Source organism: Enterococcus sp. AZ126 (assembly GCF_051714545.1).
Classification (GTDB): Bacteria; Bacillota; Bacilli; order Lactobacillales; family Enterococcaceae; genus Enterococcus_L.
Window position 1 is genome coordinate 1557126 of the sequence record NZ_JBIOSB010000001.1, and the last position, 57671, is coordinate 1614796.

General features: G+C 35.1%; 51 protein-coding genes (2 of these 51 cut by a window edge). 9 read left to right on the plus strand and 42 right to left on the minus strand.

The genetic code is table 11. The annotated features are described in order from the left end of the window. The 4 genes from thiI to IGI43_RS07565 form a co-directional block, all read right to left on the minus strand. A protein-coding gene (gene thiI / locus IGI43_RS07550) for a tRNA uracil 4-sulfurtransferase ThiI (protein ID WP_438757197.1) crosses the window boundary here: on the minus strand, positions 1 to 1021 show its 5' portion. The gene continues 185 nt to the left of window position 1, outside the view; only the first 1021 of its 1206 coding nucleotides appear in the window; the start codon lies at positions 1019 to 1021; its stop codon lies off the left edge, out of view. 153 nt (positions 1022 to 1174) lie between these two features. After that, positions 1175 to 2323 carry a cysteine desulfurase family protein gene (locus IGI43_RS07555; protein ID WP_438757198.1) on the minus strand — a complete coding sequence of 383 codons (1149 nt, stop codon included), beginning with the start codon at positions 2321 to 2323 and terminating at the stop codon, positions 1175 to 1177. 121 nt (positions 2324 to 2444) lie between these two features. Beyond that, entirely contained in the window at positions 2445 to 4166 is a 1722-nt protein-coding gene (ezrA, locus tag IGI43_RS07560; protein ID WP_438757199.1) for a septation ring formation regulator EzrA, read from the minus strand. A gap of 229 nt (positions 4167 to 4395) precedes the next feature. Further along, the gene (locus IGI43_RS07565) at positions 4396 to 5061 is read right to left on the minus strand and encodes an HAD family hydrolase (RefSeq protein ID WP_438757200.1); all 666 of its coding nucleotides are present in this window, start codon (positions 5059 to 5061) and stop codon (positions 4396 to 4398) included. A 194-nt stretch (positions 5062 to 5255) separates the two neighbouring features. Here IGI43_RS07565 and IGI43_RS07570 point away from each other — a divergent pair, with 194 nt between their 5' ends. Further along, positions 5256 to 6608: an aspartate kinase gene (locus IGI43_RS07570; RefSeq protein WP_438757201.1), complete on the plus strand. Its 1353-nt coding sequence runs from the start codon at positions 5256 to 5258 to the stop codon at positions 6606 to 6608. 171 nt (positions 6609 to 6779) lie between these two features. Here the strand turns inward: IGI43_RS07570 and IGI43_RS07575 are convergent, their stop codons facing one another. The 11 genes from IGI43_RS07575 to IGI43_RS07625 all read right to left on the minus strand — a co-directional run bounded on the left by IGI43_RS07575 (position 6780) and on the right by IGI43_RS07625 (position 19367). Further along, entirely contained in the window at positions 6780 to 6938 is a 159-nt protein-coding gene (locus tag IGI43_RS07575) for a hypothetical protein (protein WP_438757202.1), read from the minus strand. 20 nt (positions 6939 to 6958) lie between these two features. Then, a complete protein-coding gene (locus IGI43_RS07580) occupies positions 6959 to 8545 on the minus strand; it encodes a bifunctional aspartate transaminase/aspartate 4-decarboxylase (RefSeq protein ID WP_438757203.1) in 1587 nt (528 codons plus the stop codon). Positions 8546 to 8582: 37 nt separating this feature from the next. Next, a complete protein-coding gene (locus tag IGI43_RS07585) occupies positions 8583 to 9911 on the minus strand; it encodes an APC family permease (protein WP_438757204.1) in 1329 nt (442 codons plus the stop codon). 86 nt (positions 9912 to 9997) lie between these two features. Beyond that, positions 9998 to 11494, minus strand: coding sequence for an amino acid permease (locus IGI43_RS07590; RefSeq protein ID WP_438757205.1), 1497 nt, complete (start codon positions 11492 to 11494; stop codon positions 9998 to 10000). 28 nt (positions 11495 to 11522) lie between these two features. Then, positions 11523 to 12926, minus strand: a complete 1404-nt coding sequence (locus tag IGI43_RS07595; protein ID WP_438757206.1) for a C69 family dipeptidase — start codon at positions 12924 to 12926, stop codon at positions 11523 to 11525. Positions 12927 to 13452: 526 nt separating this feature from the next. Continuing rightward, on the minus strand, positions 13453 to 14703 hold the full coding sequence (locus IGI43_RS07600; RefSeq protein ID WP_438757207.1) for a collagen binding domain-containing protein: 1251 nt from the start codon (positions 14701 to 14703) through the stop codon (positions 13453 to 13455). Positions 14704 to 14741: 38 nt separating this feature from the next. Further along, entirely contained in the window at positions 14742 to 15827 is a 1086-nt protein-coding gene (gene wecB, locus IGI43_RS07605) for a non-hydrolyzing UDP-N-acetylglucosamine 2-epimerase (protein WP_438757208.1), read from the minus strand. 277 nt (positions 15828 to 16104) lie between these two features. Next, the gene (locus IGI43_RS07610; protein ID WP_438757209.1) at positions 16105 to 16629 is read right to left on the minus strand and encodes an HAD family hydrolase; all 525 of its coding nucleotides are present in this window, start codon (positions 16627 to 16629) and stop codon (positions 16105 to 16107) included. 149 nt (positions 16630 to 16778) lie between these two features. Continuing rightward, positions 16779 to 17615, minus strand: a complete 837-nt coding sequence (locus IGI43_RS07615; protein ID WP_438757210.1) for a Cof-type HAD-IIB family hydrolase — start codon at positions 17613 to 17615, stop codon at positions 16779 to 16781. Between the two features lie 33 nt (positions 17616 to 17648). Further along, on the minus strand, positions 17649 to 18482 hold the full coding sequence (locus IGI43_RS07620) for a DUF72 domain-containing protein (protein WP_438757211.1): 834 nt from the start codon (positions 18480 to 18482) through the stop codon (positions 17649 to 17651). A 144-nt stretch (positions 18483 to 18626) separates the two neighbouring features. Next, the gene (locus IGI43_RS07625; RefSeq protein WP_438757212.1) at positions 18627 to 19367 is read right to left on the minus strand and encodes an acyl-ACP thioesterase domain-containing protein; all 741 of its coding nucleotides are present in this window, start codon (positions 19365 to 19367) and stop codon (positions 18627 to 18629) included. 449 nt (positions 19368 to 19816) lie between these two features. Here IGI43_RS07625 and IGI43_RS07630 point away from each other — a divergent pair, with 449 nt between their 5' ends. From IGI43_RS07630 to IGI43_RS07640, 3 genes are all read left to right on the plus strand, one after another. Next, complete coding sequence (locus IGI43_RS07630; RefSeq protein WP_438757213.1) at positions 19817 to 20671, plus strand: helix-turn-helix domain-containing protein; 855 nt, start codon at positions 19817 to 19819, stop codon at positions 20669 to 20671. A 265-nt stretch (positions 20672 to 20936) separates the two neighbouring features. Then, positions 20937 to 21521 carry a lytic polysaccharide monooxygenase gene (locus IGI43_RS07635; RefSeq protein WP_438757214.1) on the plus strand — a complete coding sequence of 195 codons (585 nt, stop codon included), beginning with the start codon at positions 20937 to 20939 and terminating at the stop codon, positions 21519 to 21521. 30 nt (positions 21522 to 21551) lie between these two features. Continuing rightward, positions 21552 to 22601: a glycosyl hydrolase family 18 protein gene (locus IGI43_RS07640; RefSeq protein ID WP_438757215.1), complete on the plus strand. Its 1050-nt coding sequence runs from the start codon at positions 21552 to 21554 to the stop codon at positions 22599 to 22601. 55 nt (positions 22602 to 22656) lie between these two features. Here the strand turns inward: IGI43_RS07640 and IGI43_RS07645 are convergent, their stop codons facing one another. The 5 genes from IGI43_RS07645 to IGI43_RS07665 form a co-directional block, all read right to left on the minus strand. After that, complete coding sequence (locus IGI43_RS07645) at positions 22657 to 23280, minus strand: recombinase family protein (protein ID WP_438757216.1); 624 nt, start codon at positions 23278 to 23280, stop codon at positions 22657 to 22659. Positions 23281 to 23322: 42 nt separating this feature from the next. Further along, positions 23323 to 25464, minus strand: a complete 2142-nt coding sequence (locus tag IGI43_RS07650; RefSeq protein WP_438757217.1) for a peptidase domain-containing ABC transporter — start codon at positions 25462 to 25464, stop codon at positions 23323 to 23325. Positions 25465 to 25476: 12 nt separating this feature from the next. Beyond that, a complete protein-coding gene (gene lanM / locus IGI43_RS07655; protein WP_438757218.1) occupies positions 25477 to 28590 on the minus strand; it encodes a type 2 lanthipeptide synthetase LanM in 3114 nt (1037 codons plus the stop codon). 108 nt (positions 28591 to 28698) lie between these two features. Further along, positions 28699 to 28884: a mersacidin family lantibiotic gene (locus IGI43_RS07660; RefSeq protein WP_208929036.1), complete on the minus strand. Its 186-nt coding sequence runs from the start codon at positions 28882 to 28884 to the stop codon at positions 28699 to 28701. A gap of 122 nt (positions 28885 to 29006) precedes the next feature. Continuing rightward, positions 29007 to 31481: a SpaA isopeptide-forming pilin-related protein gene (locus tag IGI43_RS07665; protein WP_438757219.1), complete on the minus strand. Its 2475-nt coding sequence runs from the start codon at positions 31479 to 31481 to the stop codon at positions 29007 to 29009. A 242-nt stretch (positions 31482 to 31723) separates the two neighbouring features. Between IGI43_RS07665 and IGI43_RS07670 the strand changes: the two genes are divergently transcribed. Beyond that, positions 31724 to 32596 carry a helix-turn-helix domain-containing protein gene (locus IGI43_RS07670; RefSeq protein WP_438757220.1) on the plus strand — a complete coding sequence of 291 codons (873 nt, stop codon included), beginning with the start codon at positions 31724 to 31726 and terminating at the stop codon, positions 32594 to 32596. Positions 32597 to 32621: 25 nt separating this feature from the next. Here IGI43_RS07670 and IGI43_RS07675 read toward each other — a convergent pair whose 3' ends face one another. The 6 genes from IGI43_RS07675 to IGI43_RS07700 all read right to left on the minus strand — a co-directional run bounded on the left by IGI43_RS07675 (position 32622) and on the right by IGI43_RS07700 (position 39192). After that, complete coding sequence (locus tag IGI43_RS07675; protein WP_438757221.1) at positions 32622 to 34862, minus strand: vWA domain-containing protein; 2241 nt, start codon at positions 34860 to 34862, stop codon at positions 32622 to 32624. A gap of 36 nt (positions 34863 to 34898) precedes the next feature. Continuing rightward, positions 34899 to 35558 (minus strand): hypothetical protein, encoded by a 660-nt coding sequence (locus IGI43_RS07680; protein ID WP_438757222.1) that lies wholly within the window; start codon positions 35556 to 35558, stop codon positions 34899 to 34901. A gap of 16 nt (positions 35559 to 35574) precedes the next feature. Continuing rightward, positions 35575 to 36447, minus strand: a complete 873-nt coding sequence (locus tag IGI43_RS07685) for a BsaA family SipW-dependent biofilm matrix protein (protein WP_438757223.1) — start codon at positions 36445 to 36447, stop codon at positions 35575 to 35577. A gap of 57 nt (positions 36448 to 36504) precedes the next feature. Beyond that, positions 36505 to 37269: a hypothetical protein gene (locus IGI43_RS07690; protein WP_438757224.1), complete on the minus strand. Its 765-nt coding sequence runs from the start codon at positions 37267 to 37269 to the stop codon at positions 36505 to 36507. A 35-nt stretch (positions 37270 to 37304) separates the two neighbouring features. After that, a complete protein-coding gene (locus tag IGI43_RS07695) occupies positions 37305 to 38354 on the minus strand; it encodes a BsaA family SipW-dependent biofilm matrix protein (protein ID WP_438757225.1) in 1050 nt (349 codons plus the stop codon). A gap of 91 nt (positions 38355 to 38445) precedes the next feature. Beyond that, on the minus strand, positions 38446 to 39192 hold the full coding sequence (locus IGI43_RS07700) for a signal peptidase I (protein ID WP_438757226.1): 747 nt from the start codon (positions 39190 to 39192) through the stop codon (positions 38446 to 38448). 469 nt (positions 39193 to 39661) lie between these two features. Between IGI43_RS07700 and IGI43_RS07705 the strand changes: the two genes are divergently transcribed. After that, the gene (locus IGI43_RS07705; RefSeq protein WP_438757227.1) at positions 39662 to 40231 is read left to right on the plus strand and encodes a recombinase family protein; all 570 of its coding nucleotides are present in this window, start codon (positions 39662 to 39664) and stop codon (positions 40229 to 40231) included. Positions 40232 to 40611: 380 nt separating this feature from the next. Here the strand turns inward: IGI43_RS07705 and IGI43_RS07710 are convergent, their stop codons facing one another. From IGI43_RS07710 to IGI43_RS07725, 4 genes are all read right to left on the minus strand, one after another. Then, a complete protein-coding gene (locus tag IGI43_RS07710) occupies positions 40612 to 41859 on the minus strand; it encodes an IS256 family transposase (protein WP_438755885.1) in 1248 nt (415 codons plus the stop codon). A gap of 254 nt (positions 41860 to 42113) precedes the next feature. Then, the gene (locus IGI43_RS07715; RefSeq protein WP_438757228.1) at positions 42114 to 42428 is read right to left on the minus strand and encodes a DMT family transporter; all 315 of its coding nucleotides are present in this window, start codon (positions 42426 to 42428) and stop codon (positions 42114 to 42116) included. Continuing rightward, positions 42425 to 42760, minus strand: a complete 336-nt coding sequence (locus IGI43_RS07720) for a DMT family transporter (protein ID WP_438757229.1) — start codon at positions 42758 to 42760, stop codon at positions 42425 to 42427. The genes IGI43_RS07715 and IGI43_RS07720 overlap by 4 nt, the downstream gene beginning before the upstream one ends. A gap of 1064 nt (positions 42761 to 43824) precedes the next feature. Beyond that, positions 43825 to 45153, minus strand: coding sequence for an aminopeptidase C (locus IGI43_RS07725; protein WP_438757230.1), 1329 nt, complete (start codon positions 45151 to 45153; stop codon positions 43825 to 43827). A gap of 144 nt (positions 45154 to 45297) precedes the next feature. Here IGI43_RS07725 and IGI43_RS07730 point away from each other — a divergent pair, with 144 nt between their 5' ends. From IGI43_RS07730 to IGI43_RS07740, 3 genes are all read left to right on the plus strand, one after another. Beyond that, on the plus strand, positions 45298 to 45672 hold the full coding sequence (locus tag IGI43_RS07730) for a GntR family transcriptional regulator (RefSeq protein ID WP_438757231.1): 375 nt from the start codon (positions 45298 to 45300) through the stop codon (positions 45670 to 45672). A gap of 14 nt (positions 45673 to 45686) precedes the next feature. Next, positions 45687 to 47069: a PH domain-containing protein gene (locus tag IGI43_RS07735; RefSeq protein WP_438757232.1), complete on the plus strand. Its 1383-nt coding sequence runs from the start codon at positions 45687 to 45689 to the stop codon at positions 47067 to 47069. Between the two features lie 165 nt (positions 47070 to 47234). Further along, positions 47235 to 47714, plus strand: a complete 480-nt coding sequence (locus tag IGI43_RS07740) for a GNAT family N-acetyltransferase (RefSeq protein ID WP_438757233.1) — start codon at positions 47235 to 47237, stop codon at positions 47712 to 47714. Between the two features lie 77 nt (positions 47715 to 47791). On the opposite strand, the gene IGI43_RS07745 is transcribed toward IGI43_RS07740, so the two are convergent. From IGI43_RS07745 to IGI43_RS07800, 12 genes are all read right to left on the minus strand, one after another. Then, positions 47792 to 48409, minus strand: a complete 618-nt coding sequence (locus IGI43_RS07745; RefSeq protein ID WP_438757234.1) for an AAA family ATPase — start codon at positions 48407 to 48409, stop codon at positions 47792 to 47794. Between the two features lie 4 nt (positions 48410 to 48413). After that, positions 48414 to 49277 (minus strand): class II fructose-bisphosphate aldolase, encoded by an 864-nt coding sequence (locus tag IGI43_RS07750; RefSeq protein WP_438757235.1) that lies wholly within the window; start codon positions 49275 to 49277, stop codon positions 48414 to 48416. A 24-nt stretch (positions 49278 to 49301) separates the two neighbouring features. Continuing rightward, positions 49302 to 49703, minus strand: a complete 402-nt coding sequence (locus IGI43_RS07755; protein WP_438757236.1) for a tetratricopeptide repeat protein — start codon at positions 49701 to 49703, stop codon at positions 49302 to 49304. Between the two features lie 15 nt (positions 49704 to 49718). Beyond that, entirely contained in the window at positions 49719 to 51008 is a 1290-nt protein-coding gene (locus IGI43_RS07760) for a PTS sugar transporter subunit IIC (RefSeq protein ID WP_438757237.1), read from the minus strand. Positions 51009 to 51034: 26 nt separating this feature from the next. Beyond that, entirely contained in the window at positions 51035 to 51340 is a 306-nt protein-coding gene (locus IGI43_RS07765; protein ID WP_438757238.1) for a PTS sugar transporter subunit IIB, read from the minus strand. 24 nt (positions 51341 to 51364) lie between these two features. Then, a complete protein-coding gene (locus IGI43_RS07770; protein ID WP_438757239.1) occupies positions 51365 to 53461 on the minus strand; it encodes a BglG family transcription antiterminator in 2097 nt (698 codons plus the stop codon). Positions 53462 to 53660: 199 nt separating this feature from the next. After that, positions 53661 to 53861, minus strand: coding sequence for a heavy-metal-associated domain-containing protein (locus tag IGI43_RS07775; RefSeq protein WP_438757240.1), 201 nt, complete (start codon positions 53859 to 53861; stop codon positions 53661 to 53663). Positions 53862 to 53898: 37 nt separating this feature from the next. Beyond that, positions 53899 to 54345 carry a CopY/TcrY family copper transport repressor gene (locus tag IGI43_RS07780; protein ID WP_438757241.1) on the minus strand — a complete coding sequence of 149 codons (447 nt, stop codon included), beginning with the start codon at positions 54343 to 54345 and terminating at the stop codon, positions 53899 to 53901. 151 nt (positions 54346 to 54496) lie between these two features. After that, positions 54497 to 54808, minus strand: a complete 312-nt coding sequence (locus IGI43_RS07785) for a rhodanese-like domain-containing protein (RefSeq protein ID WP_438757242.1) — start codon at positions 54806 to 54808, stop codon at positions 54497 to 54499. A 182-nt stretch (positions 54809 to 54990) separates the two neighbouring features. Continuing rightward, on the minus strand, positions 54991 to 56460 hold the full coding sequence (locus tag IGI43_RS07790) for a glycoside hydrolase family 1 protein (RefSeq protein ID WP_438757243.1): 1470 nt from the start codon (positions 56458 to 56460) through the stop codon (positions 54991 to 54993). A gap of 330 nt (positions 56461 to 56790) precedes the next feature. Further along, entirely contained in the window at positions 56791 to 57114 is a 324-nt protein-coding gene (locus IGI43_RS07795; protein ID WP_438757244.1) for a hypothetical protein, read from the minus strand. Between the two features lie 24 nt (positions 57115 to 57138). Beyond that, on the minus strand, positions 57139 to 57671 hold the 3' portion of the coding sequence (locus IGI43_RS07800; protein ID WP_438757245.1) for a hypothetical protein. Its footprint extends 124 nt past the window's final position; 533 of the gene's 657 nt are visible here — the last part of the coding sequence; the start codon falls outside the window, past its right edge — the gene reads right to left on this strand; it ends in the stop codon at positions 57139 to 57141.

Consider the following 57671-nt stretch of genomic DNA (forward strand, 5'->3'; position numbering starts at 1 on the left):
AAGGTTGGATCGCTAACTCAAAGGTATCGATTTTTTCAGCGATTTCGATGATTTCCCCTTTGTCCATTGATACGACTGGACGAATGATTGGTGTCGTCGTTACTTCATTGATTGCTACCATGCTTTGCAATGTCTGAGACGCAACTTGTCCTAAAGATTCTCCATTGATGATCACTAAACCTTTTCTTGCAATGCGTATTGCATCAGTCAAACGCAACATCATCCGACGTGTAACCGTCATTAGATAGCCCTCAGGTACCACTCGTTTGATCTCTTCTTGAATTTCAGTGAACGGTACCTCGATAAATTGGATGCTACCAGCGTATGGCGCGATTTTAGCTGCTAAATCTTTCGCTTTTTGCAGAGCTTGTTCGCTTGTATAGGGCGGGCTAGCAAAATGCACAGCTTCCACTTCCACACCACGCTTCATCGACAAGTAACCTGCTACGGGTGAATCGATTCCGCCTGATAGCATCAACATTCCACGACCACTAACACCAACGGGTAATCCGCCAGCACCACGAATGGTTTCATAGGAAAGGTAAGCCCCTTCTTTTCGAATTTCAATCCGAATATTGATATCAGGTTTTTTCATTTGTACACCGATTTCTGGAAAGACCTCCATAACAGCTCCACCTAGTTCTCGGTTTAATTCGTTTGAATCTAATTCAAATGAGTGATCAGAACGTTTTGCTGTAATTTTAAAGGTTTGTCCTGGCTGATGGACAGCCTTAATAATCGTTTGTACCATTTCACGAATATCGGGCATATTTTTTTCTACTCGAATACTGGGTGAAAAATTTTGAATGCCAAATACTTTTTCTAATTTTGGTATGATACGTGTGCTATTTTCTCCGTTCAGCAATAAATGCATCCGATCTCGGTCAGCATGAACCTTTACTGCTGGAAATTCACCAAGAGTCCTTTTGACATTATAAGCTAACTGAGACGTAAATAATTTTCTGTTTTTTCCTTTAGTTGAAAGTTCGCCGTAACGAACCATTATTTCAGTATATTTCAAAAATTTTCAATCCTTTTCTGTGAAGCTTGATTTTCTTGTAACACTATTAAGATCACTTACTTTATTACGATTACTTGACTCACTATAACATAGCGTTTGTTAAATTAAAATAGTTCATTTAAATAGACTTTCGACTAATAAATGGTGCACTAATTAACCATTTAAGACCAGAAATTTTTTATATAGTTGATTAAAAATGATCATAAACTGTTCCGCCTCAGCAATCGTATTGCTTTCATCCAAACTAACACGAATAGCTGATGTGGCTAAAGAGTCAGGTACTTTCATCGCATGTAATGTACTACTGGCCATTTTTTTGCGGCTAGAGCAAGCGCTAGTCGTTGAGGTATATATTTGTTTTTCTTCTAATGCATGTACAAGCACTTCTCCTCTAATACCTTTTAAAGCAAAACATAAAATATGAGGCGCAAAGTCTTCTGTCTCTTTTGAAAAAACAGTCACATTTTTATATTCTTGCAACGCTTCGATCAAATAGCGGCGAATAGTTGCAGTATGTTCTGGTTTTTCAGCCTTTTTATCTTTATATAAACGTAAAGCTTTAGCCATAGAAACAATTCCCGCAACATTTTGAGTGCCACTTCGTTGCTCTTTTTCCTGACCACCACCATTTAGTAACGGTGCGAGTTTACGCCCATGTTTCCAATAAATAAACCCTACACCTCTTGGACCATGAAACTTATGAGCAGAAAACGTAGCGAAATCCACTCGAGGGGTCAGCCATTTTTCCTGTCTGACTTTACTGATTGCTTGGACCCCATCCACATGAAAATGAATCGTTGGATAATCTACTAAACAGTCACTGATCGCTTGAATTGGCTGGATCGAGCCTATTTCATTATTCACTGCCATGATTGAAACAAGTATAGTATCTTTGCGAATTAATTTAGCCAATTCATCCACTATAACAAATCCACGTTCATCAACAGGAGCGATTGAAAGTTCGAATCCATTTTCTGAAAGTTGCCTTGCTGTTTCAGAAACTGCTGGATGTTCAATATTTGAAATAATAATATGACGGCCAAAAGATTTTTTTTCTAAAGCCGTTCCTTTTAATACCCAATTATCCCCCTCCGTTCCGCCACTCGTAAAGTAAATCTCATTTGGCTTCATTTGAATCAAATCAGCTATTTGTTTACGTGCTTGTTCGATTAGACGATTCGCTTGATTGCCTAAGTCATGTAAACTAGAGGGATTTCCAATGATCCGTTGACTAACTTTTATATAAGTATCTAAAGCTTGAGGATAAATCGGTGTTGTCGCACTGTTATCGAAATATATCATTTAATAAACCTTCTTCTTTTGAAATTCTTTCCTATTATATACTTTCTACTTTTGTAGTTCAACCACACAGACAGAATAAATCAAAATAAAAGAGTGAGACGCTTGTCTCACCCTTAATTCTTTATATCACATTACTATTTTTGAAGTAGAAATCTTCGATTCTTCTAAACGCACCTGGTTCCACACGTTCAAGCGCAGTACCAATTTCATCTAGAGCATCTTGATATCTGTATTCTTTTGAAAATAGTTCTAAACTTCTTTCCATCGCTACGCGAATTGCTTCATGCGTATGACGGTAACGGTTCGCATATTGCATCATTTGTTCTGTCAATGCCGCAGAGTTGACTAAATCATTCGTTTTCTTATCTAATAATTCTAAATCTTCGTTACAAAGATCAGACAATTTTTTGATTTCTTCCATATTGATACGGATTCGATTCAATGCCTTGCTTAATTCTTCAATACGATCTGTTGCTACAAAGAAGAATTCTAAATAATCAGCTGGTAATCCAGGTAAACGTTGTTTTTCAACATGACGTTTGATATTACGTAGTCTGAAATCATATTGATCAACTTTTTCTTGAGCAGCTTTTTCGCCTTTACGCAATTCTTTTAGGGAATCATCGATCTCAACTTGCTGATTTTCGATGTCATCTAATATCTTATAGCAATCTTTGAAGAATGCTTGAACTTCAGAATAAGGAATCGTATGTTCTTTCATTTTTGGTTCGAAATCTTCATAACGACGAATTATTTCTTCGATCTCTGTTTGGAAACCTCTTGAACGTCCTAATTCATTATGGTTCAGTGTGTAACTTTGAGAAGTGTGATCCAACTCAATCATCAATTGACGATTATTCTTTAATGCATGTGCAATATAATCACCAACAACTTTATGATTCGTCATCACATATTTCTTAGCATTGATCTCACGTTCCATGATTTCATATAATGCATCGATTGCATTCGCTGTATCACGATTGGCTACTTCTACTGCATCTACTTCGGTCTTCTCTAAATCGACTGTTGAATTTTTAACGCGCTTTTGAACACGTCTTAATTCATCTTCAAAATTCTTTTCAGGGAAAACGTAATGATCTTTAAGCAGACGTTTATATCCTTCTTCGATCTCTTTTAATTGATCTGGGAAGGTCCGGTTCAGCTCATCATAAAGTGGCGGAATGCGTTTCATCACATCGTCTAATTCATACGTATGGCGTTCAGCATTTTCTAAGACTTCACGTGCTTCGATTGGATCTCCAGAAGTATTCAGAGTCACAAACTGAGTAAACTCGATTTCGATATTTTTGATTTGTTTTTGTAATTCAGGATACGCAGAACCAAATTCTGACTTTTCATTATGAAGTAATTTACTGATTTCTTCATAAACGTCTAAAGCTTTTTGCACTTCAAGCGAATTACGTTCTTCACTCTCACGTAATTCTTTCAGCCCATTACGGATAATTTCAACTTCTGACTCCATCTCAGTCATGGTCTGATCTGCTTCAGCAACTGCTTTTTTCGCTTTCATAAAACGGAAGGTTTCATTTAAATTTTCGACTTCAAAAATCTGACTTTCCAGCTCTGCAAAAGAACGAGTAGAAATCTCAGTCCAACGTTGATTCCATTCTCTAAATGTGTTCTGACTTTGACCGACCATATGCATTTTTTTGACATCATCGACCTCTTCAATCACTGGCAAGTCGAACAGCGTTTCTTTCCTCTTTTCCAGATCATCGAGTTTCATTTGATTTTTCTTTCTCATAAAATAACCAACTAAATACAAAACTGCTGCGATGATTATTATAGCTAAAACTACGATAATGATCAGATTATTCTTCATTCATGGTTCCTCCGTTTATTTATCCATATATGATTATACAATCGCCAATAAATAACAAATCCACTTCTATCTGCAATTGTACTAGTCTCTTATCTTCAAAAAATCCTTAAAAACACCTACAGAAAATTATACCACAATCCACTCTATCAAGCACTAATTAATTGTAATTTCTTAATAAATGTTTTGACTTTGTTCTAATGCGGCACTTCTGTCTTGATCCCTGACAAGTTTAAACGCTAACTTGTACTTCTTGCAGCTTTTTGCATATATCGCTCAATGTATTCAATTGTACATCGGCCAATTGTTGTTCCATACCAAACCGAGTATCTTTGATAGCCCAGACAGTCATACCAGCATCGTGCGCTGAGCGTATGCCTTTTTCAGAATCTTCAAGTGCGAGACAATTTGCAGGTGCAATTCCTAATTCACTGGCAGTATATTCATAAATCTCAGGTGCAGGTTTACTTTTTTTAAATTGAGTTCCGCTGACTACTACATCAAAGTAACTAGCCAATTGTCCTGCTTTTAGTACCTCTTGAATCGCATCCATCATTGATGAAGAGGCCAAACCGATCTTATACCCTTTTCTTTTAAGAAATTGCAAGACTCGTTTAGCATCTGGATCGATCATGCTACCATAATTGATTGGATGGTCTAATTTATATTGCAAATATTTTTCATTTAGAAACGATTCATCATAACTTGTATCATTCACTTCAAGAATCATTGCCCACAGGCTTCGCATGTCTGCACCTACAAATTCAGAAATCGGTATTTGTTCGATGGATAGATCATATTCTTTTAGAAATGCTTTTCTCCGTTGATAATAGAACGCTTCACTATCAACCAACACACCATCCATATCAAAAACAATTCCTTCATATCGTTGTATCATTTTGGAGCTCCTTTTTCTACTATTCTTATCCAACTCTACCAGTCTAACAAAAGTTTCAAAAAAAATGAAGAAATTTGTTGAGAAAGAATGTAAAAGATTAAATATTTGTCTATTTTGCGGTTGCTTTTCAAATGATATTTCGGTATTCTTTTACTATTATAATGAAAAATCTATTAAAATTAGGAGTGAAAAAAGTGAAAGTCACAAAATTTGGGGGAAGCTCACTTGCTTCTGCAACACAATTAGAGAAAGTGCTACAAATCGTAAAAGAAGACGTTTCACGAAAGTTCATCGTTGTTTCAGCTCCTGGTAAACGTTCTTCTGAAGACATCAAAGTGACCGATATGCTTATTGCTTATTATCATGCGTATATAAATAATGAAGATACTACTGAAATTATCGGAAAAATCGTTGCCCGCTATGAGGCAATTTTAGATGAGCTAAATCTCAATAAAGATGTTTTAACAGATATCCAACATGCGATTCAGCAGTTGGCGACATTGAACAAAGAAGACAATCCACATCTTTTTGACACTTTTTTAGCGAGCGGTGAAGACAACAATGCCAAGCTTGTTGCTGCATTTTTTCAGCAACGAGGCTTGAATGCTCGGTACAAAAATCCTTTAGACCTTGGTATCATCGTTTCAGACGAACCTTTAAATGCTCGGATTTTAGCTTCTTCATTGAGTAAGATCAATCAATTTAGTTCAACAGAAGAAATTTTAGTGATTCCTGGTTTTTTTGGTTTTACAGAAGTAGGCGATATCTGTACATTTTCTAGAGGAGGATCAGATATCACAGGTTCAATCGTTGCTGCTGGTGTAAAAGCTACTATTTATGAAAACTTTACTGATGTCAACGGTATTTTCGTAGCTCATCCTGGAATCATCCGCGATCCAAAAACAATCAAAGAATTGACGTATCGAGAAATGCGGGAATTAGCGTATGCCGGTTTTGCTGTGTTGCATGATGAAGCTCTGATGCCTGCTTATCGTGCCAATATCCCTGTTGTTATAAAAAATACTAATAATCCTGAACATCCTGGAACATTGATCACAACTTCTAGAACGGTCAAACATGACCCAGTTGTGGGGATTGCCAGTGATCAAGGGTTTGCCAGTATTTACATTAGTAAGTATTTGATGAATAGAGAGTTAGGTTTTGGTCGTCGTTTACTGCAAATTCTTGAAGATTTAGGCCTTAGTTATGAGCATATGCCTTCTGGAATCGACGATATTTCAATTATTTTAAGAGAAGGTCAATTAACGATTGAAATCGAAGAAGAATTAATGACACGGTTAGAACAAGAACTTGAACCTGATGAATTGCGGATTACTCATGGCTTGTCGATGCTGATGGTCGTAGGTGAAGGCATGCGCCAGAGAATCGGGGTCATGGCTGACAGTACAGCCGCTTTAGCTTTTAATAAGATCAACTTAGAGATGATCAACCAAGGATCTTCTGAAGTCAGCATTATGTTTGGGATTCGTGAAGATCAAGAGAAAAAAGCGATTCAGGCATTATATCAAACCTTTTTTGAAGAATAGTAAAGGGAAAATAAATAAGCGGATGGGACATCCTACTCACTTCAAAAAAATAAAAATGTGGGGTATTAGTCAGAAAAATTCTGACTAATACCCCACATTCTTTCGTAAATCACCTAATAAAGTGACCTGTTACAACGTTCATTTGGCTTTTAGAAACTTTTAAAAAGTTGTTTATTTATGTTCTCTTTCGTTTCTTTTTTCTTCTTTGCTTTCTTTCTTTTCAGCAACTTTTTCTTTATTCTTATCAATAGTTGCTTCAAAAATTTCCTTATTTTTTTGTTCTTCAAATGAATTACGGTTTTCTATTGATCCTTCACGTTTCGTTGACATCTGGTTTTGCTCCTTTTAGTTTATTTTTTTATATATTCTTGATAATACCTCTCTAATAGTTCTAGGATTTGTTCTCCGATGACTTTATAGCTTTTTGTTGGCAAATTTGCACTAGATACTCTTACTTCACCTGGTTTGGTTCCAAAACCGACACCATCCATCAATACTACGCCATTTTTTTGTGCCAAGTTAAGTAAAAAATCGATTTCTTCGAATTGGTCCTTCAAATAATCTTTAAAAGAATTTCCATAAAGATGTTCAGCCAGCTCATAAACATCAATCAGAGAATAATATTTTGCATTCAAATGGCTAGAATCCTTGGGATAATTCAGGGTATCATGAAGTAAATCATATCTTTGACTGATCAGCTTTTTTGATTCATCGATGTACGTATCCTTTTCTTTAATACAAATTAAATGCGTTAAGCTAAACAGGACTTCCATCACCTGTTGCGGCGTTGACAAACCTGAGGTATGATACAACCCAATCGAACGACTATCTGCAACAAGTCGGTCGATAAACTTCATCTTTTTGGGCTCTAACACAACTGAAGCGTATCGTTTCTCTACTGCTGGCTTCCAAACTTTTGGTAACCGTTGAATCAACTGATCAAAGATTGTTTCTTCGTTTAATGCGATCATCCCTAAGCGCCAACCTGTCGCACCAAATAATTTAGAATAAGAGTAGACCAGCAAAGTATTGTGTGGCACAGTAGCATAAATAGATTGAAAATCTTCTACAAAAGAGCCATATACATCATCAGTAATAATCATTAAATCTGGATGATCAGCTACTACTTCTTTCATTTTTTCCCGTTCTTTTTCGCCTAATGCCTTTGATCCAGGATTACTTGGATTAACGATGAAAAAAGCTTTAATATCAGGGTTCTTTAGTTTATCTAATTCTGTAAGAGAGACTTCCCAATGGTTTGCTTCTGTAGCACTCAAATCGATCTCCACCATTTCATAATCATTTAATTCAGGAATTTGAAGATAGGGAGTAAAAATCGGACTACTGATAGCTATTTTATCACCAGGATGAATCAATTGATTTTCTTTTAGCGAATGAAAAATATATACCATCGCTGCCGTACCACCCTCTGTTGGAAATACTTGTGTTTCTCTAGATAGAGGCTGATTATTAAATAAAATTTCTTCCAAATAATGGGCTAAGATTGTTTCACTATTTGATAACACACGATTTGGTGTTGGATAATTATTTCCAATTGCACCGTTTACTAGTTCTGCCACTACATCATTCATGCTGAGTTCTAAGTTTTGTTCAAGGTAGTGTAGACCGCTACGAAAGAACACAGCTTGTTCTTCACCTTTCGTATTAAAAAAAGTTAAAAATCGATCATAGATTCCTTCGTCTTCTATACTACCAGCCATATCTCCATGCATTAGCGTCCGCTGAGATTCTAAAACACCAAATTCTACTAGCTGACAAAATGCAAGTCGAGCTTGTGTGTTGATCCAATTAGGATTTCCTTTACCGGCATTTAGAAAGAAACTATTTTTTTCATCTTTTTGTGCTAATGCAAGCAACTGCTCATTGACTTCAAAAGCGCCTAGTTTTTCTATTCTTTGCTCTTCTTTTTTATCCATAGTTCCCCTCCTAAATCACTCACTGCGCTAGTTTAGTTTATTTTTCTTTGATTTTAGTAAAGTAAATAATTACTCCTAACACAAAGACTAGAACCATTACTAAGACGACGTGTAGATTAAAGTTAGTTAATAAATACATAGAGATTCCTAATGCTAAAACCGGCACGGTATAGCCACCTTTTAAACTAAAACCATTCGTCGGAAATTGGTTATTTTTTTTGAATCTTATTACTGCAAGAATTGATGGTACGTATTGGATAAATGACACTAAAACAATACATGAAACCAAGAAAATGTAGCTGAATTGTGTCATAGCAATACTAATAATAGACGTCATGATCACCGCAACAAAAGGAGCACCATATTTATTTTTTTTGCCAATAGATGGCGGTAATAAATTATGTTCTTCGGCTAAAGAAGACGCAAGTGCAGGTGTACTAAAAGATACAGCAAACGCAACACCAAAAATTGAAATCAACATCCCCATGATGATGATTGCATACGCCCATTCTCCTACGCCTATTTTCATTGCTTCAGCAATCGGTATATCATAGTTTACAATGTTCTTTCCTAAAATTCCAATAACAACAGTTTGAACCAGTGTATACAATACAGTGACACTGATCATGACGTAAATCAACGCTTTTGGAATATTCTTTTCAGGATTTTTCATCTGTGCAGCTGCAACAGGGATAAAAGAAAATCCGCTAAACATATAGAAAACAACACTGAATGCAGAACCAAAATGACTCACAAAACTGTGTGTATCTGTTACTGTGCTAGGAACAATTGGAGAAAAGTTTGTACTTTTAATAAAAAAGGCACCTAGAACAATAAAAAATAGGATAATGAATACTTTGAACGCAGAAGAAATACTATTGATCAACTTCACAAGAGACGTCCCAAACATATTGATCACTGCCAAGATAATAATTAAACTTGCAGGGAAAAGAATTTTCACTGTTTCACTACCCATAATTGGAAAAATATTTTTCAACGTTCTTAGTAAAGCAATTGCTTCTGCTGATAATGTTAGACAACCTAGAAACCAAGAAAACAAACCAATTTGGAATCCTGTGAATTTACCAAATGCATTATATGAATAAAGCCAAGCCGCACCAGAACCAGAAAAACGACTGGATAAATCGGCATAACATAATGCAATCATACTAACCGTGATTGCTGCACATAAAAGTACAGCAATACTCATTACTCCCATATTTTTATATATTTCTTGAGGTAGTAAAAAGGCACCTGATCCAACAATTGCGTTGATTCCTAGAAAATAGATAGAGATGAATGATAATTTATTTTTATTTTTAGAACTGGATACATTCGTAGTCATTGTTTGATTTGCTGTAGCCATTTTTTCAACTCCTCCAATAGTTTGGATTGGACGTTTTTGCATTCATTTTATCTTACAAGTATTGAATGCTAGCGCCAACCTCTCACTTAGTTTGATTGATTCATTCCTTTTGTATTCGCTGGATTATTTTTCCAGCTTTCTTTTCTATTTTTATAAATAATCAAGGGCACTGTAAAGAAAATTGCTGTGAAAACAATGACAAATACAAAGTTTAGCAATGAGTTGTTCATAAACGTAATGGTCAAGGTAAAGACAATTGTTGCTAAAAGAAGAACGGAAATGACATAAGCTAATCCATTCCCTTTTTTCCCTACACGAAATGGATGTGTTTGATCCACATTATGTTTCCTCATACTCATATAACCAATTGTCATTAAGCCATATGCTAAGCAATACAAAACGGTGCCGCTATTGGTAAAAATGATAAAGACTTTATTGATACCTGGAATAACGACGTATGCGATTGATAAGAGTGAAATCGCAATCGCTTGTACGATTAGTAATGAAGGACACGCATTGAATTTATTGGTTTTCCAGAATTTAAACGCTGGTGGAAAATCACCATTAATAGCACTTTGAGTAATTGTTTTTGACGCACTGACAAACCAAGTAGACATATTTGTCAATACGCTAACAATTGACATCAAACAAAAGATTTGTACTAGAAAATAAGGTAATCCTAATTGTTTTGCAAATAATTGTAGCGGTTGTGCGGTGTTGTTTAATTGGATTTGTCCGTCCGGGATAACATTTGCGATCAAAAAAGAATTCGCTAATGATAAAACGGCTAACATGATCAAAGAAACAATAATCCCTTTTGAGTACTGTTTAGAAGGATTTTTTAATCTAGTAATAAATACAGAAGACATTTCAATTCCTAAAAAGATAAAGATCACACCACTAAAATACATCCCGGAACCGCTCGTTAGTGATTTAGGAAGTAACTTAGATGGTTCAAAAGTTCCTAAAATACTATGTGGATTAAAGCCAAATTTTATAAACGTATAGAGACCTAAAACGAATAGCATGACTACTGGAATATAAAACCCCAGCCAGATACCAAATTTCCCATTTATCTTTGCCATATCGAATTTCAAGTTTAATAACGTCATTGTCCACACCAACAATAAAATAACGACCAATGTATACATTTGATTTTCAATGAGCGCTTTTTTCCCAACCAATAAAGCGACAGTTGGGGCAAAACCTGTACCGACAATCAGCATTGACGGAATCATTGCTACCCAAATCAGCCAAGATGTAACAAAGCCCCATTTCGGTCCCAACGTATTTTTTACCCATAATTCTGGTCCGCCTTTTCCAGGAAAGGTAGTGCCAAATTCACCAGAAATTAGTGCGATCGGCAGCGCAAATCCGATGGTTGCGATCCCCATATATAAGAACATGTTCCATCCTGTAGCAGTTAAGGTTGAATAATACGGGCCTGCGACCAGAGCAAATGTTAATCCGATAAATGTTGCTAACGTAATTTTCGACGATGATTTTACGCCATCGTCAACAGGTGCTTTTGTCCCAGCGTTAGGATCTGGCATGCCATTTTTTGATTCATGATTATTATTCATTTTCTTTTACTTCCTTTCATTTTCTGTCTTAAACATCTTTGGTGATATCAAATGTCAACTTAGATAGTCCTAGGCCTTGACTTACTAATGAACCGATTTGTGTCATTGCGATTGCATTCATTTCTTTGGCATTTTCTTCATTTTTCTTTGTTAAGTATTCTGTTAATTCTTCACCTGCATACTTTTGGGCGTCGCTATCGGTTTTTAAAACAAGCTGATTCGCTAATGTTTTGGCTTGTGTCATATAACCAAAATTTGAAAAAGCTAATTTAGCATAATTTCTTTCTACTAGAACTGCTAATGTTCTTGAAACCCAATAAGCTTGGTTAATATTGAAGTCTAATGACGTATCATTATATAGAGAAGAAGTATCATTACTATTAGCATAAAAAGGAACATATGGATTAAACGCGGTTGGCCCACTATTTAACCAAACCAATGCAGCAATTTGCGGATCAACGTTGTTTCTTATTTCTAACATATGTGATTCTGCTGTTCGATTCATTGAAATTGGTCTAAAAGCATGTGCCAAAACGGTATCATTTTCATTAAACGGATCGTAGTCTGTTTCATCAAAATGAGAGCTTAGTACATAAGCGACATCCTCTACAGTTAATTTATGATTTGGTTTAAATGTAAAGGGCATGTTATCAGCGATAGGGCTAGAATTTTCATATCCTAATACTTTTTGTCCATACCAAACACGAGCAGTATTGTATTTTCGGTCTTGTAAATTACTTGTACCAAAAATATGTCTAAAATTAAAAGTAGATGGATCTGGATTCAATGAATATTTATCTACAAATTCCCGGATAGATTTTGAATACATAAAATTCGCTTCATCTTCAAAATCAACCTCTTCAATGATTGATTGGTTCGCTATGACTGCACAGTGCTCATCAGGAACTCGTTGTGCTACCCAATGATGCCCACAAGGAATTTCCATGTACCAAATTTCATCTTTATCACTAAAGATAATGCCATTTCCTTCATGGGAGCCACTTTTTTCAATTAACTTTCCTACGTATTCTACTCCTTCTCGTGCTGAGGAGATATAAGGTAATACCATATTTAATAGTGAATCTTCACCTAGACCATGCTCCATTAATGGATCGATACCTAATACAAAAGTATTACCAAAAATACTTTCGGTCGAACTCATCGCAACGTTTAATGAATTGATCCCAGCTTCTCCAAAAATACCCAATGTATCTTGTTCGACAAACGGGATCATTTGATAACGTAAAGCCTGAGACGGATATTTTTCAGAAAAGTCTGTCAATACAGAATGATACCTTCCTTTTATTTGAGTATTTTCTTTTACCGTAATAAATTTAACCGGTTGGATCGGTTCTTCAGTATCGCAATTTCTCGCAATGATAGTCGAACCAGTTCGTGATGCTTTTTTTCCTACTAAAACAGTTGTACACATAGGTAATTCCTTCTTTCTTTTGATTGTATAAATCAACTTCATTGGTTTCCAAATTGATAAAAACAGATTAGAGGATAACATTGCTTATTGTTTTACTCTTAGCAGTAAAACCTATCTTTTAAACAGTCCCCTACTGAAATTGTCAAAAAAGGAAAAAATAAAGTGATTTAGCGCAATATATGCACTATTTGCTCCTTTGAACACAAACCTTGTTTCTCTTTTACGGTTTTAATTTTACTGATTAATTTCAAAAATAACTTAGAAATAGCGTCGTATATGACGACATTTTTCAATTCTCATAAAAAGATTAAAAAGAATAGAATTTAAACCTTATATCATGTAATCGAAGACAAAAAATACTGTTAATCCGTATGAAAAAATTTTATATAATAAAAATAGGCTAGGATATAACTCTGCGAGTTATATCCTAGCCTTGAGGAATCCGAATAAACGATGGGAACAAAAGCAACCCCTTCTTACATAAGAGGGGTTAAATGCTTCTGTCTCAATCTCTTGTCTTTTTCAATTAATTATTTTGCTTTTTTCCTCTAATTAGAAAGAACGATAGACTGACAAAAAGTAGCACGTACCCTAACAGTCTTATCATTGATTTCTGGTAACCAGTCCTTGGAAGTTTTGTTGCATTTTTTTTAATTCTATTATTGGTGCTTGAGGTAGATGTTGGTGATGTTTCTAGACTGGACTTTTCTTGTTTAGTGCTGCCGGAATCTGCTGGTGGTATTGCATCTTTCACTTCTGATGTGCTGGAGTAAGACATGGTATCAGTTGTCGATTCTTCACCGTTTTTGGTACTACTGTCGGACGTTGTAAGACTTTCAATTGTGCTGGAATTAGTTGATGTTGTTTCAGAAGTTGATTCTTGTGGATTCGGTTCTGATTGATCTCCTGAACCACTTCCACCACCACCAAGTCCCGGTGTTTCAGCCTCAATAACGATTGGATTTCCTTCACCATCCGCTTCTAGTATCGCTTTATTTCTATAAGGGATATTCGGATTGGCTAGTTTATTCGATTTATACGTCAAACTAACAGCATTATTCAGTGTTCCTAAATCAACAATGAAACCACTATTTGTAGAGCTGATCTTTGCTGGATCGATAGTCGCCTGCGGGTAAAAATATTGGGTTTGCTTGTCATATGTTCCAATTTCAGCCTGAAGTAAAAATCCATCCGTAAATTCCTGATCATCTCCGAGAATATCCGTCAATAGAGCATTGGTAATATATTTTGAATCAGGGTTAATAATAATATTCCAAATAGCTGAAGTATTATCTGAACTATTCCACCCAACTTTGTTCATTACCCACGCTTCGTTTTCTATCATTGCTGTTCCACGAGCATAAAAGAGGATCTCTCCTTGACGATCTACATTGTGCAATTCATAAAATGGACCAAAAATGGCTGTCACAGTATTTGATTGCGAATCCCCACTAATTGTCATGATCAATGAACCATCCGCTGCAGTGATATCATAAGAAAAATCGCTAGCAATCAACGTGTTTTCTGGAACTCTTAAGTTCATCGTGTCACCAGAAGTAATTGAGATCGTATCTGGAATAGTATAGTTGTATCCTAACGAAATATTCTGATGATAACTGATCGTAGTTTCCTCATCAATAACTGTGTCGCCTCTTGTTATGACCGGTTCAGAAACATACAAATCTCCAAAATCCATATTAGCATATGAATAGGATGGCCATAAAATACTAATAATTAGGCAGAAAATGATGGATAGAACAACTTGTTTTTTTTTCATTAATTCGTCTCCTTTTCTATAATGTTTTGTCATTTGAACTATACTTCTTGCAACAACCGACGAATGATCCTCTTTGCGGCTTTTCCGTCTCCGTATGTACGTGTACATTTAGCAGCCCGCATAGATTCATATTCGTCAGCATTATTTAAAAGAGCAACAACATTTTTATACAGTTTTCGTTCATCTGTGCCGATAAGTTTTAATCCCCCTGCTAGAACTGCTTCTTGCCGTTCCGTCACTTCTCTGATCACCAAAACTGGAACTTTGTAATACGGTGCTTCTTCTTGAATTCCGCCAGAGTCTGTAATAACCAAAAAACTATTCATCATTTCTTGCTGAAACGCCAAATAATTTAAAGGATTCGTTAAATCAATATTGGGTTGATTAGATAAGAGTGAACACACTATATTTTTTATTTTAGGATTTAGGTGTACAGGATATTTTATGATAATATCTGGATATTCTTTAGCAATTGCCACAAGGGCTTTACAGATTTTCACTAACTGCTCCTCACCTAATTCTCGTCGATGCAAAGTAACAAGTATTTGCCGCTGTTCTGTCCCAATCGTTCGTTTTAAATCAAGATAATGCAACGTATCAATACCTGTATTTCCTGTAACTTCAATCACGGAATCAATGCCTTCTTTTTCTAAATTTTCTCTGTTACTCTGTGTTGGAACAAAATAGTAATCTGCTACACGATCGACCAATTGTCGATTCATTTCTTCTGGAAAGGGTGCATTTTTATTACTAGTTCTAAGTCCTGCCTCAACGTGCGCTATCTTTTTTTGCTGATAAAATGCCATCAAGCTGGCGATAGAAGCAGTCGTTGTATCGCCATGAACAATCACTACATCAGGATTTTCCATCTTCAATACAGGTTCTAAAGCACTCATCAAATTGATCGTCAATTCTGTTAATGTTTGTTGTTGCTTCATGATCTCTAGATCGTAGTTCGTTTGAATGTTCCATTCCTTTAAAAGGATGTCGACCATCTCTTTTTGTTGTCCAGTATTTACGATTGTTAATTTGATTTGTTTCGCATGATTCTGACACTCTTTGATTAATGGAAATATTTTTATTAATTCAGGTCTGGTACCAAAAACGATCATATAATGTTTCATTTTTTCCCTCCTCTTTACTTCAACTAGAAAAAACCATACGATTTTACCGAAAATAATGCTGATTACAATGACCATAAGTGGTATTGTTGACAATAATCGAGTATCAAGAAAATGGTTAATTTTATTCATTAATACCAAAAAATAATGAGAAAAACACACAAATATTTTTTATATTCCACTAAAAAAATAGTATTTACCAAAACTAAAAATCAGTTTTGGTAAATACTATTTTTGAGTATGAACTGAAGGTAGATACTGTGTAGGATTTAGGTCAATCTCATTTTCTGTCCTTTAATGCTTTACATTGGCGCTCCAGTTCAAGCTTAATTTTGGGTTCTGGTGCAAAATCAGTTTCCCAATTATCTGGTTTCAATACTTTATGTGTCACAGTATGATAACGAGGTTTTCCATCTGGAAATATTTTCCCCATGTTTGCTTCATGGACAATAGAAAAAATTTCTGTCGGGTCAACACCTAATAATGAAAATGAGCCATAGGTGAAATATAGCAGATCAATCAGTGCATCTACTTGTTCTACTAGAGGATCTGTTACTTTATTTTGCTTACTAAGTACCTTTGCTTCTGCTTGGTCGACAGATATTTTTAATTGATTTACTAATTCTTTGAATACCACAGGATCATTATTCGCTGATCCGTATAGAAATTCAACTAGTTCTTCCACTTTAAAACCAGCTCTATCCGAGGCTTGTTTAGCGGAAAATGGTGTTGGTATTTTGGGTTTTCTGTTATCAAATTTCTCATGAAACGCTTCAGTTTTTTCAAATGGATTATCGATCTTCATTGGGTTTCTCCTATACTTAAAAATTGAAAGAGCTTGTTGAAAAATAGTATTTAATAACGTGGTGGATTCGTTTAGTCTCGAATGGAAAATAGGTTTGTGATTTTTTTTTTGCAGTTTATTTTCTTTTTTTAAATGAGCTAGCCCATCAACTAAATAACATCATAATGCACTAAAGCATTATAAATTCCGTCTTCATCATTTGTGCTGGTCACATACTTTGCAACGTTTTTGACCTCATTTTCTGCATTGCCCATTGCAACACCAAAACCGATACCACTAAGCATTTCTAAATCATTCCAGCTATCTCCAAATGCCATTACTTCATCTAATGTAAAACCAAAATATTCAGCACATTTCTGAATGCCTACAAGCTTTGAACCACCTTTTGGAAGAATATCAAGTGTGTAGGGATTGGATCTTGTCAGTTGGCAACCTGGTAATTGTTCGCTTAAAAAATCAAGCTCTGATTCAGGGCTTAATAAAACACATTGATAAATTGGTTCGTTTAAAATGTCCAGGTCATAATAACGTTGCGGCTTTCTATGAATTGAAAAACGACTGATCAGATTTTTTGCAAACTTTACCGGAAAATACTTAGGTAGAAAACGAACTATTTTTTTCGCCCATTTCTTTTGACCGAAACGCATCAGTGAACTACCTTCTATATTATGTCTTGATCCAAACAAAATTTGTTGATGATAAGAATCTGAAAATGACACAATTCTTTTTAATGTTTCATCCGTAAAGTGTTCAGCTCGAATTGTTTTTTCTTTTGTATAAACGAATTGACCATTGTATGTAACAAAAATATCGAAATTCAATTCATCTATTTGTCTGCTTAAATGAACTGGTCCTCTACCTGTTGCTACTGCGCATAGGATTCCTTGTGCTTGTGCCTTTATGATTGCTTGTTTTGTCGATGCCAATATTTTTGTATTTTTGTTCATCAATGTACCATCGATATCAAAGAAAATAGCTTTAATCATGGCATTCCTTTCTTTAACAACCCTTTGTGCTATTTAAAATAAGCCCATTTGTTTTGGGTTTAAATTCTTATACTCCAGTTTCAAAGCAGCTTTCATTTCTAATAAATTGCCTGCCGCGTCCCCGCCAGAATTGTTATTGAAGATTACACCTACTTCTTTCGTCTCCCGAGCGACTTTTTCTACAGTTTCGCTTAGATCAGCAATTTCATCTGCATTATATCGGTATAATGTACGTTTTTTACGCCAATCTTTATCATTTGCCATCCAACCTGCAGCATTACGTCCGTGAAAACGAAATAAACTAAACTGATCATTCGTGACATAGGGAAAAAAAGGAACTGGATTTGTGGGGATTTGCGGTTCATCAACAGCCACTAATGAAAATTCATTATTTTTCATAAATGATAGGGTCTGTTTAATGTATTTCGCTGTGTACCATGAACCATTTCGTAATTCTATCGCAATCGGAAATCCTGAAAACCAATGACGAATCTTTTCTAAATACTGAACATTTTCTTTCGTACAACTGAACGTTCCAGAGAATTGAATCAAAAAGGCAAAAAGTTTGCCGCTTTCGATCATTGGAGCCATACTTGTCAGAAATGCTTCCACCATCTCTTCTTCATTTTGGTAATACTCTTGCCATTCGCCTTGACAACTAATGCCGCTATATACTTTCATCACAAAACGAAAGTTCTCAGACACAGATTTTGTCCATTCTCTTACAGAGTCTTGCTTTGGAATACCGTAATATGCTGTATCCATCTCGACTAGTGGTAAATAGCCAGCGTATTCATATAATGTAGAACGTTTTTTCCCGGTTAATCTATCATGTTCACTAAAAGAAGTCAATCCTAAACGAATCATCTTCTCCCCCCTTTCTATTCCCGTTAAAAAAAGTCTTATTTTCGCATAATCAACATAATTATTCTCTTATTTATTTTATACTAAAAAAGACCAAGACTAAACAAAAATTTGGCTCAGCCTTCAAGATAACTCACTCCTAGAATATTAGTGGCTTTTTTTCCATTTCATGTTTGCTTCGCAATAAACTTGACCCTCAATTCGGATTTCATGGCGTGTCGTTTTTTCTTCTGCTGCATCAAGTATTTCATAATGACTTTCTACAACTTGACCATATTCTACTTCCTTATCAAATTTTACGTTGATAAATGTTGGCTCATGCGTACTCAAAAAATCATAGCCTAAGACATCAAGCAGCCAATTAAAATAAATCGCATTATTTACATGTTGATTTCCGTCGATGTCAAAATAACGTACACGATATGGAAGAAACTCCCCGTCTTCCACTTTTTCGATTTTTTCACCGCGGTATATTTTTTTGATTTTCTCACTTTCAAATGGTTCGATAATTTCAGGTAATACACTACTCATTTTGCGGTTTTCTTTATCCATCAAGACAAAAGTAGACTTGATCAAGACACATTCATTTCCTTTTTCATCATGAATCCAAAAATTTCGATAACAAAAGTATTTATTATACGCCATTGCTTGCGTTGTCACAGCGAGTTTTTCTCCCACTTTAGGTAAACGTGTGATATGGATTTCATAATTAGTAATGACCCAACCAAGGCCAAACGAAGCAACAAAATCAGAACCTCTCTCTAAGACGTCACTTTGTTCTTCAGATGTTTTGATCACAACGGCCAACATTGACGGAATCGTCATCTTTCTGGTAATATCGCCATCATAGTAGGCTACTTCATATGGGGTCGTAAATTTTTTTGCCACTGGGTCTCCTCCTTTTTAAGCTACTATAGCTAGATAAATTATACCATAGTATGCTAAAACCAATGATAAAAAAAACGAATCTGTAAAATCTGATTCAATTTGCATACCATCTATTATAATTACCAATAAAATATATTTAGAAAAAATTAAAAAAACTATATCATAAATATATTTTTAAGATATAATAAAAAACTTTTTAGAACAGAAATAAAAAAATCCATCTGCTCTAAAAAGCTTTTACATGTTGCCCGTTTGTTAAAAAAAACTTCCAATAACTAACTTTTTCAAACTATACGTGGCCTGTATTTCCATAGCCAAGCAATTCATTCAATAAACCAGAAATCGCTTCCATGTCTATCCCTCCAAAAAAAGTAGTTGATTCTAAATGGATAATACCATACTATTATATAAAAATAGAATCATAACACTTAAACATAGAGGGGAAAAATATGAGAATCAAAGGTGATATCATCCGCACAGTGAGAAAACAAAAAAAATTATCACAAGTAACGTTGGCCGCTGGAATTTGTACACAAGGAACCGTTAGTAATATTGAAAATAAAAATATTTGCGATAGCCTAGAGATTCTTGATGCAATATGTAAAAGATTAAACCTCAGCCTTGAGAGTGTATTAGATGATAATGACGAAAAAAAGCTGACTACTTTATTAGATCAGGTTGAAGAATTATGTAATACGTTTAAACATAAAGAAGCTCATTCACTTTTACAATCCACATCGATAAACGCTTCTGATATTCAAAATAGAGAATTAGAAGTTCGCTGGTTTTATTTTATGGGAATTACAAATTTATTAGGTTACAATAATACAACGGATAGTCTGTTTCATTTTTACAGAGCTGATGAGCTTGGCGATTCAAACTCTGTTTATGCGATCCTTTCTGTTAATAGTTTAGGGATCGTTTACGAAATGGCTAATGAGTTGGATAAAGCGCAAGTCTATTATGAAAAGTCGATCAATATGCTAAAAAAAATAACGATTAAAATGCCAATTGAAGCAACTAAAATATTCTTTAATACTGCTAAATTTTATTCGTTGATAAAAGATTACCAAACAGCTTTTAATCTAGCTTCTGAAGGAATGGCCTTAAATAAAATCCATAAATCGTTATATATGCTGGATCTCTTGGCTTATGAAGTCGCTTTTAATGATTTTATGAAGTCACCAGATCTAAAAGCACCTGATTTTAATAGTGCCAAAGTTTTAGCTACCTTTAATGACAATGAAAATTTATTAGCGGTGATTGCTAATGATGAAAAAACATTAGTTGATTCAAAAGCATAGCAGGCTTCGAATGAGAAACGATAAATAAATGATCATAATAAAATCACCCGTTGGAAAAATGCCTTCAGCAAATTCCAACGGGTCTTTATGTTTTTTTCAATCAATCATCACAGAAAAGAATACTTCTCTTTGATAGAACTTTTTTCACATATTCCTCTATTTTATATTACACAAAAATTTATTTTCGTATTATTTGAATAATATAAAATGACATGTTACATTAAAATATGTAAGCGCTATAAAAATATTATTAGGAGGAAATACAATGAAAAAAACAATGCTCTCAGCGGTCCTAACACTCGGTATATTAGTAGGAGGTTTATCTGTTTCAGCTACTGTCACAGATGCTCATGGCTATGTTTCATCTCCAGGTAGCCGCGCATACTTTGGTAGTGCGCAAGGTGGAAAATTAAATAAAAATGTTGGTCGTGCCGAATGGGAACCTCAAAGTATCGAAGCAACTAAAAATACCTTTATTCCAGGAAAATTAGCTAGTGCAGGTGTTAGTGGTTTTGAGCCATTAGATGTTCAAAATGCTGATCGTTGGCATAAATCTGATATTATAACAGGTCCTCTTGCAATCAATTGGACATTAACTGCTCGCCATAGAACGTCTACTTGGGATTACTATATGACAAAACAAGGTTGGAATCCAAATCAGCCTTTAGATATCAAAAATTTTGATTTGATTGGACAAGTCGATGACAAAGCGACTATTCCTGAAACTTCTGTCAAACACACGATCACCGTTCCAAGTGATCGTAAAGGGTATCATGTAATTTATGCTGTGTGGAATGTTTATGATACGACAAACGCTTTTTATCAAGCAATCGATGTTAATGTAAAATAATCTATCAATGAAATGAATGGAGCAGTGTATATGAAAATCAAACAATTTATTTCAGCTTTTCTATTATTCTCAGGTATTGCTGCTGCTAATTTTTATACAGCAACACCTGCTCAAGCTTCAGATGCTGCTAATGAAATGGTTAGTATAACAAATAAAAAAGTTCTTGTCGGCTATTGGCATAACTGGGCTTCTAAAGGTAGAGATGGTTATAAACAAGGAACATCTGCGAATATTTCTTTAACAGAAGTAAACCAGGCATATAATGTAGTTCCTGTATCATTTATGAAAAGTGATGGCATCAGCCGTATTCCAACATTCGCTCCCTATAATAAAACCGATGCTGCATTTAGACAAGACGTGGCCACACTCAACAGTCAAGGTAGGGCAGTTTTACTTGCACTTGGCGGTGCAGATGCTCATATCCAATTAAAAACAGGGGATGAACAAACTTTTACGAACGAGATTATTCGTCAAGTAGAAACATATGGTTTTGATGGACTGGACATTGATTTAGAGCAATCAGCAATTACTGCAGGCGATAATCAAACCGTGATCCCAACCGCTTTGAAAAAAGTCAAAGAACATTACCGAGCGCAAGGGAAAAATTTTATCATCACGATGGCACCTGAATTTCCTTATTTAAAACCAGGTGGTGCTTATGAAAAATACATTACTTCTTTGAATGGTTATTATGACTATATCGCACCACAATTGTATAATCAAGGCGGTGATGGTGTTTGGGTAGATGAGATCAATAAATGGATTCCCCAAAGCAACGATGCGATGAAATATGAGTTCCTCTACTATATGTCTGATTCCTTGATCCATGGTACGCGTTCATTCTTGAAGATTCCAAATGACAAGCTTGTTTTAGGACTCCCTGCAAATGTTGACGGGGCTGGTAGTGGTTATGTGAGCGATCAAACGACTGTTTATAAAGCATTGGATCAATTAGCTAAAGATGGTAACCCACTTAAAGGATTGATGACATGGTCTGCTAACTGGGACGTTGGTACCAATGTAAATGGGGTATCTTATAATAATGAATTTGCTACAAGATATGCTCGAATTTTACAATAAGTGACAAAAGAAGAGACTGGATAAAACTCTATGAGTTATTTTCAGTCTCTTTTTTCTATTTATTTTTTCCGCTGCTAACTAAGACTTTATCGCTTACTGATAAATCTGCTATCTTTTTCGTCCGATAAACACCAGATTTTCTTAGATGATGATAAATCGTCGAAGTAGCAATACCACAGCGTTTCGAAATTTCTTCTGTTGAAATATTGGTATTGTGATATAGTTCGAGTGCCTCATTAACTTGATCAACAAGTGGTGGACGCCCCAAAACAACACCATTCTTTTTAGCTGCACTCAGTCCTGCTAGCACTCGCTCACGAATCAGTTCTGCTTCCATTTCAGCAAATGCGCCCATAATCGTAAAAAAGAAGCGACCCATTGGTGTTGAGGTATCGATATTATTTTCAATACTGACAAAATGAATGTTTCTTCGATCGAATTCTTCTAATAAACCCAAAAGTTGCTTGGTGCCTCTAGCTAATCGATCGAGTTTAAAAATAACAAATGTATCACCTGGTTTCAAAATCGTCAAAGCTTTATTCAACTCATTGCGGAAACTTTTACGTCCACTTTCATATTCTTTGAAAATTGTATCAACACCATACTCTTCCAATGCTTGTTGTTGCGAATCAAATTTTTGATAATGTGTACTGACACGCATATAACCAATAACTGCCATGTTATTCTCCCCTTTACTCTGCGTATGTCCCAACCGCTGCTTCTATGTGATATTCATTGGATCAAAATAGATAGCATGGTAATAGCCTTCTAAAGCCAATAACTCTTGATGCGTTCCTTCTTCGACGACTTTCCCTTGATCCATCACTAAAATCCTATCGAAATGTTTGATCGTATTTAAACGATGAGCCACAATAATACATGTAAAATCGTAGGTCTTTAAGCGATTCATAATAAAGTTTTCTGAAATATTATCGAGTGAACTTGTCGGTTCATCCATTAGTAATAAACTGGTTTCTTTTACTAACGCTCGAGCAATAGAAATTCGCTGCATTTGACCACCAGATAAATTCATTCCGCCTTCTGAAATCTGTGTTTCTAGACCCAAAGGCAAATTCATGATGATTTCGTCTACTCTTGAATCAAAAATTGCTTGTTCGACTCGTTCATCTTTCGCTTCTGTCTGGTTCAACACAATATTATCGTACAAAGAAGCATTAAAAATCGTCGGCTTTTGGTTAACAATACTAATACATTTTTTTAATGACTCCTCATCGATTTTCTTTAGATCGATATCATTAAATTTAATCTGACCTGAAGACGTATCATATAAGCCTGCTAATAATTTTAATAATGTACTTTTCCCTGAACCACTTTTTCCAACAATTGCTACTTTATCTCCTCGTTCAATTTGGAAAGAAACAGAATGTAAGATATCTTCTTCAAAGTAACTGTATTTAAACGAAACATTCTCAACGGCCACTGAATCAATTGCTGTTATTTTTTCCCCTTCAATCGCTAGGCGAGGATTGTCTTTAGCTTCTAAGATTTCATTTAACTTGCCAAAATAAGAACGCAAAAGTAAGAACTCTGTATAAGAATCAAAAACGGTAACGATCGGTGCAATAAAAGCTCCTGATAATGCATTAAAACTGATCAGTTCTCCCAGTGTCAATTGACCTTTCGTCACTTGGAATAATCCAACGTAAATCAACACGATCGGCAAAATAAACTGGATTGAGGTTTGGATCGTCCTAACCCAAGTAGAAAAGCGATTTTTCTCCGCTCGCAACATGATTTGGTTTTTGAATTCATTCCGCCATTTTGTATAAAATTGGTTTTCAGAACCAGATGATTTAACAGTTTCCATTCCTTCAAATAATTCTACTAAAATCCGTTGTACTTTAGATTGAGCAATCAATTCTTTATTCGTAATACTTTGGACTCTTTTAGAGTTGACGACAGAAATCGCCCCCATCATAAAAGCACCAAAAATAGCGATCAACGTCAAATTCAAAGATAAATTAACCATTAAAATCAAATAGACGAACACAAATAGAAAATCAACTGAGATCGTCAGCATCCGTTGACTCATGATTTGCTGAATGATCACACTAAGATTGGCACGAAAAATCAAATCTCCAGTTGAACGATTAACAAAGAATCGCAATGGTAAATGAATGATTTTTTTCATAAATGCTTTCATCAGAGTTAAATCAAATAGATTTTCTAACACGATCAAAACTAGACCTCTGGCTACTTGCAGCAGATAATACGCAATAAAGAGGATCACGATCGTTGTACCGATTTGAAAGATATTAGAGACTGCAACATTGGAGTTATCGATGATTGTTTGTGTTAATCTTGGAATTGCGATCGTCACCATTTGAATCAAGAGGGTTAATACGATAAACAATACAACTTTCGCTTTTTGATCACTTAAAATATCTTTTAAAATTGTCCAAGTTGCATTTTTTTGCTTTTTCCGTTGTGTGATCGTGACATCGACATCGGTCAAAATCAAGGCAATATTAGAGAAACTAGCTTGAAATTCGGAGCGTTTGATTTTTTTTCGTCCACTTGCCGGATCTAAGATCGTCGCTTCTTTTGCGGTTAATTTTTCTAATACAATATAATGGCGCTCTTCCCAAAAACAAATCGTCGGTGTTGTTTGTTCCTCTAAAATTTCTAAATCCAGTACTCGAATTGCCTTTGTTTCAATTCCTCGATCCGATAAGATTTGATTTAGATTTGTCAGCGTATTTCCACCTTTTGGAACGCCATAAACATCACGGAGATGGCTTAACGTTACATTATCATCATAATAGTTCAAAACCATCGCTGTACAAGCCAAGCCACATTCACTATGCTCACTTTGTTCAGTAAATGGTACTTTTTTCGTCAATATGCTCCCCCCTTATCTTTCTGGTAGTTCTAACGTTAATATGTCCGCCGTCTGATCTGCCGCATGGATCCTTAAAAGTTGATGGCCAATTCCTGCCAAGCCTGTAAACAAGCCATATTTTGGAATAGTTGGCAAGCCCTCAAACGTATACTGTTCATCAGTGACTTTCTGATTTGCTTTTTGTACTTTCGCTTTGATCTGCTCTTTTTGCTGTTTTGAAGCTAGTGACGTTTTGCTATACTCGATTAAAAACGCCAAATCCCCAAAGTTTCCATGACACAAACAATCATCTCTTTTCTCTTGTATGATCAATCGTTGTGCTGCAATTTGAATTTCTTCAGACAAATGAGCGTCTTCAAAATCACTATTTAACAAATCTAAATAAGCTAAACCGATTCCAGTTGACCCATAACACCATAAATCGTTGACCATTGGTGGTATTGGTCGAAGATCCAACCAGCCTTTTTGAACAGGATCAAACGTTGTTCTTTCTTTGACCAAACACTTTTTGATTAATAACTCGATTTCAGGATTTTCTTCGATTTTTAACAAGCTGTTCGCTGCATGAATCACACCAGAATACCCATGAGCAAAACCGCCCTGAGTAATTTTAGCAAGGTCTAAATCTAAAAGTAATTGTTTTGCAAATATAAAGTAACTCGCTTTATTCGTTATTTGATATAAATGAACAAAGACTTTTATGATCGAAGCTGTACCGCCATTCCAGTCATAACTCTCCACACGTTCCTTTTCATACCTTTCCATGTATTTCAAAGCGATTGATTCAGCTGTTTTTAATAATTTAGGATCGTGATTGTATTTATAGGTATACAACAATGGATATACCGCAGCGAAAGAACCATAAAAGGCCGAAATACTATCCACATAATCAGCTTCAAGTTTGAGCACCAGCGCTTCTGCCAACTTGTACGGTTCTTGGAATTTTCTATCCTTAGTAACATGATACAGTTCGCTAAAATATAGATACATTCCAGTAATTCCGTCATAAAAATTTTCATTCATAACATTGACAATATAATTATCAGGGGATGTTTCTTCAATATCTTTCCAAGCAATTGATTCTTCCCCTAAAAATGCTGCTGTAAGTATAGATTCCCCTACAGCCGCTGCACCATCTAAAAAGTTTGCTTGATGTACTTGTTCTTTCAGTGGAATTATTTTTTCTTGCAGGTCTGTCGAGTGATATAAGCCAAATGATGTTTTTAAGTAATCCAGCTGCTGTTCTTCTTCTGCTTCTGAATAATTTTTCAACCTTAATACTTCAAGATCAATCGCTTTTTCTTGATACATATTCTTGATGATTTCACCTTGGCTAGCCATTAGATTTTTTGTACTCGTTGGATTAAAGAATATCGGTACATCATGTTGCAACATATCCCGTACTTCATACGGTACAGGTTTTGAATTTGAATAACCATGCATCCATAGATTTTCAAATAGTTTCTCCCGCTCGATATAATCGACCATACAAGTAGGATGTGTTGAATAATCCAGCAAATCACCATAACTTTGAGTGGTTTTGATCACATTGCGAACTAAACAACCTGAAAATGTTTTTTCTGCTAAAAAGGCCAAAGTCTCTTTATTTTTCATTGCGAATGCTGAAAATTCTTTAAATCCAGCAATGATTGTTTCAATATACGGAACAAAATCAACCTTTTCGCCATTAAATAAAGGAATATTTTCAGCCGCATCTGTAATATGTTCTTGGTACATAAACTGCATATTGACTGAATCAAAATTAATCAATTTCAACACTTTATACGGTAATTTTTGCTCACCACCACTTAAAGCACTCAGTTGAATTCCTTTGTTAGCACCTTCGACATCTGCTTCAGCTCTTTCTTCGAATAAGTAAATAGGAACGAGACCGCTCATAACTACGGACTCACCATTTTCCTGCATAACTTTAACGATTGCATTTTCGCTATCTGGCATAGGAAAATGATTTTGAATAATTGTCTCAAGATCAATCAAAACAGGATATTTACCAAAAGCCAGCACATTTTCTAAGTGAAAATCATTACCATTGAGTAAATAAACTAAAGCTACAGTCTGTCCAAATTGCCGATAATAATGCGTAACTTCATCTTGAGATAAACATTCAGAATAAATCAAGCGTTCTTCAAACGTATACTTTTCCTTAACTATTTTAGTGGTTAAATAAAAATCAAATTCTGGCTCCATTTTATTGATCTCTTGAACAAAATAATCAAAACATTTACCGATCATCAAATTTTTAGGTTTAAAAACAACCTCGATTTTGTCATTAAAGGTTAGGATTGCCACCGATTTTCCTTGATCATGAGAATCACCTGCACCCATTTTTAAACCTGTTAGACAAATTGGCTTTTCTACTTGAAATACTTTGTTCAATTCTAGTTCACTCTCGGTAACAGCTTCCAACAATTCTCGAAAATTAATAAGTTGAAATTCAATCGTTTCTGCGTAAAGCCTTGTCAACACAGGATACTGGTCAAAAAATTCAAGTAATTTTTCTTGCGTATTAAAACGTGCGATTAAGTATTGTTGGAACCCTGCTTTTTCATCCATTGATTCTGTTATAGACATCTTCTCTTTTTCTACATGTAGATCATATACAAAAGTCCGTAAGCCTATATCCATAAATCGATTGATCACTTCACCTATATAGTCTGTCATTGCAGTTGCTTGAACTTGAATAGTCGGAAAATCTGCTATTATTCTCTGTAATTGCTTTTCAAAATAATCAATGTGCAATCGTAATGAGTAAGTAAAATTTGCTTTATTCTCGTCTAAAACATCTTCAACTAAACGATCCTCTTGAGCAAAAATCAGCTTCGTCGTTTTTACCCATGATTCGTTATAAATAGCCTCTGAAATATATTCTTTTTCTTCCAGTGTCAGCTCTTTTATCGCTAAATCAAATCCTTCTTCTGTCAACTCTAATGAATCTAAAATCTCCTTAAAACGTTCACTTGTCACAGTTGTAGGACGCTTGCGCCACTTTTTATAATTTTTAAGTTTATCCTCAGAATAAGTCATATGATTTTTTAAGTAATATTCTGTTAGAACATCATACCGTTGTCGAATCGATGTTGCTTTTGCCAAATTTTTGAGACTCATGCTAAACTCCTTTATACTTTTATTTATGTAAAATTTCTTTGGTTAAAAACAAGTGCTAGACAAGTCACCCATCAAGATGAACTCGTCTAGCAACTCGCTTATTTTAGATTACCATCCGCAACATCTTGAAGAGCAGCAGCTATAGCTACATCTTGTAGAGTAACAGCTACTTGATGATGATGATGAAGATGATGAAGACCAACTCCAGCCGAAGCTTCCTTGTACTTTATTCATTTCTTCTGGTGTTAATTCTTCAAAAGATTTCCCAACTTTTTTCTCAGCTTGTTTGTTCATAGTGTGTTTTCCTCCTAATTTTGTTTTCGATAATAAAATGTGCACCTTTATTACCATCTATTTAAAATAGATTGTTGTTGAAACAATCTATCTTAAAACACTTTTGCATTCACTGATCCAGCTTAAATTACTAGTCTGATGATAGTGAATTTATTTGCTTCGATTTTGAAGCTTGTTGGTTTAGGGGTGAAAGTATAACTTTTTACAACTGGTTCGATTTCATATTCACCAGGCGGCAAGTAAATACTCATTTGCCCAAATGTATTAGATACAACAGTGGTTTCAAATGTCCCACCTTTAATACACGTGATATTGTATTCCAAGCCTTTTAGTCCTTGTTTTGCATCATTACTTGAAAGATAAACTAAGGCCCGACCTTGTTCTTGTTTCGGTTTATTATAAAAAGTTGCTTCTGTAATTTCTCCTGCAGCAATCGATTTATTTTGAGTCGTTGTATCGATTTCATAGCCGTCTGGCGCCTTTGTTTCAGTGATTGTTACTTCTCCCTCTGGTAAATCCGGGAAGAAAAGCTCACCTTGGGTATCCGTGACGCCTCTATGAATCGTTCCAGTTGAATCCTTTACTTCAAATTCTGCATTTGGTAAGACGGTATCTGTTTCGAAACCATCTTCATCTTTGGCAAATTTTGTGATTTTCAAAGCACCCAAATTTTCTTTTTTGATATTCGCATGTCTCACTTCAGCTATTTTCCCTGATTCAACTGATACTTCATAAAAAGTCGAGTCTTGTTCATAGCCTGGTGGTGCTTCGATTTCAACCACGTAATATTTTCCTGGCTCTAAATCATTTAAAAGAATTTCTCCATTAGCATTTGTCGTGTAAGTGCCTAAGAGTTGTGTATTAGTATCATAGACTTCAAAAACAGCACCTGCTAAATACACAGTGGGGTCTGAGTCTTTCACATATTTAGTGATTTTTAAAGAACCCGTAACCGGTAATTCTATTTTTTTATTGACTATATCAATAGATGCTTTACCACTTGGATCCGTTTTAGATAGTGTGATAAATTTTGGTGTCGTATCTAACTCATAGCCGTCTGGCGCTTTAGTTTCAATCAATTTATACGTGCCATAAGGTAGGTCGTTTAATTGACCGATTCCATTGGCATCTGTTGTGATTTTTCCAACCAACTCATCCGTTGCGCTATAAACATCAAATTCAGCTCCAGCTAAGACAGCTCCGTTTTCATCTTTTTTCACTATTTCAAGATTTCCAGTTATTTTTTCTTTTTTATTCACAATAGTTATACTTATTACACCGTTCGGATCATCTTTAGAGATCGTGATTGTCTTAGGTGTTGCATTTAATTCATAGCCTTCTGGGGCTTTGGTTTCAATTAGTTTGTAGGTGCCATATGGTAAGTCTTTCAATGTTGCTACTCCATTTGCATCTGTTGTGATTTTCCCAACGACCTTGTTGTTTGCATCACGAACATCGAATTCGGCGCCGGCTAATAACTTACCTGTTTCATCTTTTTTGATTACTTTGAGTGCACCTGTTGTGATTTTTTTCTTATTTAAAATGGTGATACTAACCTTACCGTTCGGATCGGTTTTAGAAACTGTGACATATTTTGGTGTTGTATCTAATTCATATCCGTCTGGCGCTTTTATTTCCATAATTTTATAGATGCCATACGGTAAGTCTTTTACTACTGCTACTCCATTGGCATTCGTTGACACTTGTCCAACTAGTGTCATGTTGCTATTTAAAACGATGAACTCTGCTCCAGCCAAAGCTTTGCCAGTTTCATCCTTTTTGATTATTTCAAGTTCTCCTGTCGTGATTTCTTTCTTATTTACTATATTGATGCTAGCAACTCCACTTGGTGAACTTGCAGAAATAGTGACGTATTTCGGCGTTGTATCTAGTTGATAACTATTAGGTGCTTTCACTTCGATCAACTTGTATGTTCCATAAGGAAGATTTCCCAAAGTTGCAGTCCCATTAGCATTGGTCGTGATTCTTCCCATATATTGATTATTTGCGTTATAAACATCAAACACAGCACCGGCTAAAACTTGATTTTTTTCATTGGTTTTAATGATTTTAAGACAACCTTTTTGAACTGGTAACGGCTTGTTACTTTTCGTTATACAAATAAATTGCCCTGACCTAAGAAGGCTAAAACGCATCGCGCTTGTCTCCAATTGATAGCCAGATGGAGCTTTTGTTTCGCGTATAGAATAATTGCCGAGACGCAATGACCGTGTTTCAGCGATACCATTGTTGTTTGTTTGAATGACTTGGACAGGTCGATTCCAGCTGTCATAAATTGTAAATTGTGCACCTGACAATCTCGCATTCGTACGTTCATCATATTTGATTACTTGTATACCACCACATGATACTGGAGCAAAAAATCGAGAAGTTGCATTCGTACTCTCTGAAAGATCATTTTGAGTATTTGATATGTAACCATCTGTATACGTAGTTCCTGTCTGATTGTTTATAGCAGACCCTATTGACCACGATCCATTACTTTGAGTTGCTTCAGCTTGCTTGGCACCTAAGACGCCCAAAGTTAATAAAATTAAAGCGAATGAAAAAAATAAATAGCTGATTTTCTGTTTCATAAAATAAAGTTCCCCCAACAAGTTTGATTTTTGACGTTTTTGAATACTAATTTTAATAAGTGATGAACCAAATAAATAATGTGATCATAATGCTCAACTCCTCTCAATTTTTCAAATTAATTTAATTCGAAAATTTATATTATTATTAGATATTCATTTAATGTTTTTGTTATAATAACATAAGCATTACAAATTTATTCGCAAGGCAAAGTATTTTTTACCACTAGAGAGGAGCATCATTTTTGAACCATTATGGAACATTATTAAAGAAGATCCGGCAAGAAAAAGGACTTAGTCAAAAAGATATTTATGAGGGTATCATGACTAGGCAAACCTATTATTTGATTGAAACAAATGCCAACATGCCATCTTTTGACAAATTTTTAATGATTTTGGAAAAATTGTTTATTTCGGTAGATGAATTTCTATTTTTACTGGATCCTGAATCATTTCCAACCGAGAATCATTTATACCACCAATTAAGTCAAGCAGTTTTTAAAAAAGATAAGGAGAAGCTCATTTCACTTACAGAAAGATCTAAACAGTTGTATAAAACAACAGACAATAAAAAATACGCTCACTTAAATTTGATCACACAAGCAATGCTTTATTTAAACTCCGATAAGACCGAGTCTAATACCATTAGTACTATGAAACAGTTGATGCTTCCAATCAAACAATACTTGATTGGTATCGACAAATGGTATCTCTATGAATTGAAGCTTTTAAATAATTCTTTATACTGTTTTGAGCTCTCAGAGGCCATCGCTTTAGGAACCTTAGTTGGAAAAAAAATCGACGTTCTAGGTACTCTAGAGCAATATCAAGACATCAAACTACGCATCTATCTAAATCTTTCTTGTTTATGTTTAAATAGCCAAGACTATGAAAATACTGTACTTTTTTCAACTTTGGCCAAAGAAACAGCCCAAACTAATTACCGACTATTTGAAACGATCATCGCAAGCTTAAATTATGAAATTGCCCAAGCAGTGATCCACAAACAGCCAGCTAATTCCACTATCAAAAACTACCTTGCTATTTTAGAAACGTTAGAGCAGCAAGTAACTGTAAAAGAATTCAAAAAAATCTTAAAAACGAATGGTATTTATTAAAAATTATTTGTTTTTTTTATAAAAATTATGAACCAAACTGGTTTACTTTGTAATCCCAGCTATATGGTCTAGGTGAAACAACGGGTTCTCCATCACTATCTTCCCCAATATAGGGTGTGATGAACATCGTTACCCAATACTCATTATCCTTTTGATAATCCAAAAGAGCTTCATTGTTCTTGACTAAAGCTGACGTGTTACTAGAAAGGTGCGTTACATTTAAATCTGAATTTGTCGTAGTTGCAATATAGCCAAAAAATGTATAATATTCTGGAATCAGATCTTTGATTTTAAGCTGCTTTTGTTGTTTTGCTAATGTAATTTCATATTTTGTAAAAAGTTCTTGTGATACATCAGTTGCTGAATCTTTGGTTGTACTTTCAGAAATTAGATTTATATTTTGCTGTGTTTCATCTATCACAGATCTATAAAATCCTTTTGAAGGAACGACTAACTCAGAATTTGGTTTAAGAACACTTTGACGGATATTTAAAATAATTTTTTTCGTTTCTGGAATTTTCTTATTTGTAACAATGATTTGCTGGTGTGCATAGGCCGCAGCAGTAGGTGCAAATTTAAAGTTGCTTTTTATCCCGGTAGTCGATAAACCATTGATTTCGATCGTCGTTTCATATTCTTGATTGGCTTTTAGTACTTCTTCTACTGCATAATCCTGATTTGCTTTCCACGGATGCACTATTTTTTTGACCTCATTCGAGTAAAGAGAGAAGTGATCATTTGTTGTATATTGATCTTTACCATAGTTAAAATCAAACAGTTCTGTTCGATCATCTATTTCCTCACCTTTTTCATTGTGTAATTTTTTTTGTAAACTAACGATGATTGGTTTGACTTTAGGTACAATGAATTCTGTTTGTTTTACCTGATCGTTATAGTCCTTATAAACGATCGTTGTTTTTCCATTTGTTGCAGCTAATCCATTGGAATCAATGATATTGGGTTGTAAAATATCATTCACAGCATTAACACGATACTTGATCTCAGCAAACATAACATCTTCATCAGGCTCACTAGAAACAGGCGTCTTGAGCGTTCCTACGTTCCAATTGATCGTGGGTCGACCAAGAACTTCTTTAATCTCAGTAGTACCTTGAGTAGCGTCGACTTCCCCTTCCATTTCAAAACCTAGCCCCATAGGATCGACAACAAATCCTGATTTGATTGCTCCTACGATTTCTCCAGCAATACCGCTAAGAATATCTTCTAAATTATCAGCTGTTGCAGCAAAACTTTTATCCTCAGAAGTAGCAATTTCTTTCATTGTTTGATTCCCTGTGACAACTTCATCATCTTGAGACGTGGAGTCCATATCCACACCAATCGTATAAAAATCCGTCACCACATACTCACCATTCGACATTTTTTCGTTTTTAGCAATCGTTGCCTCAGCAATTGCACTGTGTGCATGATTAGCCATTAATCGATTTTTAGAATTGGCTGGCATTTGTTCATACTCAGGAGCAAATGCACCGATTCGATAGCGTGCACCATTTCCATATGTTTTGTTGTAATTGAATTTTTCTTTTGGAATTGTTTTGACACTTTCATAGTAGGTATAGTCATCTTGTCTGTAATCAAATTTATCCATACCGATCAGCTGATTATATGGCTCCGTAGGTGGATAACTATAGGTTGGAACCCCATCTGATATCAACACAATATTTCTTTTTTTTCCTGTTGCCTTTGCCATAACCTCTGTTGCAGATTTTATGCCGGCTTGGGTAAAGGTCCCGCCGTTCACAATGGGTTCTAGTTCTTTGATTTTATCAGTCAACAACCCTTTGTGCGCAGCATCGACAAATTGTTCACTCCAGCCACTGTCATTAAATGTATAGTTTGTGACTTCCGAACTATACGTAATAAGTGCGATTCTATTATCATACTCTTTACGTAAAACCATATTTACAAACTTTTCAGCCGCAGTTTTTGCTTTGATCATGCGGTCATTGTCTTTCATACTTCCTGATGTATCAATGATCAACACGATATCTGTTGGAGGTGGTGGAAATTGATTACGACCCTCGATACGAAGCGTGATATCCCATTGATTGACCATACCAGCAACTGGTTCGGCCGTTTTGCTTAATTCTATTTGTCCCGGCTGTAATTCTGTTTTTTTAGCCGCTTTGACAGGAGCATTCGTATACGACAATGAGGATTGTGCCGCATAAACAGAACCAATCAAGCAAAAAATCAGCATAAACCATTTAAAAAATATCAATTGCCCTTTTTTCTTTTTTTTCAAAGCGGCGCCCTCTTTCCTGTCTTTATAATTTTGAATCTATTCATTGATGGTTTGATTTTTTAATTGATCATCTATCTCTAAAGCTGGATTATTTATGGGTATTTCTCCATTCCACCAAGCATCTCTATAAGCGAACTTTGTCGTGCTGACTCCTTCTGCTTTGACTTCAAATGATAACCGGGCACCTACATATTCTTCGGTGATATTTGCTTGGTTCATTTTCACTTTGGTAAACAAATTTGGTGTACTTTCACCTTTTGTTAGTTTCTTTTTATAATAAAAATAACCATCTTTACCGTTGATCCAGTCATTTAAATTATAATCAATACTTAGGACAGGAGCTGTTCCATCAACAGTTGCAGGCAATAATGTGAGTGAACCACCTGGCTGCTTTTTTGTAAGTACGGGTAATGCCAAGACGCGAATAAAACTTTCCTGCTCGCCTGTATTTTTTATCGATACTTTTTTTAAATACTCTTTTTCAGGTTCAAATGACATTGGCGGATCAAACTCTTCTTCTATTGAAGTTTGAAAGTCACCAAGCCTAAATTCGTTCTGCATTTGGTCACTATCCGTCAAAGCTGCATATGTTTGGTATAATCCATAGGAAAGACTGACAAGAATCACTAAGAAGCTTGTAAATAAAAAGAGCCGTTTAGCAGTTGGATACTTTTTTGAAGTCTGCGTTTTCTTCACAATCTTTTCACTCCTTTTAGTCACTTAAACGCTCATGATACATGTTGTATATCTCTCCAGAGGTACCAATATTCCACGTACTTAAAAGTCCTTTTGTCCCATCATGTGCATCCATTACTGGGTTCAATTGATAGAGAGAGCCTTTAAATTTGTTGGGAGCATCAGGGCTTAATCGAATATTTTTCATTACTGCTGCACTTATTTCATTGGGCTGAAGCAATTCAGAGTAGTAAAAATACCCATCTTTATATAACCAATACTGTTTCGTTCCGATTGGAGGCGTTGAATCATAAACATTATCAGGAAAGACTAGCTGAAACCAGCGTAATGCTGTTTTATTTCTGGTACTATCTTTGAACTTATACATTTCTGTTCCCGTAAGCTGACTCGGGACAATTGCGTTTTCAGCAATAAGGTTTTTGCCTTCATATAAATAAGTTCCGCCAACTTTAGCCGCTGGTTTCCATGATTCTGTGTTTTTTTGATCAACGGTTGGTGACACCTCGTTTTTAGAAATTGCTAAGTTACCATTGCCCGTTTGATCTGTGGTGTCGATTTTGAATGTTAGTAAGTATTCATATAAACTGATTCGAACAAATGCAGGTATATTTCCAGTATTTTTGACTTGGATGATTTTTTTTGTCGTTAAGCCTGACTGCCACTCAACCTCAGGTTCAAATTCTTCTACGATTTCGGCTGATAATCTGGTTCCCACAAAATGGTTGACCTCGCTATCTTCTGAAACGAACCACGCGTATGTACTTCCTAGAACCATCAAACCAGAAAAGAGAAATGTACAGACTGCAACAATCAGTTTCGTGTTTACTTTTGCTTGTTTCTTTTTTCTTTGTTGGTTTCTTTTGACAGAATTTTGTTTATTCTTTTTCACACTTCACTGCCTCCTATAGCTTGATCGTTCTAAGAAATCCAGTTGCTAATTTTGTATTTATTGATGTTTTATTTTCTTTCTACAAGGTTTTTTTTCCTGTTTTTTATGTTTAACTATCAATAAAGAAATTAATATCAAGAACAAGCCTATACACGAAAAAATCAAAGCATTACGCCATTCTTCTCCTGTATTTGGCAGTCTTAATTTACTTGTTAGGTTTTCTAAAAAAGGTTTTTCTGGTTGATCTGGTTCTGAAGTATCAGGTAAAATCGTTTTTATCGCTTTGAAATACCAAATATTCTCTACAACATTTTTTTCAAAAAAATCTCTATTAGTATATGATTTTCCATCCAACTCAAAATGTGCTTCCAACATTTTGGAATCGCCACCTTTAAACGTGCCCAGATTTAATGGCGTTGATTTATCTTGAAGGTTTAACGTTTTGTTTACACCGGATAAAGGTCCTTTATAGACTTCTTTCCCTTCGTAAATCAATGTCATCTGAATCGCTTTAGACAAGTCTAATGATCCTTTGACCAGTGTCGGTTTACTTATGGTCATTGTTAGGAGATAGGGAATATCTTTTTCAATATTGATGATCGTAATTTTTGTAGACCATTTTTTTCCTGGCGCTACATCTCGGATGTCAACGAGATATTGACCATCATTTTTTATTTTGATGCCTTGATCATCACCGGCCACTATTCCAGGAGGAAGATTGGACTCAGAATTTACTTCAACAGGTTTTAAGGTAAGTGATAGACTAATCAGTAAGATTACGCCTACAAGTATCCACTTTTCTCCCCTGTATTTTTTTTTCATCCTTTTTCCCCCTCAAAATAGATAGCTGTTTTCATTTATTTAGCAGGTACTAACGCTTTTAATGCTGTAGCTAAAGCATCATTGACACCTGCTGGCAACCAATCATCGACAGCGTCCTTATAAGCCGCAATTCCTTGCCCTTTTACCGTTAGGTCATAGCTCAATTTGCTGTATTCATTTCCAGCTGAACCTAGTAATTTCACTGCATCCATCAACTGTGATGTATTCGCACCTGGATCTAGTACACTTGTATAATAGAAATAACCATCAGCAGCATTGAAATACCATTTATCCGCAACTTTTGGATCGGTTGTGATATTGTTGAATGAAATTTGGATATTTCCTGATCCTGTTGCAGCTGGTGCATTCCAAATCAAGGTGCCATCTTGTGTGAATGTTGGCGCATAAACAGGCGCTTGTGTCCATTGTTTTTCTTCAGCAGCTTTGTATTCTAGTGAAACGTAGCTAAGTGCTGGTGTTCCTGATTTTACGCTAATTTGATTTGTTGCATTACGAACAAATCCATCAATTCCACTTGCATAATATAAAGAACCGCCTTTTTCAAAAGCATAACGATACGTATACGTCGTTTTTGTTCCAACTGTTTCAGCTTTTTCTTTGACTTTCAATGTATAAGTTCCAGCGAAATCTCCTGCTGCTATAGTGATTTTTGGTGCACCAGTACTGTCAAAAGTAGAGTCTGTGAAGCCAGCTGGAGCATCTGTACCTGGTAATACATAAACGTCTTTACTTGTCTTCCCTTCAAGTTCAGCACCAGTTGTCGGTTTTGCTTGATAGTCTTTCAAGAGTTTCAGTGATTCCGCTAAAGAGACACGAGTCAATGTTTTGTATTCACCGATATTTTGAATTGCTACATCTTTGTTTACTTCTGAACCTGGATCCCATTCGGTTGGTGGTTCAAATGTTTCCACTACTTCAATGTCTTTTCCTGTTGCAATCTGACCTTCAAAATGGTTAGTTTTTTGGTCTTCACTCGCAAACCAAGCAAATGTTGCCGCAGCTATTGCTGCAAGTGCGAAGGCACTTGCCAACGCAAGGACTTTTTTCTTTCTGTTTTTATTCATTTCTTCTGTTCCTCCTAATTTTTTTTATTATTAACTTTTTAACAAGGGTGATAGATAGCCTCTTTCACTTCTTATTAGAAAGTAAATATCTTTATTTATTTAAAATATAGTATCTGATGATCGTAATAAAACCGAAAACTGAGATTAAAAAGATAATCGAGACCAGCGTATTTTCACGTACAAAACTTAGAAATGCACCGATTTTAGGAATCACTACGATTTTTTTCCCGACCACTTGTTTTTCATTGACCGGAACATCTTCCGCCAAGTTAGCATCACCTTGTGTGATATAATAAGTGCCTTTTGTATCGCCTAAATGATCTAGCTTTTCTTTCACTCTATGGGTCAAAAAGGCCTGGCTTTTGATACTTGGTCGAAATGTGATAATATCACCTACTTCAGCCTTATTCCCCGCAATATTTTTTATGATGATCACGTCTCCAGAATGAAATCCCCCTTTTTGCTTTTCTGGGTCTCTGGGCACCATTGAATCCGTTAGTACACCCAAAAATCGATAACCAAAAATACTTTTATCCGCATTTTTGGTAGTTGCAAAAATGATCGATCCAACAACCATGAACAAAATACAGCAATAAAAAATAATATTAAATAACACTGTATAAATAGGCTTTTTAGGCTTATGATGCGTGACGGTTTTTTTTCTTTTAGAAGCAGAAACCTGCTTTTTTTTCTTTTTTCCAGATTGCGGTTTCCCGCTTTCTGACTTGGCTGTTGGTTTCGAACGATTAGATTTTTTGCTCCCATTTACTGCCTGTTTCGATGATGACTTTGCAGGTCTTTTTCTTTTATTTGGTTGTTTCTTTCGCTCTTCCGCCATTTTTTTAAACCCTCACTTTGCCTTGAACTTCACAAAACAATGATTCCTCAATTTAATAATTAAAAAAATCAACTAATATAAGCTCTATAGAATAAGCTTTTCATTAAGGGTTTCAAGCTATTTGCACAGTCCAAAAAACTAATGATATTGAGAAAATCAACTAAAACGCAAAAAAGAAATACGTTTGAGTGGATAAATCCCTTCATAACGTATTTCCATATTGTTTCCTCTAAAAAAATTACAGGCGTTTAAGCTCTATAAAAATCATTAGTTTATTATAGAGGAAACTGAAAGTCAATAGTATTTGAAATTTTTTTTTTACTCTTTGTATTATTGATCTAAAAGGCGGTGGTCATGATGTTTTAGTAACTTTCATTCAGCTGTTTCAACCGTTGAATGAGTCTACAACTTTATACGTTTCACTAGCAACACAACAATCCAACCATCAATCATTTAGAGGTGTTTATCAATGGCAGTGATCGGCTATATGCGTGTCAGTACGCATCAGCAAAAATTTGATTCTCAACAAAAAGCGCTTGAACGATATGGCGTAGATTTCATTTACAAAGAACGTGAAAGTGGTCGAAAGACATCCAGAAGCGAGCTAAACAAAGTATTGTCTTGCTTAAAATCAGGTGATACACTGGTTATATTCAAGCTTGATCGGTTAGCTAGAGGAACGAAGCAACTCCTGAGTTTATTAGAAGAATTTGATCGGAGAAATATTCACTTTGTCAGTATTCAAAACAATATTGATACAACAACTGCAATGGGACGCTTTTTTTTCACCGTTATGGGTGCCTTTGCCGAAATGGAAGCGGAATTGATTCGCGAAAGGGTTATGGCTGGTCTTGATGCAGCCAGAGAAAACGGTAAGCAGCTGGGACGTCCACCACGAACAAAAGAGGTAAACGAAGCCTTAAACCTGTATACTAATTCAGATTTATCTGTTCCTGAAATTGCGAAGAAATGTAATGTCTCAGTCCCCACAGTGTATAACCATATCAAAAAGCAAAATAAAATCAGAAAAGTAAACTAACACACAGGATCTGCACATAAAAATGCAAGGAAAAACTAAGAACAATCAATTAATCTTATGAATGTACAGCATCTATCTAACTTATTTAATATAGGTCATACATACTACAAAAGGAAAAAAACTTGGAGTTTAAGTCTCCAAAACCATAAAATAGAAGACCGAAAATTATAAAAAAAGATTTTCAGTCTTCTATTTTTTAGATAAGTAGGAGAATCATGTTTATTATTTAGCCGGGTTTGTCAACTAAAGTGTGTAACTGACAAATTTAAGAACGAAAAAGAACATTAAACCATTCCTAAATAACCTTCGGTTAAAAGGGTATAAGAAAGAAACCTTACCAAAAAAGGAAAATTTGATGTTCTTTTTTGATGCAACAGTGACTAGGAAATATATAAGCTATAAGTGTTGATGCGCTCAGAAAACTGTTCATTCGCCATTAATTGATTTAAGACCATTGGCCAATTGGGAATAAAACCAGCTTTCCATTTCTTTTCTAATTCTTTTACTCGTAGATAAAGAAGCTTTAAAAGGGCGGTTTCATTTGGAAATGCGCCTTTTTTAGTTACTTTTCTAAAGCTAGAATGAATACTTTCAATGGCATTTGTTGTATACATAATTTTACGCACTGCGCTACCATAATCATAAAGTTGTTCCACATGAGAAAAATTACGTTTCCAAACCTCTACAGCACCTGAGTAGTGTGACCACCGTTTTTGAAAGGCATCAAAAGCACTCTGACAAGCTTTTAACGAAGGAGCACCATAAAACTTTTTCATTTCCCGAGAAAATTCCTTGTAGTCTTTATAAGGAACATACCGAAGCGCATTACGCACTAAATGGACGATACAGCGTTGAACGATCACCTTTGGAAAAATAGATTTTGCTCCATCTTCAAGACCAGAAACACCATCCATAGACATAAAGAAAATGTCCTGTACACCGCGAGATTTCAATTCATCAAAAATCTGCATCCAGCGGTTTTTACTCTCGGTTTCATTCAACCACAACCCTAAAATATCTTTTTTTCCTTTTAAATCATAGCCAAGAATTGTATAAACAGCGTATTCTTTGACTTCATAATTTTCTCTTAACGTCACATACATACAATCCACAAAAACAAAGGCATAACACTTCGCCAAAGGGCGATTTTGCCATTCCTCCAGTTCTGGAAGAACAGAATCGGTGATTGTAGAAATCATTTCGTGAGAAATGGAGAACCCATAAATATCATCAATGGTATGAGCGATGTCTCTTTGAGACATGCCTCTGGCATACATGGACAAAACCTTTGATTCGATAGCTGAAACATCCCGTTCACGTTTCTTAATAAGTTCTGGTTCAAACGTGGCTTCTCTGTCTCTAGGTACATCAATAGGGACTTCTCCAAAGCTTGTTTTTACTTTCTTAGAGCCGAATCCATTTCTTCGATTGTTCGTTTCTTTCTCCTGTTTTGAGTGAATATCGTAGCCTAAATGATGGGTCATTTCGCCTTGAAGCATTTGTTCAAATAAGGGACCAAAAATATCTTTTAGCGCTTCTTGCATGTCATCGACATTTTCAGGGTTGTAGTTTTCTAGAATAGTTTTCGCTAGTTCGACGGTTTTAGAATCTCTTTTCTGTCTTGCCATATTCTCGCATCCTTTCATTTTTATTTTATCTGAATTTTCTTTACACGAAAAGAAAAACTGTATAAGTAACTTATCTAGAATTAGCTACTTACACAGTTTATTTTACACTCTCATTTAGCCTATTCAATCAAGACAAAGAAACAGATCGTTCAATTCCTAATACAAGCAGTTTGCGGGAATTGATAGATTTTTGTTTAAATTTTTTCTTTTGTTCTTTATGATACCTGTGCCTCGAGATCTCCAATTTACCTAAATCATTCAATCAATTTTAACCCCATAACGGATACTAAAATGATCCCGATAAACACAATTCTACGCCAATCCTTGGACTCACCATAAAAAACCATCCCTAAAATAGCTCCTCCTGCTGCGCCAATTCCTGTCCAAATCGCATAAGAAATGCCCATCGGCAACTCCCTCATTGCCAAATAAAGAAAAAGGAAACTACTGCCAAAAGTCAGAAACAATAAAAGTAATGCATTTTTATCTTTGTTTTGGTTAAAGCGATTGATAGTTCCAACACCTAGCATTTCAAACATTCCAGCAACAATTAAAAGGACCCAACTCATTTTTGACCCGCTCCTTTCTCACCTGTTACAAATTTCAATCCCATAACGCCAGTTAGTAACACTCCGATCAGTAGAATTTTAGCTAGCTTAAATTCTTCACCAAAAAATAATATACCTGTAATCACTGTACCTGCTGTTCCTAGCCCAACAAATACCGCATAAGCTGTTCCAACTGGTAAAGTTTCTCCTGCTTTTATCAATGCGTAAAAACTAATGCAAATAAAAATAAAAGTCAATAACATTTCCCACCATGTATTACTATGCTTCAACCCAATCACCCATAATACTTCAAAAAATGCTCCAATCATTAATTTAAACCAATCCTTGTTCATAAAAAACCTCCTAATTTTATCTTTTTTTACTCTCGCCCATGAAGCTAGGTAGCATTATTTCACCTTGTACTTTTCAACAAGTTTCAAAACAACAAATAAAAAAGCGTCAATCAACAATTCTATCTATGGCCTAAGAATTGTCGATTCACACTTTTACTGATAAACAGCCGGCGCTATTTATCAAAAGTTATTTTGATTTAATTAATTATTTCAATCTTTTGAAACTATTTATCATTCTACTCTATAAAAACAGAATTGGCAATAGCTATTTTTTATGGTATTTATTGAATAAAAATTTAATAAATTCAAAAAATTATCAAAAGTACTTTTTATGCTACAATAGCAAATATAATGTCTATCAATCCAATCATTTTTATTGCTATTTATTCTGGTTCTTCTTTAATAATCATGTTATTTTAAAAGAAGAGCGCAATTTATTTAAATAATTCTGAAATTTTTACTCCATGATTTTGTAAATACATTCAACATATGATACACTGATATTATCAAAAAAAGATTCCTAGTGAATCGGTCAACGTTGATATTACTTACTTTAGGCGGTAGTAATATCAACGTCTTTCTTTTGTCCACACAAATTATAACACACTAAAATCTTTTTGAAAATCTTCACATACTTGGCGTAATAAAAAAGCTCGTCTCATTGTTAAAAGAGATTATTTATCAACTAACGGTGGTGAAGAAATCCAAATGAATTAAATTGAATAATCCTAAAAAGAGCGCAGAAAAAAAATTTCTATGCTCTTTTTTATTTTTCTGAAAAAATGAGTAAGTATAAAGAAATTTTACATTTAAAATTATAGACATTACGAAGCTTTCAAAGTGATAATTAAGTTTATAAGTCTAAAATTCAATTGATTATATTTTTTATAAAGCATCTTACTTTCTTCTTTTATTAGGTTTTAGTCGATTTAATTCTAAGAAAAACAGAATGTCTTTTAGTAATTTTTTACAAAAAAGATGCCGGTGATTTCTCACCAACATCAAAAAATACAGAACTGAAAAAATAGGATTTTTTTGCACTTATGAATAGTCGTGGTTCATGACTACGCCAAAGCGCCCATTGGATCCCAAGGTGCTAAAACAGTGGGTTCTTGTTTCCATACTTCTTGTAATTCTTTCGACAAAAGATCTTTACGGACAACGATTTGATACGTATATTCATCCATCCAAGCATCACTCATCACAAAGAATCCTTTATCGCCGACTTTTTCACCCCAGCTATTTTCTACTTTCCATTTAGTAGAAGCACCATCGATCATATCCACTCCAGTTAAGACCATCGCATGCGTCATTAGGCTTTCACCGAAATCTAATCGTTGGGCTTTGGTCATTGTAAAATCAATATCGAATAAATCATTCATATCATAAGCATCTAACGACATGATCCCACTATCTCTTGTAGAAGATTGCCCCACATCACAACCAAACCAAACAGATTCTCCTTGTTCTAATTGAGCTATAGCTAATTTTTTGAATGTCGTCATATCCAAATTGATATATTTTACTTCTTTGCCGCCTACAACATTTCCTAGCATTTCTACAGTATAGGTTTGATTGTAAGGTTTATCCGCCGTTGGTGCATTGATCACACTTACATACTCATCTAGATTCACGCCAACATATTTTTCATAAAATGATTGTGGTGTTAAGCCTCGATCCAAGTGATAGTTTTTTTCTTCGTCACGGTATTCAAAATCAATTTTTTCCGGCGGTGTTCCTAATGAAATCGCTAAAAAATTATAGACTTCTCCGAGCATCGTTTCTTTGGCTGATTGGATATCATTCGCTGTTTTACCACTAGCAATCAATTCACGTAAAATCGTTGCATCTTTTCTTAGTTTTTTATTTAAATAAGTATTTAAGTCTCGCGAATTTGAGCTATTACTACTTTCAGGCATAGCCGTTTTAGGCACGACCCCATATTTTTGGAACAGGGAAACGATCATATCCCATTGTCCACCATCTTGTTGTGGTGTTGCCAATAAAAAAGCAACTTTTCGGCTGTCTAATTCTTGATCAGCAGTCGCAATGATATTTTCATAGAAATAATTCGATTTTTCAAATTTATCCCAGAAAAATGTATAGTTTTGAGAAAGTTCAAAATCTTTTAAATTAAAGCTATTGATCATTTTGTGTCTAAATGTATTCAATGCTGCAAACATCCAGCAACGTCCACTTTGTTTTTGATTAGCTACTTTTCCAGTTGCAATATCCACTGAAAATACTGGAACATTATTTACTTCAGCACTTTGATTTTGGGCCGAAGCTGTAATCCCATTTTTGACAACTCCACGCTGTAAAGCATTTTGTTTGTTATTTTCCACAAATGTGTTGTGAAATTTTTGTGTTACTGCAGGTTCGATTACTGACATATTGATTCATCCTTTCACTGATAGTTTTCTCTTCCCATTATATGCCTGAATTTTCAATCTCTCAAGTTTTTATTAAAATAAAATTGCTTTTTTGCATCACCTGTATTATTATATGTAATACAAAGAACAAAAAGAGGTGAACACATGTTATTGGAAATAAATACTCAAAGTCAAATGCCAATTTATCAACAGATTTGTAATCAACTTATTTTAGGAATCGCTACAAAGAAACTGAAACCTGGTGAGAGTCTTCCTTCCGTTCGACAAATGGCAGATGAAATTGGCGTAAATATGATGACCGTTTCAAAGGCTTACACATTATTGAAAAATGATGGTTACATTCTAACCGATCGCCGAAATGGAACAAAGGTTGCTGAGAAACAAGCGCTGAGTCTTTCTTTTCAGGAACGTTTTTTAAAGGAGTTAGAACTGTTATTAGCCGAGGCTTCTATCCATCAACTTTCAGAAAATATGATTCAAAAAGAAGTTAAACTGATCTACCAAAAATTTGAACAGTAAAAGGTGTGTTGAAAATGAATTTTTTTCTTTATTTATTACTTGTTGGTGTCAACTTTATAATGGCTTTTGCCGGAAGAATTCCTGCAAATCCGCATAAAAATATTATTTTAGAAACGACTTTGCCAAAAAATAAACTTAAAGACGAACAAGTTTTATTCGTTACTAAGACGTACAAAAAAAGATTAGTACAGTGGGCATTTCTATTCTCTATTTTAGCCCTTCCTATCATAATCATTCCTTATGATTCTTTGACTTTACTCTATTTTCTAGTCATGACGATCGGCTTTATTGGGACTTCTTTTTACTTACAGGTTGTCTATATTCGGAAAATGACAACTGTTAAAGTCCAAAATAATTGGATTTTATCTACTAGCCCAATTTTAGTTGATACAAAATTAGTGGCAAATAAAAATCGTAAATTAATTTCCGTTTGGTGGTTTTTACCAAGTATATTGATCACACTTTCAGGTTGTGTGTATACGTTTAAAACAATTGGTTTATCTAATGGAAACTGGATTATTTGTCTTATTTCTCTTCTTGTGGCAAGTATGTTTTTACTTTTCTATTATTTTATTGCACGTTTCCCAGTAAAACCGTTGACAAGCGACGAAAAGATCAATCAGCAAGTCAATGACCAAATGCGTCATCATTGGTCTGTTTTAATGGCTGTTTCAGCATTAGTATTGAGTCCTTTAGCCTTTATGTCCGCTTGTTCGGTTATGGTGCCTTTTGAACAAATGATGCTCTTTTTAATCGGTTATGCGTTTTTGATTCTCGTCTTTGTAGTATTCACTTTTTACTATTTATTTTCAGCCAGAACGAAACAAGATCAATTGATTGCTCAGGCCAAAGAATATCGCTATAGTGACGAAGATCAATATTGGAAGTACGGCATCTATATCAATCCAAATGATAAGAGAGTCATCGTGCCTGATCGTGTGGGAATGAATATCTCAATGAACTTAGGTACACTTGGTGGAAAACTAGTTATGAGCGTGACTGGTATCTTTGTTTTGCTTGCTTTAATTGCAGCAAGTATTCCGATGTTGCTCAGTGATTTCTCTGCTAATCCGTTCGAATTAACGACTACGCATAATGGCATTTCTTTATCCGCGCCATTAAGTCAATCAAGAAAAATCGATTGGAAAGATATTGAATCTGTCGAACTGATCGATCGTCTCCCTAAAGATAGAATCCGTATTTATGGTACTGCTACTGAAAATTATTTAACTGGCGAATTTCAGGTTGATAATAAACCTGCTTATTTACTTGTTTTAACCGATAAAAAACCAATTTTAGAAATAAAAACAAAAGATAAAGTTTACTATTATACAAATAAAGACAGTAAATTGACGAAAAAAGACTATCAGAATATCCAAACAATTAGAGAGCAATAAAAAACAATGACCTCTCCTTTCATTACTTGCTTATTAAGAATTGTTATACTTCCATGTCTGATAAAGTAATTATTTTGCTAAAAAATGCATGATCTTGTAAATTATGCTTTGACATATTTCTATTATGTGATTAAACTAAACATAGTGAATAGGAGTGAACAACAAATGAATGGATTCAGTTTGAGAGATTATCAACAATCTGATTTAGAAAACATACTTACCATATTTAATGGTACGGTTCAAGCAATCAATAAAAAAGATTATACGCAACAACAAATTGAACAATGGATTCAGCCTGAACCTGATTATGTCAAATGGCATAGAAACCTTTCTTCTAGTTACGCAAGAGTTGCTTTAAATAGAATGGAAGTCATTGGCTTTGGTAATATTACAGATACGGGTGAGCTTGATTACCTGTATGTAGATAAAAAATGGATCGGCTATGGTATCGGAAAAATGATTGCCACAGATTTAATGGACCATGCCTTTAAAGCTGGTGTAAAAGAAATTACTGTATATTCATCGATTACAGCTAAACCATTTTTTGAATCCCTTGGATTTGAGTTAGTACAACAAAAAGTCCGTTATCGTAATGGTGTCATGCTGATGAATTATTTGATGGTTTGTCGAAAAGATAACAAATAAATCATTTATATTACCAATCAAAAACAGAGACTTCTACTGATTTTTTCACTGAGGTCTCTGTTTTTGATTTTATTTATTCAATACTCATTCTCGATCTTATTTTTCAAGTATTGGATCAATCCACTGTACTCGACTTTTTCAAAATCTGTCACATCAAATTCATGAATTTCTCCTAATTCAAATTGATCATATTTTCTTGTTTGAATTATTTTCTTGAATGTGTCTTTGGTAATGAGATCATCTGCTTTACTGCGGTCATCTAATCGATCAGAAAAATGATAATGTGTCATTATGTGACTAAGGTGCCGATCTGGTTCTATATCCCGCACTTTTCTTCTTTCCCATAACACTTCGAAATCTGCAACCAATCGTATCGTGATTATTTCATATTTATACGTATCAGCTAATTGTGCTAATTTATTTTTTTGTTTATCACTGAATGGATACTCTGATATGATCACCTGTTTTCCAGCATCCATATACAATGTCAAAACGCCATAATAAAACTGCCAAACCTTCTTTTCTAACTGCTCTTTTTCAACAAGCGTATCAAAACCGACTGAATCAGCAAATAATTCCTTGCCTTCATCTGGTGTGACCAGAAATAGAGTCGGAATTTGTTCACGGATTTTCTGAATCAAATACGTTTTTCCTGTTGCTGGGCTGCCTGCAAGTAAAATCAAAAATTTTTTCATCTGACTACCCTAAACGGACGGGACTTTCTAGATTCATAAATAAGCCTATTTTATGTTTGACAATATCATGACATACTTCATTGGCTGGCATGACATTGTAACGTAATGATTTATTGACAGCAGTCTCTTCAAATGAGTTCTTGGCAGTTTTAGTCCACTGAACTAAAAGCTCTGTACCAACGTTGAACTTACGAATACCATTGTTGATAAGTTCTGGGTAGTCCTCTTCTTTGACGCCTGTTCCTCCATGGATCACAAGGGGAATATCAACTGTGGCATGGATTTCTTTTAATAATGGTAAATTGACTTCTGTTTTGGATTTAAATTGACCGTGATTCGTTCCAATCGCAATAGCCAAAGCATCAATTCCTGTCGCTTCTACAAAAGCAAGTGCATCTTCTGGTTTTGTATAGACTTTGTCATCTTCTGCTACATGAATCCCCTCTTCAGTCCCTCCAATTGTTCCTAATTCACCTTCAACTGATACTCCTTTTTGATGAGCATATTCAACGACTGCTTTTGTTTTTAAAATATTTTCTTTAAATGGCAAATGAGAACCGTCATACATGACCGAAGTGTATCCAAGGTCGATCGCATCTTTAATATCGTCAAAATTTCTTGCATGATCTAAATGAAGTACAGCATCCACTATTTCTTTTTCAGCCATGGTTTTGACGACAGAAACCAAGACATCATACCCAATATATTTGGCTGTATCTACACTCGTTTGGATAATGATCGGCGCCCCCATTTCTTTAGCTGCTCGAATCATTTCTGGTAGCATTTCTAAATTGTGAGCATTAAAAGCCCCCACCGTAAAATTCAGTTCTTCCGCTATTTTTGTGACTTCTTTCAATGTTGTATACATTTTGTTCTCCCCTATCTATCAATTTTACTGACCGCTGATCGTAACTTTTTTAGCAATTTGTCTCATATCATCCATCTTATTCATCCATTGATCAATTCCAGCATTATCCCCATTTTTTGCAGCCTCTGCCCGTTTTTGGTTGTACAAGCTCATTAATTTTTTATAACCTGAGCCAATACTATTTTTAAAAGACTGACTTTTTTCTAACGAAGCGATTGCTTGATCAATTTCATTTAGTTGAACTAATAATAAGCCCATTTCTTCGTATTTTTCAGCTAGTAATGCCTCTGGTAACTCTGGTCCATTGATTGCTACTGTCATTTGATCAATTTTTTGACGGATGTCATTTTTTTGCTGTTCCGTCAGCTGTTCTTCAAGATCTGTTTTTCTGACACTTGTTTTTTTCTTTTTTAGAAAATCAAACATATTTTCACTCCTTTTCTAGAAAGCTTTCATGATCGGACTAATGATCCAAGCATATAATAAAGCTGCTGCAACAGTATCCACATCGGTTGCTGTGGCATTGATAAATCCCATGCTGTTAAATATCGTCACTAATAGTGCTGGCAACAATGTAATGAAAAAGCCATGGGCGACCCCACCGATGATTGCACCACGTCTACCACCGACTGCATTTCCAAAAATACCAGCTGTCCCTCCTGCAAAGAAATTAGTCAGCATCCCTGGCAAAATCATCGCTAAACCAAATGTCGGCAAAATGAACATGGCTAAAACAGCGCCAATCGTTGTTGTGATAAAACCTAAGATCACTGCATTGGGACTGTACGGAAAAAATACAGGACAATCTAACGCTGGAATAGCATTTGGTACTAGTTTCATTGCGATCCCTCTAAAGGCTGGAACGATCTCTCCAAGTAACAAGCGTACTCCAGCTAACAAAACATACACGCCGACAACAAACTGAATCGCTTGTAAAAAGGCAAACATTACATAATTTTGATTCCCCGATAAGGTTGAGCCAAATTCTTCTCCTGCAAATAATACTGTTACAATGTATAAAGGGACCATTACGACCATCACAGATAAATAGGTATCTTGAAGAAATTCAAAAGATTTCGGTAATTTAAGATCTTCCACAGATTTTTTATTTTCGCCTCGTTCACCAAAAAGCCAAGCAACACCTGCTTCAAATAAATACCCTAACGTACAAAAATGACCTAAAGCGATATCATTTGATCCCGTTATTTTTCTGATAAACGGCTGTGCGATCGCCGGCATTGCTACAGCAAAGACCCCTCCGATAAATCCACCGACAACAATCAACACGATTCCGCGAAGTCCAGCAAAATAGCCAAAAACGGTTGTCATCGTCGCCATCCATAAAATAGCTTGACCTGTTAAGAAAATATATTTCCATTTTGTAAAACGAGCAATTAGAATATTAAAAATAAAGATTGCCAAAAACGTTAAAGCTATATCACGCCCTAATCCAAGCTCATTCATTGCCTGACCATTGATTGCCTCAATGGAAGGAATGATTCCTTGCATATGAAAACCTTCAGTAAAAATCTCCCCGAAATAAGTCAAACTTCCAACAATAATACTAGAACCCGCACTTAGTACTTGAAATCCTAACAACGTCTTTAATGATCCAGATAAGACCTGTCCAATCGATTTTTTTTGCAGAATCAATCCTAACATCGCAATCAAGCTGATCGTGATCGATGCCTGAGTCAAAATATTTTCAATGATAAAATTAATTACCCCCATGAAAAGCTCCTCCATTCTATTTTTTGCTAAATGATGCCTTTTGCTTGTAACACTGGTGTGATTTTTTCATCTATTTCCGTTTTAGAAACAATATTTTTCAGATAGATCATTGCTGTTTTTTCTTCATCTATACTAAATTTCTCAAATTGTGTTTGGAAATTTTGAGCTGTAATAATGATATCCGGATTCATGGAAACAGCCGATGAGATATCTGTATGTTCTAATTTTGCTTCTACCCCTTTTTGATTCAATACATCTTCTGCCGCCATTTGTGCTGCAAAACTACTCCCTAATCCTGCGCCACAAACAAATAAAATAGTTAGTTTGTTCATACTGTTTCGCTCCTGTCGTTTTTATTATTTTGTTTCTTTTGACTCTTCATCGTATAAAATCTTTTCAAATTCAGATATATTCGTACAGTTCGTTAAACGATTTATTTTTGCTTCATCATTGATCAAATCAATCAAACTTTTCATGATATTCAAGTGGGAAAACGAATCTACTGCTGCCAAACAAAAAATAATTTTTACCGGATCATTTTCTTCATTGCCAAAGACAACTGGTTGTGCTAACGTTGCGACACTGATGCCTAAGTTATTCACACCATCTTCAGGTCTTGCATGAGCCAACGCTAAGTGCTTGCCCATCACAATATATGGCCCAAACTCTTTAACAGAGTCGATCATCGCATTTACATAGGATTCTTCGATACAGTTTTCTTTTAATAATGGACAGGCGACTCGTTGAATCGCACTCTCCCAATTTGGACATTTTTCTAATAACAAGATATCGCTCTTCTTTAAGACATCCTTTAGCATCGGCTGCAACTCCCTTTTATTTATCTTTAAATGATTCTTACCAAAGGCCATTTCCAAGCTTTGATACACACTTCTAGAAATGCTTCCACCACTTTCTTTGATCAAATCGAGGACTGTATAAAAAAACTCAGTAGCATCGCTTTGATTATTCACTAAGCGCTTAAATTGTTTATTTTGTTCTAAAAAGGCTTGAATATTTTTACGACTTTCAACTTTGATGATTGGATCTACTACTAAGACAGGCTTTTCAAGATAGACTAAATTAAGTGTAGAAAAAATCAAATCGACATCTAATTTTTTGATTACGTCTATTTCCCCTGTACTTAAAACAGCAACCACATCAATGTTGAATAACTCTTTTAAATGTTCTGCCAATAACCGCCCGGTAGCTGTTCCATGATTGCAAACGACAACTGCCTTATACATATATTTCAGTTCTTGATTGATTGCACTTACAGAAGTCGAAAAGTGAATGGTCAAAAAGGCCATTTCATCCTCCGTAAGTTTATTTTTAGTAACTGCCTCAATAGTCGGTGCAAATGTTTCGATCGCACAATAGATCATTCCATAATAACGTTTTACATTTTCTTTTAATGGGTTCAAAATTTGAATTTCGCTCTTTACTCGACTGATAAGACCTGCCATATGTCGATATAACCCTTCGTGTAACGACTCTTCTTTTTTTGAAAAAGGGATTTTTGTTGTTTGTTCCACAAATTGAATTAATTGAATCGATAACAATTGTGCCTGCACCCATTCGACCGAGTTACTTACACTCCCTGTATTAAATGTTTCCAGCATAAAGGTGATATAATTTAGTTCAAATGCTGGTGGTCTGACCGCAAGAGTTCGACAAAGTTGATCGACGAAAGAACGCAATTTATTTTGAGCCGTATCAGAAATTTCCCATGAAGAATTGGCAATCAATTCTTGTTTTAGATAACGACTTAGCCAAACAGCGGTAAACATGACCAATTGATTTCGATAAATGTCTTCTCGTGAGGAGATCGTTTGGCGGTACACATAATCAATTTCTTTCAGTATCTTCTTAGGAATGTAACGAAAGAAATGTCTTTTTGAAACAATCAGACCTGCTTCATTTCCATCAAGAAACCGTAAGCTATCAATTGATTGGTTGATTACATCATAAATCATGGTTCGAATTGTCCGCTCGGATCCTTTTAAAATGATCCCTTGTTTTGGTATACTCAACACTTCAATGCCGTACTTTAGAAGAATAGTTCTAACCCTGCGCATATCTTCGTCCATCGTACTTTTTGAAATTTGATACTCTGTCTCTTTTTGATACAAAAACACTGGCTGCTCAGACAAAGAAAAAGCTAAAATCAAATCAAAAATCCGTTCTTCTCGATTTAAGTAATCGAATTCATCTTTCTCATCAATAGAGAGCTCTACTTTATTTTTTTCATTTTGATCAAGTGTTAAAAGCATGCCTTTATTTCTGATCGTTTTTATTTTTGGTAATTTTCGACTGACCAAAAATTCATTGATCTCTTTCATTTCATATCTGATTGTTCGATCACTGATTTGAAAATCTTCGCTCAATTCTCCAAGTGTCACAGGATAATCTGACCAAATAAGTCGTTTCAAAATTTGCATTGTTCGGTCTTTCATTCGCTTCTCTCCTTGTCTGATTTCATTATATCGTTGAAATGATTCCTTGATTAGTGGAGATTATTGCAACATTTATCTGCAAAGATGTAAGCGTAAACATTTTACAGATAAATCAAGTAGCTAATTATTCAGTATACAAAAAATAAAAGAAGCGTTAAGTTCCTTGTTTCCAGGAACTTAACGCTTCTTCAGCTCTTTTTTACGCAACAGTAAATTTTGTTTCTGATAATGAATGTTGCAGCTCATCATTTGAGATTTCTCTATTACTTCTTATCAAAGCAGATTTGTTCTCTAAGTCTATACTAACCGTTTGAACGCCTGCAATTTTTTCAACATTTTCCTTGACGATATTTACGCAACCATCGCATTTCATACCGTTGATCGTTACTGTTTTTTCCATACGTAAACACTTCCTTAGTTGATTTAGTTTTATTAGTTTAACGCGCGATATGACACTGACATTGTCCTTTGATACAATTACAGGGAACACTCTCTACAGCTGATTTTCGTTTTTCTTTTAATAGTGACTCTAATGCATCAATGTCCTCAAAGCTCAGTTGACTCTCATTGATTATCGATTCAAGAACATTCCCCACTTTTTTACTGCAAACTTTGGTCAAGATCTCTTTTGAAAGTACCTCAATACTTTTGCGTTCTTCGACTAGTGGAAAATAGATAAATTTGTTGCCTTTTCGTGTTGTTCCTAGCATGCCTTTATCGACTAAGCGGCTGAGTAACGTTTTGACGGTGGTGCTTTTCCACTCAGTCTTCTCATTAAGAATATCTGTCACTTCTTTACTTGTTGTTTCTTTAGTTGCCCAGGCAACACGCATAACTTCCCATTCTGCGTCAGTAATAGTTAGTATTTTTTTCTTTTCAGACATAAAAAGTCTCCTTTTTAATGCGTTCATCATAACTTCCAGAAGAACTACATTCGTAGTCGTTATTTATACTAATAATAACTCCTTTTTTTACATTTGTCAAAGGGAAAATTTTCTCTATCTTTCTATCACTAACCGCTATTCCTACTAAATTTTATTGATAACTATTTTCTTTTCCGTCCCAAACAGACATACCTTGTGAAACTGAAACTACATTATATCCATAATTCTCAAGAAAAGAGCATGCATGCTCTGAGCGTACACCATGTTGACAGATCACATAATGCGGCTGATCACGATCGATCTCTGTCATAGCCTCTGGTAATGTGGATAATGGATAGTTCTTTGCATTGGCGATATGACCTGCTGCAAATTCCTCTACTTCTCGAACATCAATAATTGAAACGGGTTCATTGACTGTTAATTCTATTAATTTTTTTAATTCTTTTATCGACACTCTTTCCATCTTATTACTATTCCTCCTGCAGCTTTTTCAAACATCTGACTCATTTTGAAATCAGAAAATTCGTCTCACTAGCAGTATAACACTGTTCATTTTTACTACAACATTTTACACTCTTTTTTTGAAAATTTATAAAAAAAGGGTGAGACAAGAGTGTTTTTCACATTTGCCTCAACCGCCTATTTTTATTCTTTTTGCATCCCATTTGCAGCAATTATTTGTTTATACCAATAAAATGATTGTTTTCTAGAACGGTCCAATGTTCCATTTCCTTCATCATCCATATCAACATAAATAAAACCATAGCGTTTTTTCATTTCCCCTGTTCCAGCACTTACTAAATCAATACAGCCCCATGGTGTATAGCCAATTAAGTCAACACCATCTAATTCAATCGCATCTTGCATGGCAGAGATATGCTTACTAAAATAATCAATGCGATAATCATCTTGGATCGTACCATCCGCTTCAATTTTGTCTACTGCACCAAATCCATTTTCTACAACGAATAATGGAATATTGTAACGGTCATACAATTTACACAAAGAAATTCGTAAACCTAAAGGATCTACAGCCCAGCCCCAATCTGATTCTTTTAAATAGGGATTTTTGACTGCCGGCATTTGATTTCCGCCTACAAATTTCACTTCATCAGGATTCGAAGCTGAAACAGTCGACATATAGTAACTAAAACCAATATAGTCAACCGTCCCTTCTTTGATGATTTCATCGTCTCCTGCTTCTTTCTTGATCTTAATATTTTCTCGTTCAAATTCTTTTAATTTGTGTGCTGGATAATGCCCTTTAACTTGTACATCGATGTAAAATTCTTGCTCCCGATTAAATTTAATCGCTTCCATCACATCATCTGGATTACAACTCATTGGATAGCTTGGAATATATGCGACCATCATTCCTATGTTAAAATCAGGATCGATCTCATGGCCTAATTTTACAGCCTTAGCACTTGCAACAAATAAATGATGCGCGGCTTGATACTTCGCTTGTTTATCATTTTGATGAATACCGATTTGTGTCCAACTACGTAAAAAATTGATTTCGTTAAACGTCATCCAGTATTTGACTTTATCTTTGTAACGCTTAAATAGTGTTTCACAGAAAAACAAGAAATAATCAATTACTTTTCGATTTGACCAACCATCTAATTCATCCGCTAAATACATTGGAATGTCAAAGTGATTGATGGTCACGATCGGTTCAATTCCGTAACTTAATAATTCATCAAAAACTTTATCATAAAAAGCCAAGCCTTCTTCATTGATTTCCATTGTTCCTTTTGGACAAATTCTAGACCAAGCAATTGAAAGTCTAAAACATTTAAAACCCATTTCTGCAAATAAAGCAATATCTTCTTTATAGTGATGGTAAAAATCGGTTGCTACATGACTTGGGTAATATCGGTTAGGATCGACATATCCTTTTGCCCCTTCTGGTAAAGCCTCTCCTCTAGAAGAGGTTTCAATCTTACCTTCTTTGGTTTTGTAAGTAATCATTCTTGGCGTTGTATGACTGCCCCCTGTAATTGCATCAAGGGTACTTAGTTCTTTGCCACCAGAAAGATAGCCGCCTTCATATTGATTTGCAGCAGTCGCGCCACCCCATAAAAAATTTTCTGGAAATACAGATTTGCTCATTGGTCATTTCTCCTCACTATTTTTTACTGTTGTTTAGCCCTATGAATGAATAGATCCTTAGCACTTGATCTCTTCATTTTTTCCTGAAACGATTAAAACCATAATAAAGCAAATACGACAAGTGGATTCGTCATCTTTACTCTATTATGGTTATGCCTGAAAATCAGTTACATTCCGTTATCTATAATTATAGCACACAAGAAAACGCTGTCAATATTTCTAAGTATAAAAAAGCTCAACTAAACGGCGAGACAAAAGCATATTTTTCGAAAATAAATGCTTTTGTCTCGACCTCCTATTATTAAGTGAATGTTTTAGGGAATAACTATTCTATCCTAAATTTTTATTATGATGTGCTTTCCATCTATTAAGCAATAGATAAATCAGTAGAATGATTCCTCCGATTGGCGCTAGCCTATCGATCTCACTACCATTATTCGGAAACTTTTTTAGTTCTATGTGATTTTGTTTTGGTTGTGCCAATTTTGTATCTGGTTTTAATTCTTGTTCTTTTGATGGTTGTGTATCGGTCTCATTTCCGCCAATTTGCCCATGAATTTCTACATTAGTGGCTGCATAAGCATGATCTTGGTAAAAACCGATAGCACTCACCAAAAAAATCAATGTGATGATGTGACAACTTAATTGCTTCATTGTTTATCACAGCCTTTTATTAAATTATGGTGTTACGCCAATTGTTGTACCATCTTTTTGGATCGATGTGAATTTCAATGTCAATGTATAGTTTTCAGCAGTCGTATTTTGAGCAACATCTGCTGGTAAAGAAGCGACTGTTGTACCAGTATAATTGAATTTTGCAGAATTAGCATATGCTGAAGCAGCATCAGTATCAATGTTCAAACGTCCATCTTTATTGGCTAAACGCATCCAAACTGGCGCATTTGTTAAATCAACTAGTGCATTGCTTTCAACTAAATTGGTCGCAGCAGGTGTTGCAACTAAATTGTTTCCTTTTGCATTGATTGTTAAAGTATCCACATACTTAGGCGTTCCATTCATTTTGTTTAATGTTACAGCGACACCACGACCTGAATTATTCACAATGCTATAGTCAGCAGACGCAATGTTTTTGTGTGCACTTGCTGTGGTTGTATGGAATGCTGTTGCTGTATCAACAGTTACATTGATCCATTCATCCGAACCTTCTGGAATATTTGTATCAGGATCTGTATTATCTAATTTACCGATCG

Coding starts and splice junctions, on each gene's coding strand:
- IGI43_RS07555 (WP_438757198.1), bottom strand. CDS start 2,323: ATGATATATTTCGATAACAGTGCGACAACACCGATTTATCCTCAAGCT.
- ezrA (WP_438757199.1), bottom strand. CDS start 4,166: ATGAAGAATAATCTGATCATTATCGTAGTTTTAGCTATAATAATCATC.
- IGI43_RS07565 (WP_438757200.1), bottom strand. CDS start 5,061: ATGATACAACGATATGAAGGAATTGTTTTTGATATGGATGGTGTGTTG.
- IGI43_RS07575 (WP_438757202.1), bottom strand. CDS start 6,938: ATGTCAACGAAACGTGAAGGATCAATAGAAAACCGTAATTCATTTGAA.
- IGI43_RS07580 (WP_438757203.1), bottom strand. CDS start 8,545: ATGGATAAAAAAGAAGAGCAAAGAATAGAAAAACTAGGCGCTTTTGAA.
- IGI43_RS07585 (WP_438757204.1), bottom strand. CDS start 9,911: ATGGCTACAGCAAATCAAACAATGACTACGAATGTATCCAGTTCTAAA.
- IGI43_RS07590 (WP_438757205.1), bottom strand. CDS start 11,494: ATGAATAATAATCATGAATCAAAAAATGGCATGCCAGATCCTAACGCT.
- IGI43_RS07595 (WP_438757206.1), bottom strand. CDS start 12,926: ATGTGTACAACTGTTTTAGTAGGAAAAAAAGCATCACGAACTGGTTCG.
- IGI43_RS07600 (WP_438757207.1), bottom strand. CDS start 14,703: ATGAAAAAAAAACAAGTTGTTCTATCCATCATTTTCTGCCTAATTATT.
- wecB (WP_438757208.1), bottom strand. CDS start 15,827: ATGAAACATTATATGATCGTTTTTGGTACCAGACCTGAATTAATAAAA.
- IGI43_RS07610 (WP_438757209.1), bottom strand. CDS start 16,629: ATGAAGATCGATAATCCATTTGAAAAAACTGAAGCGTTTCATGAGAAA.
- IGI43_RS07615 (WP_438757210.1), bottom strand. CDS start 17,615: ATGATTAAAGCTATTTTCTTTGATATCGATGGTACATTGATGAACAAA.
- IGI43_RS07620 (WP_438757211.1), bottom strand. CDS start 18,482: ATGATTCGTTTAGGATTGACTTCTTTTAGTGAACATGATAGATTAACC.
- IGI43_RS07630 (WP_438757213.1), top strand. CDS start 19,817: ATGAGAATCAAAGGTGATATCATCCGCACAGTGAGAAAACAAAAAAAA.
- IGI43_RS07635 (WP_438757214.1), top strand. CDS start 20,937: ATGAAAAAAACAATGCTCTCAGCGGTCCTAACACTCGGTATATTAGTA.
- IGI43_RS07640 (WP_438757215.1), top strand. CDS start 21,552: ATGAAAATCAAACAATTTATTTCAGCTTTTCTATTATTCTCAGGTATT.
- IGI43_RS07645 (WP_438757216.1), bottom strand. CDS start 23,280: ATGGCAGTTATTGGTTATATGCGTGTCAGTACACATTATCAAAAATTT.
- lanM (WP_438757218.1), bottom strand. CDS start 28,590: ATGAGTCTCAAAAATTTGGCAAAAGCAACATCGATTCGACAACGGTAT.
- IGI43_RS07660 (WP_208929036.1), bottom strand. CDS start 28,884: ATGAACAAACAAGCTGAGAAAAAAGTTGGGAAATCTTTTGAAGAATTA.
- IGI43_RS07665 (WP_438757219.1), bottom strand. CDS start 31,481: ATGAAACAGAAAATCAGCTATTTATTTTTTTCATTCGCTTTAATTTTA.
- IGI43_RS07690 (WP_438757224.1), bottom strand. CDS start 37,269: ATGAAAAAAAAATACAGGGGAGAAAAGTGGATACTTGTAGGCGTAATC.
- IGI43_RS07695 (WP_438757225.1), bottom strand. CDS start 38,354: ATGAATAAAAACAGAAAGAAAAAAGTCCTTGCGTTGGCAAGTGCCTTC.
- IGI43_RS07700 (WP_438757226.1), bottom strand. CDS start 39,192: ATGGCGGAAGAGCGAAAGAAACAACCAAATAAAAGAAAAAGACCTGCA.
- IGI43_RS07705 (WP_438757227.1), top strand. CDS start 39,662: ATGGCAGTGATCGGCTATATGCGTGTCAGTACGCATCAGCAAAAATTT.
- IGI43_RS07710 (WP_438755885.1), bottom strand. CDS start 41,859: ATGGCAAGACAGAAAAGAGATTCTAAAACCGTCGAACTAGCGAAAACT.
- IGI43_RS07715 (WP_438757228.1), bottom strand. CDS start 42,428: ATGAGTTGGGTCCTTTTAATTGTTGCTGGAATGTTTGAAATGCTAGGT.
- IGI43_RS07720 (WP_438757229.1), bottom strand. CDS start 42,760: ATGAACAAGGATTGGTTTAAATTAATGATTGGAGCATTTTTTGAAGTA.
- IGI43_RS07725 (WP_438757230.1), bottom strand. CDS start 45,153: ATGTCAGTAATCGAACCTGCAGTAACACAAAAATTTCACAACACATTT.
- IGI43_RS07730 (WP_438757231.1), top strand. CDS start 45,298: ATGTTATTGGAAATAAATACTCAAAGTCAAATGCCAATTTATCAACAG.
- IGI43_RS07735 (WP_438757232.1), top strand. CDS start 45,687: ATGAATTTTTTTCTTTATTTATTACTTGTTGGTGTCAACTTTATAATG.
- IGI43_RS07740 (WP_438757233.1), top strand. CDS start 47,235: ATGAATGGATTCAGTTTGAGAGATTATCAACAATCTGATTTAGAAAAC.
- IGI43_RS07745 (WP_438757234.1), bottom strand. CDS start 48,409: ATGAAAAAATTTTTGATTTTACTTGCAGGCAGCCCAGCAACAGGAAAA.
- IGI43_RS07750 (WP_438757235.1), bottom strand. CDS start 49,277: ATGTATACAACATTGAAAGAAGTCACAAAAATAGCGGAAGAACTGAAT.
- IGI43_RS07755 (WP_438757236.1), bottom strand. CDS start 49,703: ATGTTTGATTTTCTAAAAAAGAAAAAAACAAGTGTCAGAAAAACAGAT.
- IGI43_RS07760 (WP_438757237.1), bottom strand. CDS start 51,008: ATGGGGGTAATTAATTTTATCATTGAAAATATTTTGACTCAGGCATCG.
- IGI43_RS07765 (WP_438757238.1), bottom strand. CDS start 51,340: ATGAACAAACTAACTATTTTATTTGTTTGTGGCGCAGGATTAGGGAGT.
- IGI43_RS07770 (WP_438757239.1), bottom strand. CDS start 53,461: ATGAAAGACCGAACAATGCAAATTTTGAAACGACTTATTTGGTCAGAT.
- IGI43_RS07775 (WP_438757240.1), bottom strand. CDS start 53,861: ATGGAAAAAACAGTAACGATCAACGGTATGAAATGCGATGGTTGCGTA.
- IGI43_RS07780 (WP_438757241.1), bottom strand. CDS start 54,345: ATGTCTGAAAAGAAAAAAATACTAACTATTACTGACGCAGAATGGGAA.
- IGI43_RS07785 (WP_438757242.1), bottom strand. CDS start 54,808: ATGGAAAGAGTGTCGATAAAAGAATTAAAAAAATTAATAGAATTAACA.
- IGI43_RS07790 (WP_438757243.1), bottom strand. CDS start 56,460: ATGAGCAAATCTGTATTTCCAGAAAATTTTTTATGGGGTGGCGCGACT.
- IGI43_RS07795 (WP_438757244.1), bottom strand. CDS start 57,114: ATGAAGCAATTAAGTTGTCACATCATCACATTGATTTTTTTGGTGAGT.